We start from the raw sequence: 57,469 nt of genomic DNA, 5'->3' as shown, positions 1-57,469 counted from the left end.
CCGGGAAGGTGTTGGCCATGGCGAAGACGTTGGTGTAGCCACCGCTCGCCGCGGCGCGGGTGCCGGTGAGGACCGTCTCGGAGTCCTCGCGGCCGGGCTCGCGCAGGTGGGTGTGCAGGTCGACCAGGCCGGGCAGCAGCACCTTGCCGCCGGCCTCGACGACCTGGGCGCCCTCGGCGCTCAGCCCGGTACCCACCTCTGCGACGGTCCCGCCGTCGATCAGCACGTCCTGCGGCTCGCCGCCGAGCACCTTCGCACCACGGATCAGGGTCTTGCTCATCTGTCTTACTTCTCCTCGGTGGGGCGGGCGTGGGCGACGGCGGGTTCGTTGCCGCCGAGCAGCAGGTACAGGACCGCCATCCGGATGGAGACGCCGTTGGTGACCTGCTCGACGACGGTGCAGCGGTCGGAGTCGGCGACCTCGGCGGTGATCTCCATACCGCGGACCATCGGGCCGGGGTGCATCACGATGGCGTGGCCGGGCATCTTCGCCATGCGGTCGCCGTCGAGGCCGTAACGGCGGGAGTACTCGCGCTCGGTCGGGAAGAACGCGGCGTTCATGCGCTCGCGCTGGACGCGCAGCAGCATCACCGCGTCGGACTTGGACAGCGTCGAGTCGAGGTCGTAGGAGACCTCGCAGGGCCAGGTCTCGACGCCGACCGGCAGCAGGGTGGGCGGGGCGACGAGGGTGACCTCGGCGCCGAGGGTGTGCAGCAGGTCGACGTTGGAGCGGGCGACCCGGCTGTGCAGGATGTCGCCGACGAGTGTGATCCGGCGTCCGTCCAGGTCCTTGCCGAGCCCGGCGTCGCGGCCGACCAGGCGGCGCCGCATGGTGAAGGCGTCCAGCAGGGCCTGGGTGGGGTGCTGGTGGGTGCCGTCCCCGGCGTTGACCACGGCGGCGTCGATCCAGCCGGAGGTGGCCAGGCGGTACGGGGCGCCGGAGGCGCTGTGCCGGATGACGACGGCGTCGACGCCCATGGCCTCCAGCGTCTGGGCGGTGTCCTTGAGGGACTCGCCCTTGGAGACGCTCGACCCCTTGGCGGTGAAGTTGATGACGTCCGCGGACAGGCGCTTCTCGGCGGCCTCGAAGGAGATCCGGGTACGGGTGGAGTCCTCGAAGAAGAGGTTGACGACGGTACGGCCGCGCAGGGTCGGCAGTTTCTTGATCGGCCGGTCGGCGACCCGGGCCATCTCCTCGGCGGTGTCGAGGATCAGGACGGCGTCGTCGCGGGTGAGGTCGGCGGCCGAGATGAGATGACGCTGCATCTGTCAGGCTCCGTAAGGCGATTCATGCGGAAGAGCGGGATAATTCGGGCGGCCGGGCACGCGCGCGGGCGTACCGAGCGGGCATACGGCACGACTGGACGCGTACGCGAGGTGCTAAGGGTGGGCGCCCGGGGTGGCCGGCTTGGCGCCCAGCAGCACGGTGTCGCGACCGTCCTCCTCGGCGAGCTGGACCTTGACCGTCTCCCGCAGCGACGTCGGGAGGTTCTTGCCGACGTAGTCGGCACGGATGGGCAGTTCGCGGTGGCCGCGGTCGACGAGGACGGCGAGCTGCACCGCGCGCGGGCGGCCGATGTCGTTCAGCGCGTCGAGGGCGGCGCGGATGGTGCGGCCGGAGAAGAGCACGTCGTCGACGAGGACGACCAGGCGGCCGTCGATGCCGTCACCCGGGATCTCGGTGCGGGCCAGCGCACGCGGCGGGTGCATGCGCAGGTCGTCGCGGTACATGGTGATGTCGAGCGAGCCGACCGGCATCTTGCGCTCGGTGATCTGCTCGAGCTTGTCGGCGAGCCGCCGGGCGAGGAAGACGCCCCGGGTCGGGATACCGAGGAGCACCACGTCGTCGGCGCCCTTGGCGCGTTCGACGATCTCGTGGGCGATGCGCGTCAGGACCCGCGCGATGTCGGGCCCTTCGAGTACGGGCCGCGCTTCGTGCCGCGCGTCCTGCGGAGCGTCCGGTCGCGCGTCGTGCCGCGGGTCCGGCCGCTGATCCTGCCTGTCCTGCTTGTCCATAGGAAACGGACCTCCTTCTCCGCCTCACGGGACGGACCTTAAAGGACGTCGGATATGCGCCACCTACGGTATCAGGCTCACAGAGACGCCCCGCTGGCCCCCCGGACACTCCCCCGTCACCCTTTTGCCGCACCCACGCCACCCGTTCGGCGTAACGAAGGACGGATACCACGGAAGAGTCGGTGCGGACCATTCGGCTTGACGCAGGAGAGTAACGCTGCGTAACCTCACAGTGAGTTACCAGCCGCGCGGTACGCAACACAGCAGGCCGCGTCGACACCTTGTCCGGGGAGCCATATGTCCAGCGAATACGCCAAACAGCTCGGGGCCAAGCTCCGGGCCATCCGCACCCAGCAGGGCCTTTCCCTCCACGGTGTCGAGGAGAAGTCCCAGGGCCGCTGGAAGGCCGTCGTGGTCGGTTCGTACGAGCGCGGCGACCGCGCCGTGACCGTGCAGCGCCTCGCCGAGCTGGCGGACTTCTACGGCGTTCCCGTGCAGGAGCTGCTCCCGGGCACCACCCCGGGCGGTGCCGCCGAGCCGCCGCCGAAGCTGGTCCTGGACCTGGAGCGGCTGGCCACGGTGCCGGCCGAGAAGGCGGGCCCGCTCCAGCGCTACGCCGCCACGATCCAGTCGCAGCGCGGTGACTACAACGGCAAGGTGCTCTCGATCCGCCAGGACGACCTGCGCACACTCGCCGTCATCTACGACCAGTCGCCCTCGGTCCTGACCGAGCAGCTCATCAGTTGGGGTGTCCTGGACGCGGACGCGCGTCGCGCGGTGGCGTCCCACGAGGACCTCTGAGCCGCAGCCGCCTCAGCAGAAACGTGCCGCCGGGGTGGCCGGAACCAAGCGGTTCCGGCCACCCCGGCGGCTTCTTTCGTCCCTCGGCCACGTACTTCGGGCCGTGTGTCCCGGGCCGCGGGCGATACGGGGACATGCCGGAGGGCCCGCAGCGCGCCTGCTGCGGGCCCTCCGGCGTGGTGGGTCTCTCCCCGGGGCCTGCGGGCCCCGCTCAGCTCTCGTCGCGGCGCAGCGAGGGCTTGAGGTCCTTCAGCCGGCCGAGCAGGCCGTTGACGAACGCGGGCGACTCGTCCGTGGAGAACTCCTTCGCCAGTTGCACCATCTCGTCCAGGACGACGGCGTCCGGGGTCGCGTCGACCCAGATCAGCTCGTACGCGCCCAGACGCAGGATGTTGCGGTCGACGACCGGCATGCGGTCGAGCGTCCAGCCGACCGAGTACTGGGCGATGAGCTCGTCGATGCGCTTGGCGCGCTCGGCGTAGCCCTCGACCAGCTCCATCGTGTACTCGCTCACCGGCGGCTGCCGGGTGTCGGACCGGGCGTGCCGGACCCAGTCGGCGAGGACCGTCAGGACGTCGGCGCCGCGCTGATCGCCCTCGAAGAGGATCTGGAAGGCGCGCTTGCGGGCCGTGTTGCGGGCAGCCACGGTTAGCTGTTCACCCGGCCGAGGTAGTCGCTCGAGCGGGTGTCGACCTTGATCTTCTCACCGGTGGTGATGAAGAGCGGGACGTTGATCTGGTGACCGGTCTCCAGGATGGCGGGCTTGGTGCCGCCGGTGGAGCGGTCGCCCTGGACGCCCGGCTCGGTCTCCTGGATGGTCAGCTCGACGGCGGCGGGCAGCTCGACGAAGAGCACCTCGCCCTCGTGCTGCGCGACGGTGGCGGTGAAGCCCTCCACCAGGAAGTTGGCGGCGTCGCCGACGGCCTTGCGGTCGACGTGCAACTGGTCGTAGGTCTCCATGTCCATGAAGACGAAGTAGTCGCCGTCCATGTACGAGAACTGCATGTCACGCTTGTCGACAGTGGCCGTCTCGACCTTGACGCCGGCGTTGAAGGTCTTGTCGACGACCTTGCCGGAAAGCACGTTCTTGAGCTTGGTGCGCACGAAGGCGGGGCCCTTGCCGGGCTTGACGTGCTGGAACTCGACGACGGACCAGAGCTGGCCGCCTTCGAGCTTGAGCACCATGCCGTTCTTGAGGTCGTTCGTGGAAGCCACGGTTGCGGAATCTCCTGGACTGGACTGACGTGGACGACCCCGGTGCGGCAGGCGCACAGCGCGAAGGCTAGAGCGCGAGCAGCTCCTTGGTCGTGATGGTGAGTAGCTCGGGTCCGCCGTCCGCCTCGGGGCGCACGACGAGCGTGTCATCGATCCGGACCCCGCCCCGGCCCGGGAGGTGAACCCCCGGTTCGACGGTGACCGGCACACAAGCGTCCAGTTTACCCATGGCCGCGGGGGCCAACTGCGGGTCCTCGTCGATTTCGAGTCCGACACCGTGACCGGTGAGCGTCGGAAGGTTCTCGGCGTACCCCGCCGAGTCCAGTGCCTGGCGGGCGGCACGGTCCACGTCGCGGCAGGCGGCACCGGGTGCGAGTGCCTCCCGGCCGGCCCGCTGGGCGGAGAAGACGAGGTCGTACAACTCGATCTGCCAGTCCGCCGGCGAGGTGCCGATGACGAACGTACGGCCGATCTCGCAGCGGTAGCCGCGGTACGTCGCGCCCAGGCAGACGGAGAGGAAGTCGCCCTCCTCCACGCGCCGGTCGGTGGGCCGGTGGCCGCGGCGTCCCGAGTTCGGTCCCGTTCCGACGGAGGTGGCGAAGGCGGGCCCGTCGGCGCCGTGGTCGACCAGGCGCCGCTCCAGCTCCAGGGCGAGGTGCCGTTCGGTGCGGCCGACCAGGATGGACTCCAGGAGTTCGCCGAGGGCCTGGTCGGCGATCTCGGCACCGATGCGCAGGCAGGAGATCTCCTCCTCGTCCTTGACCACCCGGAGCTGCTCGACCGCCTGGCCGAGGTCGGTCAGCCGCAGCCGGGACGCGACCGAGCGCATGGCGCGGTGCCGGACCACGGTGAGGTGGTGGTCCTCGGTGGCGAGGGACTCGGTGCCCTGGGCCGCGGCGAGACCGGTGGCCGCGACGGCGGGGTCGCCTCCGGGGCCGGGCAGCGCGCGCACCGGCAGCGACTCGTCGGGCCGGCCCACCGTCGACCGGTCGTCCGGCGGGCCGGAGCAGACCAGGAGATCCTCGGTCTTGCCCAGCAGCAGTACGGCGCCGTGCGGGGCGGCGCCCGCGAGATAGCGCACGTTGGCGGGCCGGGAGACGAGCGCCGCCGCGCTGCCGCCCGCGTTGCAGCGTTCTCGTAGGCGCGTCCGGCGGGCCGCGTACACCTCTGACATGAGCCGAGCGTATGAGCTCCGCTCGGGGGGCGCCGCTCGGGAGAGGCCGAGTGGGCGGTGCGCGTTGGTACGCCGGGTGCGCCCAGTGGGCGGAGCGCCGCGTACGCCGGGTGCGCTCAGGGGCGGTACACCGCGTGACCGGGTGCGCCCAGTGGGCGGTGGGCCGCGTACACCGGGCGCCCAGTGGGCGGTGGGCCGGGTACCCCGGATACGCCCAGTGGACGGAGCGCCGCCTGCCCCGAGAGCGCCAGACCGGGGCGGGGCTTGTCGTTGTCCGGCGGCTGACCGCCGGTGCGGCTGACCGCCGGTGGGGCTTGTCGCGCAGCTCCCCGCGCTCCCTCGGGGCGCCCTCCCTGTCCGCTTCCTACCAGTTCGGGGGGCTGGCTATCGAGCGGGACAGGACCTCGTCCAGGAGGCGGGCCGTTTCGGGGATGTCGAGCTGGGAGTTGTCGATGATGGGGAGGCCGGAGCCGTACCAGCCGGCCATCCGGCCGTGGATGCGGGCGACCTCCTCGTCGGTGAGGCGCCGGTTGCCGCTGCGTTCGGCGTTGCGCTCCAGGACGATGTCCAGGCCCGGCAGGAGGACGACCGGGAGCAGACCGGGACCGACGTGCCGCTTCCAGCCGCCGAGGCCGACGACCGGGCGGTCCGGGAAGACCGCGTCGTCGAGGATGCAGGAGATGCCGTTGGCGAGGAAGTTGCGCGCGGAGAAGCCGCAGGTGCGGCGGGCGAGGCGGTACTGGGCTTCGGAGTGCTCGTTCCACCCGGTCTGGGGGTCGGCGAAGCCGGACCGGACCCATTCGCGGACGTCGTCGAGGCTGATGTGCGCGGTGGGAACCCGGCGGTGGTCCGCCCAGTACTTGGCGACGCTGGTCTTGCCGGCGCCCGCGGGGCCGATGAGCAGCACCGCGAGGGTGGTCGTGGTGGGGTCGGGCGCGGCGGCCGTGGCGGGCGGCACGCTGGGTACGGCCACGGGGCCGCCGGGTGGCAGCGGTACGTGGCCGGTGGTGTCCACGACGGGCGGGACGGGCGCCGCCTGGTGCGGACCCGGAGCCGGCTGCGGACCCGGAGCCGGCTGCGGACCCGGGGCCGGGACCTGCCGGGGGGCCGCGGGGTGCGGGGCCCCCATGGGATAGCCCGGCGCGGGCGGAGGAACGGGGGCGGAACCCTGGTGCGGGCCCGGGAGGTGTGCGGCCGGGGACCAGCCGACGGCCGGTCCGTGCCCCGGCTGGTGGGGCGGCGGCAGCGGAGGACCCACTGCGTGCTGCATCCGGTGCCACTCCGTCTCGTACAGGCGATGGGCGCTGACAGCGGGACGGGTGCCCGCCCGCTTTCCCCCACACCCTAAAGGGCGCGGGGGGACAGCCGTCCGAACGGTACCGCCCCCGGCCGTCGTTTGGTGAACGGCCGGGGGCGGTCCGAAGTGCCCGCCGCGCAAGGCGAATCGGGCGGAAGGTGCGCCGGGGTACTACTCGCCCACCTCGCCGTAGGCGGCGAGGAGGACGGCCGGGTCGGGGCCCTCGAGGACGGTGGGCTTGGCGAGGCCGTCCAGGACGATGAAGCGCAGCAGGTCGCCGCGGGACTTCTTGTCGACCTTCATGTTCTCGACGAGCTTGGGCCACTGGTCGTAGCGGTAGTGCAGCGGCAGGCCGACCGATTCGAGGATGCTGCGGTGCCGGTCGGCGGTGGCGTCGTCCAGGCGGCCCGCGAGACGGCCCAGTTCGGCGGCGAAGTGCATGCCGACGGAGACGGCGGCGCCGTGCCGCCACTTGTAGCGCTCGTTCTTCTCGATGGCGTGGCCGAGCGTGTGACCGTAGTTGAGGATCTCCCGCAGGCCCGCCTCCTTCAGGTCGGACGAGACGACCTCCGCCTTGACCTTGATCGAGCGCACGATCAGCTCGGCCGTGTGCGGCCCGGCCGGAGTGCGCGCGGCCTGGGGGTCGGATTCGATCAGGTCCAGGATCTCCGGGTCGGCGATGAAGCCGGCCTTGATGACCTCGGCCAGCCCCGAGACGTAGTCGTTGACCGGGAGGGAGTCCAGCGCGGCGAGGTCGCACAGGACGCCGGCGGGCGGGTGGAAGGCGCCGACGAGGTTCTTGCCCTCGGCGGTGTTGATGCCGGTCTTGCCGCCGACGGCCGCGTCCACCATGGCCAGCACCGTGGTCGGGACGGCGATCCAGCGGACCCCGCGCAGCCAGGTCGCGGCCACGAACCCGGCCAGATCGGTGCTGGCACCGCCGCCGACACCGACGATGACGTCGGTGCGGGTGAATCCGGACTGGCCGAGCGCCTTCCAGCAGTAGGCGGCGACCTCGGCGGTCTTCGCCTCCTCGGCGTTGGGCACCTGGATGGCGATCGCCTCGTAGCCCTGCCCGGCGAGGTCGGCGCGCAGCGCGTCGCCGGTCTCGGCGAGGGCCTCGGGGTGGATCACCGCGACATTCTTGGCCTTCGGGCCGATCAGGCCGCCGAGCTCGCCCAGGAGCTGACGGCCCACCAGTACCTCGTAGGGGTCGGACCCCGCGGTGCCGCCGACCTGGATCCGGGTGACTGCCTCGCTCATACTTCCTTCAACTCCAGTGCGTCCAGGGCGGCTTGAGTGACCTCTTCGGGCGTACGACCGTCCGTGGCCACCACGGCCGTGGCGACCTGCTCGTAGAGGTGGCGGCGGGCCTCCATCAGCTCGCGCCACTGCCTGCGCGGATTGACCGCCAGCAGCGGGCGCGCGGCGTTCAGGCCGGTGCGCTTGACCGCCTCCTCGACATCCATCGAGAGGTAGACGACGCGCCGCCCCGCGAGCAGGGCGCGGGTGTCCGCGTCCAGGATCGCGCCGCCGCCGAGGGCGAGGACGCCGTCGTGCTCGGCGAGCGCCCGGTGCACGGTCTGCTTCTCCAGGGCCCGGAAGGCCGCCTCGCCCTCGTCGACGAAAATGTCGGCGATGGTGCGTCCCTGACCGGTGACGATGTCCTCGTCCGTGTCCCGGTAGCCGACGCCGAGCCGCTCGGCCAGCAGCCGCCCGACGGTGGACTTGCCGACGCCCATCGGTCCGACGAGGACGATCAGCGGGGCCGCGGTCACCGGATGGCCAGGTTGTCGAGGTACGAGGTGACGTTGCGGCGGGTCTCGACCACGCTGTCGCCGCCGAACTTCTCCGCCACCGCGTCCGCCAGGACCAGGGCGACCATCGCCTCGGCGACGATGCCGGCCGCCGGCACCGCGCACACGTCGGAGCGCTGGTGGTGGGCCTGCGCGGCCTCACCGGTGGCGACGTCCACGGTCTGCAGGGCCCGCGGCACGGTCGCGATCGGCTTCATGGCCGCCTTCACGCGCAGCAGCTCGCCGGTGGTCAGGCCGCCCTCGGTGCCCCCGGACCGGCCGGAGGCGCGCTTGATGCCGTCGGGGCCGGTGAGGATCTCGTCGTGCGCCTGCGAGCCGGGCACCCGGGCCAGCCCGAAGCCGTCGCCGACCTCCACACCCTTGATCGCCTGGATGCCCATCAGCGCGGCGGCCAGCCGGGCGTCCAGCCGCCGGTCCCAGTGCACGTGCGAGCCCAGCCCGACCGGGACGCCGTACGCCAGCACCTCGACCACGCCACCGAGGGTGTCGCCGTCCTTGTGCGCCTGGTCGATCTCCGCGACCATCGCCTCCGACGCGTCCGCGTCCAGGCAGCGCACCGGGTCGGCGTCCAGCTTCTCCACGTCCGCCGGCGTCGGGTACACGCCGTAGGGAGCCTTGGCGGCGGCCAGCTCGACGACGTGGCTGACGACCTCGATGCCGGCCGTCTCCTTCAGGTACGACCGCGCCACCGCACCCAGGGCCACCCGGGCGGCCGTCTCCCGCGCCGAGGCGCGCTCCAGGATCGGCCGGGCCTCGTCGAAGCCGTACTTCTGCATGCCCGCGAGGTCGGCGTGACCGGGACGGGGCCGGGTCAGCGGTGCGTTGCGGGCAAGCCCCGCCAGCAGCTCCGGGTCCACCGGATCGGCCGCCATGACCTGCTCCCACTTCGGCCACTCGGTGTTGCCCACCATCACCGCGACCGGGGAACCGAGGGTCAGCCCGTGCCGGACACCACCGAGGAAGGTGACCTCGTCCCGCTCGAACTTCATCCGCGCACCGCGCCCATAGCCCAGCCGCCGCCTCGCCAGATGGTCCGCCACCAGGTCCGTGGTGATCGGCACGCCGGCGGGCAGACCCTCCAGCGTCGCGACGAGTGCGGGACCGTGGGACTCCCCCGCGGTCAGCCAGCGCAACCTGCTCAACGGTGCTCCTCAGTGCTCGCGCCCCGGTTATGCCCTGCGTACGCGTCTTCTCTGCGTACGGCGACGGCGTGTCCGGGTGCGCGGGCCCCGGTCCGCCACCTCCGATCCTCCCATGTCCGGGCCCGGAGCCCGGCGGCCGGTCCATCTGGCGGACGTGCCGGACCGGGCGGAACCGTCGCCGTGGCGCCGCCGGTCGTGGGCGGAGCGGGCACCGCGCACCGCACCTGGTCGGACGGGGGGGGCGGCACGATGTGGAAGGACGCGCTCCCGACGGACGCGGGAGTAGGAGTGCACCAGCGGCCCGCGCCGGTCCGGCTGACCGCGGTCCGGCTCGCCGAAGACGACCGGGCCCCGTCACCCGGCGGCGGGCTCGGTCGTTCACTCCCGGCGGGCAGCCCTCACGACCGGGTGACCAGGGCGTTCGAAGCGGCCTCGCGCATCGCGGCCAGCGGAACCGGGGATCGGCCCGTCATCTGCTCGACCTGGAGCACCGCCTGGTGCAGCAGCAGGTCCAGGCCGCTGACGACGGCCCCGCCGCGGGCGGACCAGCGGTCCGCGAGGACGGTCGGCCACGGGTCGTAGAGGACGTCGAAGAGGGTTCCCGGGTGTTCTGGTACGCCCTGGCCGAAGGTGTCGGTGACGCCCGCCGGGGTGGTGGAGACCACCAGCGGGGCGCACAGCGCCTCCTGGGCATCCGCCCAGTCGCCGATGCGCACCTCGGCCCCCAGCCGCTCGGCCCATTCCAGCATCTCGGCCGCACGCGCCTCGCTGCGGACGTAGACGGCGACCTCGCCCGTGCAGATCCGGGCCAACGCGGCGAGCGCGGAGGAGGCGGTGGCGCCGGCGCCGAGGATCGCGGCGGTCTCGACCTGCTGGACACCGTGCTCGCGCAGGGCCGCGACCATGCCGGGGATGTCGGTGTTGTCGCCGGTCCTGCGGCCGTCCGCGGTGAAGACGACGGTGTTCACGGCGTCCACCGAGGCGGCGGTCTCGCTGATCCCGTCGAGCAGCGGGATGACCGCCCGCTTGAGCGGCATGGTCAGCGACAGCCCCGCCCACTCCGGTCCGAGCTTGTCGAAGAAGCCCGGTAGCGCCGCCTCGTCCACGTCGAAGCGGTCGTACGTCCAGCCGTCCAGGCCCAGCCCGGTGTAGGCGGCGCGGTGCAGCACCGGGGACAGCGAGTGGGCGATCGGCGAGCCCAGAACGGCGGCTCGGCGGTGTGCGGACATCAGTTCTTCCTCGATGCGTTCCACTTGTCGACCAGCTTCTGATGTTCCGCGTTGGTCTTGGTGAACTCACTCGTCTTGCCGTCGAGCGAGATGAAGTAGTACCAGCCGCCATCGCTCGGATCGAGAGCGCCTTTCAGCGCTTCTTCGCCGGGGTTGCTGATCGGACCGGGCGGCAGACCCTTGTGGTAGTAGGTGTTGTACGGGTTGTCGTAACTGCGCAGCTTGCTGAGCGACAGGTCGAGCTTGCTCTGGTTCTTGACGTAGTTGTACGTCGAGTCGAACTCGAGCAACCCGTTGGTCTGCGTGTTCCCCGGCTTGAGGCGGTTGTAGACGACTTCGGCCATCTTGCGGAAGTCGTCGTGGCTCGTGCCCTCGGCCTGGACCAGGCTCGCCACGGTCAGCAGTTGCCACGGTCCTTCGAGGTCGAGTTCCTCTGCCTTCTCCTCCAGGCCCAGCTCGTCGTACTTCTCGGTGGCCCGCGCCACCATCTGCTTGAGTACGTCCTCGGGCTTCTGCCCCTTGGCGGCCGCGTAGCTGGACGGGTAGAGGAACCCTTCCAGCGGATCCTTCACGTTCTCGTGGTTCATCGCCCAGTCGGGCAGGCCGAGACTCTTCCACTCGGTCTTGGCGACCTCCGCCGTGGTGCCCTCGTCCACGCCGAGCTGCTTGTCGATCTTCTTGTAGACGTCGACGTTGCGTCTGCCCTCGGCGATGATCAGGTTGCTGCGGCTGTCCGGGTTGAGCAGGAGTTCGACCGCGCTCTCGGCCGACATCTCCTTCTGCAGCGTGTACACGCCGTCCTGGATGCTCTTGCCCCGGGGGTTGCTCTGCTGGGCGGTGATGAAGGCGTCGACGCTCTTCACCACGCCCTTGCTCTTGAGCTCCTGGCCGATGGCCGAGCCGCCCGCGCCCTTGGGGATGGTGACGGTCACCTGCTCGCCGTTGCCGTCCCCCGCGTAGTCCGGGGCGGCGCCGAAACGGTCCTGGTAGAACTGGTAACCGAAATACCCGACTCCCACCACGCCGCCGCCGAGCACCAGGCAGACCACGAGACACGCGACTCCGCTGCGGCCCTTCTTGGGTTTGCCGCCCCGGCTCCTGCGGTCGCCCCGACCCGCGTTGCCCTCACCGCCGCCTTCTTCCTCGCCGCCGTCCCCGCCCGCGAAGAAGGCGTGCTCGCCCTCGTCGGGGCCGGGGTCCCAGTCGGTGCCCTCGGGTTCAGGGTCGGGCTCGGTGCGGCGGCGGGCGGGCGGCTCCGGCGGCGGGTACGCATCCGGGGTGCCGTAGAAGTCGGGCTGCTCCGCGCCGTAGGGGGCGGGCTGCTGGCCGTAGGGGTCCGACGGGTCGGCGGGGTACTGCGCGTGGGGATGCGCGCCCGTGCCCCAGTCGCCGTTGTCGTAGCTCTGCTGCGGCTGCGCCTGGGAGGCGTACTGCTGGTCATACTGCTGCTGGTCGTACTGGTGCTGCTGCTGGTCGTACTGGTGCTGGTGCTGCTGGTGCTGCTGGCCGTACTGGTCGTACTGCGGCTCCGGGTGCTGCCGGCCGTACTGGTCGTACTGCGGCTGCTGACCGTATGCGGACTGGCCGCCGTCGCCCCAGTCGCCGTACTGCTGCTGCGACTGCTGCTGCTCCGGATACTGCTGTGGCTGGCCGCCGTAGGGGGACTGCTGACCCGCATGGGCCTGCTGTCCGCCCCATCCGCCGTCCCCGTACAACGGGTCCTCCGGATGCCACGGTTCGGAGCCTGGGCCCCGGCCATACTCAGTCATCGATCCCCTAGAGCCGCGAGGCGACGGGTGCGCGCGACCTGTCGTGGGGGTCGGCTTCCGTTCCGCCTCTTGCTGTGCGGTGGCTGTTCGAATGCCTCCGCATCGCGCGGAACGTTACCGTATCGCGATCAGATGACCACTTCGACGCCCTCGCCGGGTGCTCTGCCTGACACCCGTTCGGATTCCAGTGCCTGCTGGAGGATGATCACAGCGGCTGCCTGGTCGATGACGGACCGGCCCTTCTTGGACTTCACTCCCGAGGCGCGCAGTCCCTGGCTGGCCGTCACCGTCGTCATCCGCTCGTCGACGAGCCTGACCGGGACCGGCGCGATGCCGCGGGCCAGCTCCTGCGCGAAGCGCCTGACCTTGGCCGCGGCCGGGCCCTCGCCCCCCTTGAGGGAGCGAGGGAGGCCCACGACGACCTCGATCGGCTCGTACTCCTCGACCAGCAGCCGCAGGCGGCGGTGTGCCGCCTGGACGTCCCGGCCGGGGACGGTCTCCACCGGCGTGGCGAGGATCCCGTCCGGGTCGCACGAGGCGACCCCGATGCGGGCGTCCCCGACGTCGACCGCCAGGCGGCGACCGCGGCGCATGACCGGGCCGTCGGCCCGCTCGTCCATCTGGCCGTCGCCCCGCCGGCCGTTCGCCGAGTCGCTCACTTGGCGGTGTCCGCCACGAGCCGCTCGACGGCGTCGACGGCGTCACCGATGGCGGCCGGGTTCTGGCCGCCGCCCTGGGCGACGTCCGGCTTGCCGCCACCGCCGCCGCCGAGGGTCTTGGCGGCGGTGCGCACCAGGTCACCGGCCTTGAGACCGCGCTCGCGGGCGGCCTCGTTGGTGGCGATGACCGTCAGGGGCTTGCCGTTGACCGTGGTGAACAGGGCCACGACAGCGGCCCGGCCGCCCTGGATGCGGCCGCGCACGTCCAGGACCAGCTTGCGCAGGTCGTCCGCGCCGGTGCCGTCCGGGACCTGGCCGGTGACCAGGGCGACACCGCGCACGTCCTTGGCGGAGTCGGCGAGACCGCCGGCGGCCTGGAGGACCTTCTCGGCGCGGAACTTCTCGATCTCCTTCTCGGCGTCCTTGAGCTTGCCGAGCATGGCGGAGACCTTCTCCGGGAGCTCCTCCGGGCGGCCCTTGATCAGCTCCTGGAGCTGGGCGACGACCGTGTGCTCGCGGGCGAGGAAGCTGTAGGCGTCCACGCCGACCAGGGCCTCGATGCGGCGCACGCCGGAACCGATGGACGACTCGCCGAGCAGCTTCACCAGACCGAGCTGGGCCGTGTTGTGCACGTGGGTGCCGCCGCACAGCTCCTTGGAGAAGTCGCCGATGGTCACCACGCGCACGCGCTCGCCGTACTTCTCGCCGAACTCGGCGATGGCGCCCTGCTTCTTGGCCTCGTCGATGCCCATGACGTCGGCGCGGACGTCGAGGTCACGGGCGAGCACCTCGTTGATCTTCTGCTCGACGTCGGTCATCACGGCCGTCGGAACGGCGGACGGCGAGCCGAAGTCGAAGCGGAAGCGGCCGGGCTGGTTCTCGGAGCCGGCCTGGGCGGCCGTCGGGCCGAGGGCGTCGCGCAGGGCCTGGTGGGTGAGGTGGGTGGCCGAGTGGGCGCGGGCGATGGCCTTGCGCCGCCGGTCGTCGATGGAGGCCTGGGCCTTGGCACCGACGGTGACCTCGCCGACCTGGACGACGCCCTTGTGGACGTAGACACCCGGAACCGGCTTCTGGCAGTCGCGGACCTCGATGACGGCACCGGTGTCGACCTTGATCCGGCCGGTGTCGCCGATCTGGCCGCCGCCCTCGGCGTAGAACGGGGTGCGGTCGAGGACGATCTCGACCTCGTCGCCCTCGGTGGCGGCCGGGGAGGAGGCGCCGTCGACGAGGATGCCGACGATCGTGGACTCGCTCTCGGTGTCGCTGTAGCCGACGAAGTCGGTGGCACCGGCCTGGTCGGCGATCTCGCGGTAGGCGCCGACTCCGGCGTGGCCGGTCTTCTTGGCCTGGGCGTCGGCCTTGGCGCGCTCCCGCTGCTCCTTCATCAGGCGCCGGAAGCCGTCCTCGTCCACGGAGAGCCCCTGCTCGGCGGCCATCTCCAGGGTGAGGTCGATCGGGAAGCCCCAGGTGTCGTGGAGCAGGAACGCCTTGTCGCCGGCGAGGACGGTGCCGCCCGAGGCCTTGGTGTCGCTGACGGCGGTGTCGAGGATGTTGGTGCCGGCCTTCAGCGTCTTGAGGAAGGCGTTCTCCTCGGCGAGGGCGACCTTCTCGATCCGCTCACGGTCGGTGATCAGCTCGGGGTACTGCTGCCCCATCATCTCGATCACGACGTCGATCAGGTCCTTGACGACCGGACCGGTGGCGCCGAGCAGGCGCATGTTGCGGATGGCGCGGCGCATGATGCGGCGCAGCACGTAGCCGCGGCCCTCGTTGCCGGGGGTGACGCCGTCGCCGATGAGCATCACGGAGGTGCGCATGTGGTCGGTGACCACGCGCAGGGAGACGTCCGAGGCGTGCGCGTCGCCGTAGGCGACACCGGTCAGCTCGGTGGCCTTCTTGATGACGGCCATGGAGGTGTCGATCTCGTACATGTTCTGCACGCCCTGCAGAATCATGGCGAGCCGCTCCAGGCCGAGGCCCGTGTCGATGTTCTTGCTCGGCAGGTCCCCGAGGATCTCGAAGTCCTCCTTGCCGATGCCCTCGCCCCGCTCGTACTGCATGAAGACGAGGTTCCAGATCTCCACGTACCGCTCGTCGTTGACGGCGGGGCCGCCCTCGGCGCCGAACTCGGGACCGCGGTCGTAGTTGATCTCGGAGCAGGGGCCGCAGGGGCCGGGGACGCCCATGGACCAGTAGTTGTCCTTCTTGCCCAGGCGCTGGATGCGCTCGGACGGGACACCGACGACGTCGTGCCAGATGCGCTCGGCCTCGTCGTCGTCCTTGTAGACGGTGATCCACAGGCGCTCGGGGTCGAGGCCGTAACCGCCCTTGTCCTGGGGGCCGGTGAGCAGCTCCCAGGCGAGCTTGATGGCGCCTTCCTTGAAGTAGTCGCCGAAGGAGAAGTTGCCGCACATCTGGAAGAACGTGCCGTGCCGCGTGGTCTTGCCGACCTCTTCGATGTCCGGCGTGCGCACGCACTTCTGCACGCTCGTGGCGCGGTCGAAGGGCGGCTTGACCTCACCCAGGAAGTAGGGCTTGAAGGGCACCATGCCGGCCGGGACCAGCAGCAGAGTCGGGTCGTCCGCGATGAGCGACGCCGAAGGGACGACGGTGTGACCGCGCTCCTCGAAGAAGCTCAACCAGCGGCGACGAATCTCGGCCGACTCCATCAGTGGTCCTCATTCCGGTTGTACGGGTCCGTCGTCCTGCCGTTGACGACGGACTTCGGGTTGTTGCGGTTCTCGATGGCGTCGAAACGCCGGGGTGCGGGCAGTTCGCGGTCGACGGGGGCGTTCAGCCCCAGCGCGTCGTCCAGTTCGGCCTCCCGCTGGGCCATGTTGTCGCGGACGTCGAGCGCGAAGCCCACCGCGCGGTCCTTGAGCCGGGTGCCCGCGTCCAGCGCCTTGTTCGCCGCGGTCGCGGCGAGGCTGTCGGGGGTGAGCTGCTTGAGCTTCCGGTTGACCTTGGTGGTGGCCCACACGCCGGCGGCGACGCCGGTGCCGAACCAGAACGTACGGCGGAACATCGCTGGATCAGTCCTTCTTCCGCTTCGTCCGCCGCGACGCCGGGATCGTACGGCCGACGATCACGGTGCGCCGCGGCTCCTTGGCCGGGCCCGCGGGCACGTCCTCCTTGCGACCGCCGAGTGCCCGGCGCACGCCGTACCCGAACGCGGCGACCTTGACCAGGGGGCCGCCGAAGGTGGAGGCCACGGTGGTGGACAGCGCGGAGGCGTTCGACGTGACCTCCTGGACGTCGGAGGCGATCGCGTCGACCCGGTCGATCTGGGTCTGCGCGGAGCGCACCGCCGACGAGGCGTCGGAGAGCAGCGGGACGGCCTGGTCGGTCACGTCCGCCACGAGCTTGGTGGTCGCCCTGAGCGTCTGGGCCAGCCTCGCCAGTGCGACGGCGAGGAAGGAGACCAGGATCGCCCAGAAGACGGCCACCAGGATCCCGGCCACCTCGCCACCGGACACTGTGTGCACCCGCTCCCTGAAAGACGTGCCTGAACATCGGGAAAGTCGTTCACCGAGCCTATCGCGCCGGGGGCCGGGCTCCGTACCGGATTGCCGTCCGCGTCCGGTGCCGTGCTCGCGGGGTGTGGAGGAGGCCGGTGGAGCGCGGCGGAGTTGCCTGAAGCGTTTGTACGGAGTGGATTCGGTTCAGTACGCTCCGTGTTTCATGCGAGACCATCGGCGCGACGGCATCCCGCCCGGCAATCTTCCGCTGGAACTCGACACCTTCGTGGGGAGAGCCACGGAACTCGCGGAGCTGGCCCGGACCCTGGACTGCGGGCGGCTGGTGACCGTGACCGGGGCCGGCGGGGTCGGCAAGTCGCGTCTGGCGGCACGGGCGGCCTCGCGGTGTGCGCCCCGGGACGGGGTCTGGCGGGTGGAACTCGCGCCGGTGCGCGACGAGGAGTTCGTCGACTACGCGGTCGTGGAGGCACTGAACCTGACCGACCACACCGCCCGGCTGCCGCGGGAGACGCTGCTCGCGCACCTCGCCGAGCGGGAACTGCTGCTGGTCCTCGACGGGGTCGAACACCTGGTGGACGCATGCGCCGCGCTGGTCACCGACCTGCTGGGCCGCGCCCCGGGGCTGCGGGTGCTGGCGGTGGGGCGCAGGCCGATGGGCGTGGCCGGGGAACGGCAGTTCCCGCTGGCGCCGCTGAGCCCGGAGGAGGCGGTGGAGCTGCTGACGGTCCGGGCGGGGCAGCGGCGCCTGTCGTACGGGTACGACGCCGACCCGGACGAGGACCACGGGGAGGTGCGCGAGCTGTGCCTGCGCCTGGACGGGATCCCCTTGGCGATCGAGCTGGCGGCGGGGCGGCTGGGCGCGCTGTCGCCGGGGCAGGTGCTGCAGCGGCTGGACGACCGCTTCCGCCTGCTGACCGGCGGGGACCGCTGCGCGCTGCCCCGTCACCGGACGCTGCGCACGGCGATCGGCTGGAGCCACGAACTGTGCACGCCCGAGGAGCGGTTGCTGTGGGCGCGGCTGTCGGTGTTCGCCGGGCCGTTCGACCTGGAGGCCGTCGAGTACGTGTGCAGCGGCGGCGGGCTGGCCGCCGACGACGTGCTCGACGTGCTCTCCGCTCTGCTGGCGCAGTCCGTGCTGACCCGCGAGGAGACCCCGGCCGGGGTGCGTTACCGGATGCTCGACACGGTGCGGGCGTACGGCGCCGCGTGGCTGGAGTCGACGGGCGACGCGGCGCGGCTGCGGCGGCGGCACCGGGACTGGTACGTGGGCCTGGCGACCTGGTGCGAGCTGGAGTGGTTCTCGCCGCGCCAGCACGAGGTCGCCGCGCGGGTGGAAGCGGAGCTGCCGAACCTGCGCATCGCCCTGGAGCACTGCCTGACCGAGCCCGACGAGGCGCACCTGGGCCAGTATCTGGCGGGTGCCCTGTGGTTCCACTGGGTCGGCTGCGGACGGCTGTCGGAGGGGCGGCGCTGGCTGGAGCGGGCGGTGCGACTGGACGTGGAGGGCACGGCGGGCGGGCAGTCCCGGCTGAAGGCGTTGTGGGTGCTCGCCTACGTGGCGATCCTGCAGGGCGACACGGTGCCCGCGCTGGCGGCGCTCCAGGAGTGCCGGCAGGGGGCCGAGCGGTCGGCGAATCCCACGGCGGCGGCGTACGCGGAGCACCGCACCGGCTGTCTGGCGCTGATCATGGACGACATGCCGCGCGCCGAGAGGCTGCTGCGCTCCGCGCTGCGGCGCTACCGGGAGATCGGCGAGCTCAACAGCAACGTCCTGATGGGCCAGGTGGAGCTGGCGATGACACGGGCGTTCCAGGGCGACATGCCGGACGCGGTGCGTTTGTGCGAGGACGTCCGGCAGGTGTGCGAGGACCACGGCGAGCGCTGGACCCGGGGCTACGCCCTGTATGTGCTTGCCTACGCGGCCTGGAGCGACGGTGAGCCGGGGCGCGCCCGCGAGCTGCTGGCCGAGTGCCTGGCCAGTGCCCACCGCTTTCGGGACCAGCTCGGCTCGGTGCTGGCGGTGGAACTGCTCGCCCTGGTCGCGGTGGCTGACGGCGACGCGGCGGAGGCCGCCGTGCTGCAGGGAGCGGCGGGGCGGATGTGGCCGTCGGTGGGGCTGCGCCTGTTCGGCTCGGCGCACTACAACGTGCCGCACGAGTTGTGCGAGGCGGCGGCCCGGGAGCAGCTCGGCGACGAGCGGTACGAGGAGTGCGTACGGCACGGGGCGCGGCTCGGCCGCCGGGAGGCGGTGTCGCGGGCGCTGCGGCGGCCCGGGGTGCCGGCCTCGCTGCCGGCGCCGCGCGGGGGCGGACGGCGGGCCACGGCGGGCGCGCGGACGGCGAAGCCCGCCGCCTCGCCCACCCGGAAGGGCGGGGAGACGGCGGGCTGAGGTACCGCTGGTGGTACTGCGCCTGCCTGTCTCAGCGTGTCCGCTGGATCAGCGGGCGTAGTACTCGACGACGAGCTGCTCGTCGCAGATCACCGGGATCTCCTTGCGGTTCGGCTCGCGGTCCAGGCGGAACGCCAGGGCCTTGAGGTTCACCTGGAGGTAGCGCGGGGTCTCGCCGTCGGGGGCGAAGCCACCCTCACGGGCGATCGTGAAGAGCGTCTTCTCCTTGGAGCGCTCGCGCACCTGCACGACGTCGTCCGGGCGGACACGGAAGGACGGCTTGTCGACCTTCTGGCCGTTGACCTGGATGTGGCCGTGGACGACCATCTGGCGGGCCTGGTAGATCGTGCGGGCGATGCCCGAACGCAGGACCAGCGCGTCGAGGCGGCGCTCGAGCTCGATGACCAGGGCCTCGCCGGTCTTCATGTTGGTCTTGGAGGCACGCTCGTAGGCGCGGACGAGCTGGCGCTCGCTGAGGTCGTACTGCGCGCGCAGACGCTGCTTCTCGAGCAGACGGACCTTGTAGTCCGAGTTCTGCTTGCGGCCGCGGCCGTGCTCACCCGGCGGGTAGGGGCGGGCCTCGAAGTACTTGACGGCCTTCGGCGTCAGCGCGATGCCGAGGGCACGCGACTTCTTGACCTTGGGGCGGGACTGGTTCGCCACTGTGTCTCTTTCCTAGTTTTCCGGCTTGTCAGGGTTGAGGGAGGTCGCAATCCGCAGCCGGGGAAACCCGCCGGGTCCGCGTGGGACCTGCCGGGCAGCCGCTCCCCTGGTCTGGGCACATACGTGCAGCACGCGAGTGGCCCACCGACCGCTCCCGGAGCTCCGGGTGGTGGTGGGCTGCCCGCGACACCTATCGACGGTGCGCGACGCTCCTGGAACCCGCTGGGGGTTCCGGCCGGTTGTCCCGTTCTGACTGCACGGGGCTCGGCACTTCGGGCGATTCTACAGGCTGCTCAGGACCGCTTGCGACCGAGGTGCCCGCGGGTCCACTCCACCGCGTCCGCGTACCGGGCCTCGGCGCCGTGCCGGGTCGGGGCGTAGTACGTCCGGTCCTTCAGCTCGTCCGGGGCGTACTGCTGGGCGGCGATGCCCTCCGGCAGGTCGTGCGGGTACACGTATCCCTGCCCGTGTCCGAGCTTGCCCGCGCCTTTGTAGTGGCTGTCGCGCAGGTGCGAGGGGACCGGTCCGGCATGCCCCTTGCGTACGTCGTCCAGGGCGGCGCCGATGGCCGTGGTGGCCGCGTTGGACTTGGGGGCGAGGGCCAGGGCGATGGTGGCGTGGCTGAGGGTGAGGGCGGCTTCCGGGAAGCCGATCATGGCCACGGCCTGGGCGGCGGCGACGGCGATCGGCAGGGCGTTCGGGTCGGCGAGGCCGATGTCCTCGCTGGCGGAGATCATCAGACGCCGCGCGATGAAGCGGGGGTCCTCGCCGGCCTCGATCATCCGGGCCAGGTAGTGCAGGGCGGCGTCCACGTCGGAGCCGCGGATGGACTTGATCAGGGCGCTGGCGACGTCGTAGTGCTGGTCGCCGTCGCGGTCGTACTTCACGGCCGCCCGGTCGACCGTCTCCTCCAGCGTCGCCAGGGTGACCTCGGCCTCGCCCTTGTCGAGCGCGGCCCCGGCGGCGGCCTCCAGGGCGGTCAGCGCGCGGCGGGCGTCACCGCCGGCGATGCGCAGCAGGTGGTCCTCGGTGTCCTCGGGGAGCGTGACGGCCTCCTTCAGGCCGCGCTCGTCGGTCAGGGCCCGGCGCAGCAGGCCGCGGACGTCGTCGTCGGTGAGGGGTTCGAGGGTGAGGAGGAGGGAGCGGGAGAGCAAGGGGGAGATCACCGAGAAGTACGGGTTCTCCGTGGTGGCGGCGATCAATGTGACCCAGCGGTTCTCGACGGCCGGGAGCAGGGAGTCCTGCTGGGCCTTGCTGAAGCGGTGGATCTCGTCGAGGAAGAGGACGGTCTCCTTGCCGTACCCGCCGACCGCGCGGCGGGCGCCGTCGATGACCGCGCGGACCTCCTTGACGCCGGCGGTGATCGCGGACAGCTCCACGAAGCGCTTGTTGGTGGCCTTGGAGACGACGTACGCCAGGGTGGTCTTGCCGGTGCCCGGCGGGCCCCAGAGGATGACCGAGGAGGGCCCGGCGGGGCCGGAGGCGCCCTCGCCGACCAGTCGGCGCAGGGGCGACCCGGGCTTGAGAAGGTGCTGTTGACCGACGACCTCGTCGAGGGTGCGCGGGCGCATCCGGACGGCGAGGGGGCTGCCGGTCGGGTCCTTCTCCTGGCGTTCTTCTGCTGCGGCGGTGAACAGGTCGGGCTCCACCCTCAGAACCCTAAATCACCGCACCGACAACGCGGCGGGCGCGGTGGGCGGGGCCGGCCGCCGAACCGTCGGGCGGTGCGCCGGCCACCCGTCAGGCGGTCCAGAAGTCCCACCAGCGGGTCAGGATCATCATGCCGATGATGCCGATGTGCAGCACCGGCAGGACCCAGGTGAACTCGCCGAAGAAGCCCTTGAGCCAGTTCGGCGCGGGCAGGAAGCCCTTGCGGACGTTGAAGGACGTCACGTACCAGAACATCAGGATCGTCGCGACCCAGGCCAGGCAGCACCACAGGCACAGCGCGTTGATCCGGTACAGGGACTGGAACTGCAGCCACGTCACGAATCCGACGCCGAACAGGCAGCCGGCGTTGAAGGTGAGCCAGTACCAGCGCGGGAAGCGGGCCCCGGCGAGCAGGCTCATGCCGACGCAGACGACGATGCCGTAGGTGACCAGGCCGAGCATCGGGTTGGGGAAGCCGAAGACGGCCGCCTGGTCGCTCTCCATGACGCTGCCGCAGGAGACGACGGGGTTCAGGCTGCACCCGGGGGTGAACGTCGTGCCCGCGACCTTGGCCTCGAGGAGCTTGAACTTGTCGAGCGTGATGACCCACGCGGCGAGCACCCCGGCCGCGCCCGTGATCACCAGCAGCAGGGCGAGGGCACGGCTGCCGCCCTCGGCGCGCGATGCTCCGGCGGTGGGTTCCGGCGCGGGCTCTGCCACGGTGGAGACGTCCTTCACTGTCGTCTTGCTCATCACGCCGATTCCGTCACTTGAGTCGGACCTGCTTCGGGCAGGGCCATTGTGCCGCACGGACCTGTATGGCCACCGTTCGATGAACATAAGAACGCACCGGTGATCGCCCTCGAGCGGTGTGTTCCGGCCGATGTCCGTTCCCCCGGGGCACACGCGAGCGAACACGCGCGCCCCGGGGGACGACGAGACGTACAGACCTGCTAGCCGAGCCTCGACTCCAGCTCGGCGACGATCTCGTTGACGCCGATGGCCGCCTGCTCGCCGGACTCCATGTCCTTGAGCTGGACGACGCCTTCGGCGAGGTCGCGTTCCCCCAGGACCAGGGCGTAGCGGGCGCCCGAGCGGTTGGCCGCCTTCATCGCGGCCTTGAGGCCCTTGCCGCCGTAGGAGAAGTCGGCGGCGACGCCGTTCTTGCGCAGCTCGGTGACCTTGGCGAAGAGGATCCGGCGGGCCTCCTCGCCGAGCGGCACGGCGAAGACGGAGGTGGCGGACGGGATGTCCAGTTCGATGCCCTCCGCCTCCAGGGCGAGGACGGTGCGGTCGACGCCGAGGGCCCAGCCGACCGACGGCAGTGCGGGGCCGCCGATCATCTCGGACAGGCCGTCGTACCGGCCGCCGCCGCCCACCGCGGACTGGGAGCCGAGGCCGTCGTGGACGAACTCGAAGGTCGTGCGCGTGTAGTAGTCCAGGCCGCGCACCAGCTTCGGGTCGTCCTCGAAGACCACGCCCGCGGCCGTGATCAGCTCGCGCACCTCCTCGTGGTACGCCTTGCAGGCGTCGCAGAGGTAGTCGCGCAGCAGCGGGGCGTCGGTGAGCTGCTTCTGGACGTCCGGGCGCTTGTCGTCCAGGACGCGCAGCGGGTTGATCTCGGCGCGGCGCAGCGTGTCCTCGTCCAGGTCAAGGCCGCGCAGGAAGTCCTGGAGGGCGGCGCGGTAGACGGGACGGCACTCCTGGTCGCCGAGGCTGTTGAGCAGGATGCGGAAGTCGCTCAGGCCCAGCGCGCGGTACGACTGGTCGGCGAGGATGATCAGTTCGGCGTCCAGCGCCGGGTCCTCCGCGCCGATCGCCTCGGCACCGACCTGGGAGAAGTGGCGGTAACGGCCCTTCTGAGGGCGCTCGTAGCGGTACTGCGAGCCCGAGTACCAGACCTTCACCGGCAGGTTGCCCGCCTTGTGCAGGTTGGCCTCCAGGACCGCGCGGAGCACGGGAGCCGTCGTCTCCGGGCGCAGGGCGAGCCGGTCACCGCCCTTGGTCTCGAAGACGTACATCTCCTTCGTCACGATGTCGGTCGACTCGCCGACACCGCGCGCGAACAGCTCGACGTTCTCGAAGCCGGGCGTCTCGATGTAGCCGTAGCCGGAGTTGCGCAGCGGGGCGGCGATCGCCTCGCGGACGGCCAGGTACTTGGCGGAGTCGGGCGGCAGCAGGTCGTACGTGCCCTTGGGGGCCTTGAAGGTGCTCACGGAAGGTCTCTCGTCACATTCCTCGTCGGGGAGCCCCGGGGACTCCCTGGCCGGCTGCCACCTGCCGCAGATACGGGTTGGTGGCGCGTTCCTGGCCGATGGTCGTCTGGGGGCCGTGTCCGGACAGCACCACGGTCGAGTCGTCAAGCGGCAGGCACACGCGTGCCAGGGACTCGAGCATGTCGTCCATGGAGCCACCGGGGAAGTCGGTGCGTCCGATGGAGCCGGCGAAGAGCAGGTCGCCCGAGAACATGACCGGCGGGATGTCCGCCGCCTCGGGCAGGCCGAAGGTCACCGACCCCTTGGTATGGCCCGGCGCGTGCGCCACCGTCAGCTCCATGCCCGCCAGCCCCAGCTTCGCGCCGTCGGTCAGTTCCCTGACGTCGTCCGGCTCCCCGACGGTCAGCTCGCCCATGAGCGGCATGCCGATGGTGCGGCCGATCCCCTTCTCGGGGTCGCTCATCATGAAGCGGTCGTCCGGGTGGATCCAGGCCGGCACGTCGTGCGCGCCGCACACCGGGACGACCGAGGCCACATGGTCGATGTGGCCGTGGGTGAGGACGACGGCGACGGGCTTGAGCCGATGCTTCCTGATCGCTTCCTCGACTCCGGGGGCCGCCTGATGGCCCGGGTCGATGATCACGCACTCCTCACCGGCGGCGGGGGCGACGAGATAGCAGTTCGTCCCCCAGGCCCCGGCGGGGAACCCGGCAATGAGCACGATCGTCCTTCGTTTGTGTCGGTACGGGTGGGCTTGCGAACGGTCCGCGCCCATGGTCAGAGCCTACCGGCGGTGCCGATTCCTCAGCGAACCCATATACGGTACGGGGCTACACGCCCACGGTCGGCTCATCGCACCCACGCGTACCGGTCGGCACACGAAGACGCATGAGGAGAGAACCCGGTGGTCACCCAGGAGCAGCGGCGGCGTCAGCTCGCCCGGGAGAAGTTCTTGCGGCAACAGCAGCGACGCACCTCCGCGCGGCGCAAGGCACGCATGCGCAACGCCGCGATCGCGTCGGTGCTCGGCGTGATCCTGATCGGCAGTGTCGCGCTGTACACGACCGGCGTGGTCCTCGGGGACGACGACAGCAAGACGAACGCGAGCGCGGAGGTCACCCCGAGCGCCTCGCCGAGCAGCAAGGCGCCCGACCCGTGCGACAAGCCGGCCGAGGGCAAGGTCAAGACGCAGACCTGGAAGAAGGAACCTGCGATGACCATCGACAAGTCGGCGAAGTACACGATGAAGCTGGCCACGACCTGCGGCGACATAGACATCGCGCTGAAGACGTCGGCCGCACCGCACACCGTCAACTCGTTCAACTTCCTGGCCGGCAAGGGCTACTTCGACCACACTCCGTGCCACCGGCTGACCACCAACGGGATCTACGTGCTCCAGTGCGGCGACCCGACGGGCCAGGGCAACGGCGGACCGGGCTACAACATCCCGGACGAGAACCTGAAGGACAAGAGCCTCAAGGAGAACATGTACCCGGCGGGCACGGTGGCGATGGCCAACACCGGTCAGCCGGGCTCCGGCGGCAGCCAGTTCTTCCTCGTGTACCAGAACAGCCCGTTGCCGCCCAGCTACACGCCGTTCGGCACCATCTCGGACGAGGGGATGACGGTGCTGAAGAAGATCGCCGCCGCGGGCGAGAGCACCGGAGCGGGCGACGGAGCACCCAACGCGACGGTCGTGATCGACAAGGCCACCGTCACGAAATCCTGACCCTCATCAGCGGAAGTTCGGTCGCGCGGGATGCGGACAGGCCACCCGCCGGTCGCCTATGTTGGCCGTGACGAAACTGTGGACGATGCCCGGGGGTAGCGAAGCCCCCCGCAGGCATCATGTGGAGGAGGCGCTGTGAGCAGCGACCCGTGGGGCCGCGTCGATGAGACGGGGACCGTGTACGTGCGTACGGCCGACGGCGAGCAGGTCGTCGGTTCCTGGCAGGCGGGCTCCCCCGAGGAGGCCCTGGCCTACTTTGAACGCAAGTACGAAGGCCTGGTTGTCGAGATCGGCCTCCTCGAAAAGCGGGTGAAGACCACCGACCTGTCGGCGAAGGACGCCCAGACCGCCGTCGACCATCTGCGGGAGCAGGTCGACGCGCACCACGCGGTGGGTGATCTGGACGCGTTGCGGGCCCGGCTGGACAAGCTCGTCGCGCTGGTGGAGACGCGCCGCGAGGAGCGCAAGGCGCAGCGGGCGAAGCAGTCCGACGAGGCACGCGGCGCGAAGGAGGCGCTGGTCGCCGAGGCCGAGGAGCTGGCTCGGTCCGACCAGTGGCGGGCGGCGGGTGAGCGGCTGCGGTCCCTGGTGGACACCTGGAAGGGCCTGCCGCGCCTGGACCGCAAGTCCGACGACGAGCTGTGGCACCGCTTCTCGCACGCGCGCTCGGCGTTCTCCAAGCGCCGCAAACAGCACTTCGCACAGTTGGACGCGCAGCGCGAGGAGGCCCGCCGGACCAAGGAACGGCTGGTCGCCGAGGCCGAGGCGCTGTCGAACTCGACGGACTGGGGCCCTACGGCCGCGCGCTACCGCGACCTGATGTCCGAGTGGAAGGCCGCCGGCCGCGCCCAGCGCGAGCACGAGGACGACCTGTGGAACCGCTTCCGCGGCGCCCAGGACGTGTTCTTCGCCGCGCGCAGCTCGGTCTTCGCCGAGCGGGACGCCGTGCAGGCGGAGAACCTCAAGCTCAAGGAGGAGCTGGCCGAAGAGGCCGAGAAGCTCCTGCCGGTCACGGACCTGAAGGCGGCCCGGGCCGCCTTCCGCACGGTGAACGAGCGCTGGGAGGCCATCGGTCACGTGCCGCGCGACGCCCGGCCGAAGGTCGAGGGCCGGATGCACGCGGTCGAGCGGGCGCTCCAGGAGGCCGAGGAGACCGAGTGGCGCCGGACCAACCCGGAGGCACGCGCGCGTGCCGAGGGTCTGACCGGTCAGCTCCAGGCCGCCGTGGACAAGCTGCGCTCGCAGATCGAGCAGGCGCGGGCCCAGGGCAACAACGCCAAGGCCGACAAGCTCGAGCGTGAGCTGGAGGGCCGGCAGGCGCTGCTGGACCAGGCCCTGAAGGGTCTGCACGAGTTCGGCGGCTGAACCGCACACGCGCACGCGCTCAGGGGCTCCCGTACACCCGTACGGGAGCCCCTGAGCCTGTGTGGCCGGCCGTTACGACGGTCTGCGCGCCGACGTCACGCGGTACACGTCGTAGACGCCCTCGACGCCCCGTACGGCCTTCAGGACGTGCCCGAGGTGTTTCGGGTCGCCCATCTCGAAGGTGAAGCGGGAGGTGGCGACGCGGTCGCGGGAGGTCTGGACGGCCGCGGAGAGGATGTTGACGTGCTGGTCGGACAGCACCCGCGTGACGTCCGACAGCAGCCGGGAGCGGTCCAGTGCCTCGACCTGGATGGCGACCAGGAAGACGGAGGACTGGCTGGGAGCCCACTCGACCTCGAGGATGCGCTCGGGCTCCCGGGAGAGCGAGTCCACGTTCACACAGTCACTGCGGTGAACGGACACGCCGCTGCCGCGGGTGACGAAACCGATGATGGGGTCCCCGGGGACCGGCGTACAGCAGCGGGCCAGCTTGATCCACACGTCCTCGACGCCCTTGACCACGACGCCGGGGTCGGCGTTGGTCCGGCGTTTGCGGCCGCGACCGTGGGACGGCGGGACCGACTCGTCGATCTCCTCGGTGGCGGCCTCCTCGCCGCCGAGCGCCTGCACCAGCTTCTGCACGATGTTCTGCGCGGAGACATGGCCCTCGCCGATCGCCGCGTACAGCGCGGAGATGTCCGAGTAGCGCATCTCGTGGGCGAGCGTGACCAGGGAGTCGCCGGTCAGGATGCGCTGGATCGGCAGGTTCTGCTTGCGCATGGCGCGGACGATGGCGTCCTTGCCCTGCTCGATCGCCTCGTCGCGGCGTTCCTTGGAGAACCAGGCGCGGATCTTGTTGCGGGCGCGCGGCGACTTCACGAAGCCGAGCCAGTCGCGGGAGGGGCCCGCGCCGGCCGCCTTGGAGGTGAAGACCTCCACCAGGTCGCCGTTGTCCAGGGTGGACTCCAGCGGGACGAGGCGGCCGTTGACCCGTGCCCCTATGGTGCGGTGGCCGACCTCGGTGTGCACCGCGTACGCGAAGTCGACGGGGGTGGCACTCGCGGGCAGCGCTATGACGTCGCCCTTGGGAGTGAAGACGAAGACCTCGTTGCGGGAGAGGTCGAAGCGCAGGGACTCCAGGAACTCGCCCGGGTCCTCGGTCTCCTTCTGCCAGTCCAGCAGTTGCCGCAGCCACGCCATGTCGTTGAGGTGGTCGTCCTTGCCCTTGCCGGACGACCTGGGCGCGTCGGTGCGCACCTTGGAGGCGCCGGCGACGGCCTCCTGCTTGTACTTCCAGTGCGCGGCGATGCCGTACTCCGCGCGGCGGTGCATGTCGAAGGTGCGGATCTGCAGTTCGACCGGCTTGCCGTTGGGTCCGATGACCGTCGTGTGCAGCGACTGGTACATGTTGAACTTGGGCATCGCGATGTAGTCCTTGAACCGGCCGGGGACCGGGTTCCAGCGCGCGTGCACGGTGCCGAGCGCCGCGTAGCAGTCGCGGACGGTGTCCACGAGGACGCGGATGCCCACCAGGTCGTAGATCTCCGCGAAGTCGCGGCCGCGGACGATCATCTTCTGGTAGACGCTGTAGTAGTGCTTCGGGCGGCCGGTGACGGTCGCCTTGATGCGGGCGGCGCGCAGGTCCTGTTGGACCTCGTCGGTCACGATCGCGAGGTACTCGTCGCGCTTGGGTGCGCGCTCGGCGACCAGGCGGACGATCTCGTCGTACATCTTGGGGTAGAGGATCGCGAAGGCGAGGTCCTCCAGCTCCCACTTGATGGTGTTCATGCCCAGCCGGTGGGCGAGCGGCGCGTAGATCTCCAGGGTCTCGCGCGCCTTCTTCTCCTGCTTCTCGCGCTTGAGGTAGCGCATGGTGCGCATGTTGTGCAGGCGGTCGGCGAGCTTGATGACCAGGACTCGGGGGTCCTTGGCCATGGCGACGACCATCTTGCGCACGGTCTCGGCCTGGGCGGCCTCGCCGAACTTGACCTTGTCGAGCTTGGTGACGCCGTCGACGAGGAGGGTGACCACGTCGCCGAAGTCGCGGCGCAGGTCCTCCAGGCCGTACTCGGTGTCCTCGACGGTGTCGTGCAGCAGGCCGGCCATCAGCGTGGCCGGGTCCATGCCCAGCTCGGCGAGGATGGTGGTGACGGCGAGCGGATGCGTGATGTACGGGTCGCCGCTCTTGCGCTTCTGCCCGCGGTGCCAGCGTTCGGCGACCTGGTAGGCGCGTTCGATCTGGCGCAGGGTGGCCGTCTCGATCTTGGGGTCGTTGCTGCGGACTATCCGCAGCAGCGGCTCCAGGACCGGGTTGTACGGGTTCGCGCGCTGCACGCCGAGGCGGGCGAGGCGGGCGCGGACGCGGTTGGAGGAGCCGGAGCGCGCGGGCTGTCCGGACGGCGTGCGGACCACGGGCGCGTTCCGGTCGCGCTCGGGCGGGATGGGCTTGGGAAGCGGCTGCTGGTCGGCCGGCTTGTCGACGGGCGCGGACGGGGCGTGCTGAATCGGCCCGCGGGTGTCGTTCTTCGCCTGCGGCGAACTGGGCGCGGGCTTCGCCGCGGGCGCCGAGGCGGACTCGGGCTTTGCGGCGGTCAGTGGCTGGGCCTCGTCTGGCAAGAGGACTCCTCGTGCGCGATCCGGGTCCCCCGGTCAGGCTCCGGAAACCCCATGGTAGCGATCCTGCACCCGGGGATTGCCTTCCGGCCACTGTGAGGGCCGTCAACCCGGGATACGCCTGAGGCGGGCGCCGGATTCCTCCGGGCCCGCCTCCGCTGTGCGACGAGAGCCGTCAGACCGTGAGCAGCGCCCGCAGCGGTGCCCCGGCCAGGGCCGGCTCCAGACGGGCCCGCCCGCCGAGGAAGCCCAGCTCCATCAGGACGGCGAGGCCGGCCACCTGCGCGCCGGCCCGCCTGATGAGCTCCAGCGAGGCCTCGGCGGTGCCGCCCGTGGCCAGGACGTCGTCGACGACCAGCACGCGGTCCCCGGCGGTGAGGTCCTCGGCGTGCACCTCGATCTCGGCCGAGCCGTACTCCAGGTCGTACGCCTGGCTGAGGGTGGCTCCGGGGAGCTTGCCCGCCTTGCGCACGGGGATGAAGCCGAGGCCGGCGCTCAGGGCCACCGGGGCGCCGAGGATGAAGCCGCGGGCCTCCAGACCGACGACCTTGGTGGCGCCGGTGTGCTCGGCGACCTCGGCGAGCGCGCCGGTCAGGGCGGTGAACGCGGCCGGGTCGGCCAGGAGCGGGGTGATGTCCTTGAACACCACGCCCGGCTCCGGGTAGTCGGCCACATCCCGGATGCGGCTGAGCAGCAGCTCCGTGATGTCGGTCGTCTCGGTCATCGGCGCTTCCCCGAGGGTCGGCCGCGGCCCCTGTTGCGGGACGCGGGCCGGCTGCGGGGGCCGACCACCGCGGGCGCCGCGTCCTCGGCCTCGTCGTCCTCGTCGTCGGCGTACCGCTCCTCGTCGACGGCGTTCTCCGCCGGCTCGCCCTTGGCCGCGGCCTGGGCGCGCTTGGCGAGGACGCGCTTCTTCAGCGCCTTCATCTCCGGCTCGGCCTCCTTGAGGTCGGCGACGAGCGGCGTGGCGATGAAGATCGACGAGTACGCGCCCGCGGCGAGACCGACGAACAGCGACAGCGAGATGTCGTTGAGCATGCCGGCGCCGAGGACACCGCCGCCGATGAAGAGCAGACCGGCCACCGGCAGCAGGGCGACCACCGTGGTGTTGATGGAGCGGACCAGGGTGCTGTTGATCGAACGGTTGGCGATCTCGCCGTAGGTCCAGCGGGTCTGCTTGGTGATGTCTCTCGTCTGTTCCTTGAGGCTGTCGAAGACGACGACCGTGTCGTACAGCGAGTAACCGAGGATCGTGAGCAGACCGATCACCGTGCCGGGAGTGACCTCGAAACCGACGAGGGCGTAGATGCCGACCGTGATGGTGATGTCGTGGATCAGCGCGACGAAGGCGGCGAGTGCCATGCGCCACTCGAACGCGATCGCCAGATAGATCACCACCAGCACCATGAAGATCCCGAGGCCCTGCCAGGCCTTGTTCGCGATCTGGTCACCCCAACTGGGGCCGACCAGGTCGGCGTTGATCTTCTCGGCGTCCACGTTCAGATCGTCGGCGAGATCTTCCTTGATCCGGTCCGACTGCGCGGTGTCGGTGCCGCCGATCTGGATGCGCAGGCTGCCGTCGCCCAGCTTCTGGACGATCGCTTCGTGGCCGGAGGCCTCTTCCGCGTAGTCCTCCGCCTGAGCCACCGAGGCGCTCATGTTCTTGGGGGTGGTGAAGACCGCGCCGCCCTGGAACTCGATGCCCATGTGCAGACCGCGCACCGCCAGGCCGACGATGGCCGTGATGGTGATCAGGATGGAGATGCCGTACCAGAGCTTGCGGTTCTTGACGAAGTCGTAACCGATCTCACCATGGTGCAGTCGGGCGCCGAGGTTGCCGAGCTTTCCCATCTCACGCCTCCTTCGGGTCGACATGGCCGGCGGGACGGGCGGGACGGCGCGTGCGGCGCAGCGGCGGCTTGGCGCCCAGGCTCTTCGGGTCGAGGCCGGACCACTTGTGCCCGTTCGCGAAGAACTTCCGGCGGGCCATCAGCGTCAGCAGCGGCTTGGTGAAGAGGAACACCACCACCACGTCGAGCAGCGTGGTCAGTCCCAGGGTGAACGCGAAGCCCTGGACCTTGCCGACGGTGACGACGAAGAGCACCGCGGCGGCGAGGAACGACACGAAGTCGGAGACCAGGATGGTGCGCCGGGCGCGCGGCCAGCCGCGTTCGACCGCGGGGCGCAGCGAGCGGCCTTCGCGGATCTCGTCGCGGACGCGTTCGAAGTACACGATGAACGAGTCCGCCGTGATACCGATGGCGACGATGGCGCCGCAGACGGCCGGCAGGTTCAGGGCGAAGCCGATGGCCGGGCCCAGCAGCGACATGATCACGTACGTGAGGGCGGCGGAGACCAGCAGCGAGGCCACGGCGATGAACGACAGCCCGCGGTAGTAGAACAGCAGGTAGAGGACGACCAGGGCGAGGCCGATCGCACCGGCGATCAGACCGGCCCGGAGCTGGTCACCACCGAGCGCGGCGGTGACGGTGGTGACGCTGTCCTCCTTGAAGGTCAGCGGCAGAGCGCCGTAGGACAGCATGTTGGCGAGGCCCTGGGCCTCCTCCTGCGTGAAGCTGCCGGAGATCTCCGCGCTGCCGCCGGTCAGTGCCTGGCTGACGTAGGGGTCGGAGACGACCTCGTTGTCCAGGACGATGGCGAACTGGTTCTGCGGGGACTGGTTCTGCGCCAGCTTGCCGGTGATGTCGGCGAACTTCTTGGCGCCGTCGTCCGTGAACTTCATCGTGACGGTCCAGCCGGCCGCGGTCTGGGTGTTGAAGACCGCCTCGGCCTTGTCGACGTCCGTGCCGTCGACCGCGGCCGGGCCGAGGATGTACTTCTGCCACTGACCCTGCGAGTTCTGGCCGCAGGCCACCATGGAGTCGCCCGGCTTGGCGCCGTCGCCGGCCTTGGCGCGGTCGGCCTCGACGGTGCAGTCGAGCGCGGCGTACTGGGCCTGGAGCTTGGCGGCGGCGTCGTCGCCGCCAGCACTGGCGCTCGGGGACGGGGAGGCGCCGTCGGAGGCGGTGGCGGACGGGCTGGGGTCGGCCTTCAGGGCGTCGGTGGCGGCACGGCCCTGGGTGGTGGCGCTCGCCGACGGGGAGCCGGACGGCGAGCTGCTCGCCTCGTCCCCGTCGGTGGCCTTGTCCGTCGCCTTGTCGGTCGCCTTGTCCGAGGCGCCGCCGGTGGCGCTCGGCGAGGGGCTGCCCGTCGCGGCGGCACCGGAGAGCTCGGTGGCGAGGACCGGGCGGAAGTAGAGCTTCGCGGTGGTGCCGACCTGCTCCCGGGCTTCCTTGGAGTCCGTCCCCTTGGGGATGTTGACGATGATGTTCCGGTCGCCCTGGGTCTGGACCTCGGCCTCCTGCACACCGAGGCCGTTGACACGGCGCTCCATGATCTCGACGGCCGTGTCCATGTTGGTCTTGTTGATCGCCGACTCCTGGCCGGCCTCCGGAACCGCCCGGAGCGTGATGCTCGTGCCGCCGGCCAGGTCGATCCCGAGACGCGGAGTCGTGTGTCCGGAGGCGAACATGCCTCCGGTGAGCGCCACGATGGCGATCAGAATCAGGGCCAGCGAGCGCCCGGGCTTACTCTGAGCGCTCGCATTCTTTCCCTTTTTAGGTGCTACCACCTTTGCGTACTCCCTCTCGGGCCGCTTCGCGCCGGGTAGGCGTCACCGGCGGCCATCACATGGTGTCCGGATCCGTGCGAGCCGCGCATCACACGGGGCGCGCGGGAACGACCCGCGCACCCCGGAGCACGGCTACTTCGCCTCGGAACCGCCGTCGGACTTCTTGGGCTGCTCGTCCGTCTTCGCCTCGGCGGACGCGGCCCCGGCGGTCGGCTCGTCGGCCGGCTCGTCGGTCGCGTCCTTCTTGCCGAGGTCGACGGACTTGCCGTCGGAGGCGGCGGCAGCGTCGTCGGCGGAGGCGTCGGTCTCGGTGAGGGAGGAGGCGTCGTCCGGGACGACGTCGGCGTCGGACTTCAGGTCGTGCTCGATGCCGTGGACGATGCGGTTGTACTCGTCGTCGGTCAGGACGGCACCGATGGAGCTCTTGGCGAAGAGCAGCTCGACGCCCGGACCGGCGTCGAGGAGGACCGTGTCCTCGCTGACCTCCTTGACCGTGGCGTACATGCCCCCGATGGTGCGGACTCCGGAACCGGGCTGCATCTGGTTCCGCATGTCGGCGGCCTGCTGCTGCTTCTTCTTCGCCGACCGGGTCATCAGGAACATGGCCCCGATGAGCACGATGAACGGGAGGAGGGTCACGAGACTCACGGGTCGGTACTTCCTTCACACGACCGCGATGGTGAGCGGCCTGATGGTTGGGGGTGTGTGCGCCGCCGACAAGGGCGGCATCGGCGGAGTCTAAGCGAGTCCGCGCGCATGGAACAACGCTCAGCATGGCACCGGGGTTCCTGCTCCGGCGAATGTCCTCTTCGTGACGGTGCCGTCACGCCCCGAACAAGTCCTGTTGTCCGTTTCCGGAACCTTGCGAACGCGGCGGGGTGAGGCCGAGATGCGCCCATGCGGCCGGGGTCGCCACGCGTCCGCGCGGGGTGCGGGCGAGCAGCCCCTCCCTTACCAGGAAGGGTTCGGCGACCTCTTCCACTGTCTCACGCTCCTCCCCCACGGCGACGGCGAGCGTGGACAGGCCGACGGGACCGCCGCCGAACAGCTTGAGCAGGGCCTCCAGCACGCCACGGTCCAGCCGGTCCAGGCCGCGGGCGTCGACCTCGTAGACCGCGAGGGCGGCCGCGGCGATCTCCTGGGTGACCAGGCCGTCGGCCTTGACCTGCGCGTAGTCCCGGACCCGGCGCAGCAGCCGGTTGGCGATGCGGGGGGTGCCGCGGGAGCGGCCGGCGATCTCGGCGGCGCCGGCGGTGTCGATCTCGACGTCGAGCAGGCCCGCCGAGCGGTGGATGACGCGTTCCAGTTCGGCCGGTCCGTAGAACTCCATGTGCGCGGTGAAGCCGAAGCGGTCGCGCAGCGGGGGCGGCAGCAGTCCCGCGCGCGTGGTGGCGCCGACCAGGGTGAAGGGCGGCAGTTCCAGGGGGATGGCGGTGGCGCCCGGGCCCTTGCCGACGATGACGTCGACGCGGAAGTCCTCCATCGCCATGTAGAGCATCTCCTCGGCGGGCCGCGACATGCGGTGGATCTCGTCGAGGAAGAGGACCTCGCCCTCCTGGAGGGAGGAGAGGATCGCCGCGAGGTCGCCGGCGTGCTGGATGGCGGGGCCGGAGGTGATGCGGATGGGGGCTTCCATCTCGGCCGCGATGATCATCGAGAGGGTGGTCTTGCCGAGGCCGGGAGCGCCGGAGAGCAGTACGTGGTCGGCGGTCGCCCCCCGCGCGCGTGCGGCGCGCAGCACGAGGTCGAGCTGCTCGCGGACCTTTTCCTGGCCGATGAACTCGCCCAGGTCCTTGGGGCGCAGGGCGGCCTCCACGGCCTGGTCCTCGCCGTCGGCGGACGCACCGACGAGCCGCTCGGCGGGGGCGTCGGCGTCGGTCGTGTCGTCCCAGTTCATGTCGGTGTGTGCCTCAGGGGTCGGGGATGGCGGTTCAACGGGCGCGGTTCAGGGTCTGCAGGGCCGCCTTCAGCAGTTGCCCCACCTGGGGCGTGCCCTGGGCGGCTTCCGCCTGGGGCGCCACGGCGGAGACGGCCTCGTCGGCCTCGCGGGTCGCGTACCCGAGGCCGATCAGGGCCGCGTGGAGCTGGTCGCGCCAGCCGGTGCTGACCGGCGCGCCGACGGCGGGGGCCCCGATCGGCTCGCCGAGGCGGTCCTTCAGTTCCAGGAGCAGCTTCTGCGCGCCCTTCTTGCCGATGCCGGGGACGGCGGTGAGCGCCTTCTCGTCGCCGGTGGATACGGCTCTGCGCAGGGCGTCGGGGCTGTGCACGGCGAGCATCGCCTGGGCCAGGCGCGGGCCGACGCCGCTGGCCGTCTGGAGCAGCTCGAAGACCTGGCGCTCGTCGGCGTCGGCGAAGCCGTACAGGGTGAGGGAGTCCTCACGGACGACGAGGGAGGTGGCGAGCTTGGCGGGCTTGCCGAGGCGGAGCGTCGACAGCGTGTTCGGCGTGCACTGGACGGCCATGCCGACGCCGCCGACCTCGACCACCGCGGTGTCGGGGGCGAGGGCGGCGACCGTGCCGCTGACGAAGGCGATCATGCCGTACGGCCTTTCGTTGCGGGCGGGGATGCCGGGGTCTTCGGGGTCTTCGGCGCTTTCGAGGCGTGCAGGGCCACGGCCTGCTGGAGCCGGTTCTGCGCGGGGGCGCGCCAGATGTGGCAGATGGCGAGCGCGAGGGCGTCGGCGGCATCGGCGGGCTTGGGGGGCGCGGCGAGCCGCAGCAGGCGGGTGACCATGGCACCGACCTGCGCCTTGTCGGCGCGTCCGCTGCCGGTGACGGCGGCCTTGACCTCGCTGGGGGTGTGCAGGGCCACGGGGATGCCGCGGCGGGAGGCGCACAGGATGGCGACGGCGCTGGCCTGGGCGGTGCCCATGACCGTACGGACGTTGTGCTGGCTGAAGACCCGCTCCACGGCGACGTACTCCGGCCGGTGCTCGTCCAGCCACCGCTCGATGCCCTGCTCGACGGCGACCAGGCGGTGGCCGAGATCGGCGTCCGCGGACGTGCGGACGACACCGACGCCGATCATGGTGAGCGGCCGGCCGGCGACGCCTTCGACGACCCCGATCCCGCAACGGGTCAGTCCCGGGTCCACCCCCAGTACGCGCAACGCACGGCCCCCTCACATCGATCACCTGTTTGTGCAGGCTATCGGGTGCCACCGACAACGACGGCGGACCGGGGGACGTGTCCCTCCGGCCCGCCGGGATCGTCGCGCGCGGCGGCGCTACGCGTCGACCTTCTCCATGACCTCGTCGCTCACGTCGAAGTTGGCGAAGACGTTCTGCACGTCGTCGCTGTCCTCGAGGGCGTCGATCAGCTTGAAGATCTTCCGGGCGCCCTCCTCGTCCAGCTCGACCTGCATGGTCGGGACGAAGTTCGCGTCGGCGGACTCGTAGTCGATGCCGGCGTCCTGGAGGGCGGTGCGGACCGCGACCAGGTCGGTGGCCTCGCTGAGGACCTCGAAGTTCTCGCCGAGGTCGTTGACCTCCTCGGCGCCCGCGTCCAGGACGGCGGCCAGGACGTCGTCCTCGCCCAGCTCGCCCTTGGGCACGATCACGACGCCCTTGCGGTTGAACAGGTACGACACCGAGCCCGGGTCGGCCATGGAGCCGCCGTTGCGGGTCATGGCGACACGGACGTCGGAGGCGGCGCGGTTGCGGTTGTCGGTGAGGCACTCGATGAGGACCGCGACACCGTTCGGGCCGTAACCCTCGTACATGATCGTCTCGTAGTCGGCGCCGCCGGCCTCGAGGCCACCGCCCCGCTTGACCGCGGAGTCGATGTTCTTGTTCGGGACCGACTGCTTCTTCGCCTTCTGGATGGCGTCGTACAGCGTCGGGTTGCCCTCGATGTCGACGCCGCCCATGCGGGCCGCGACCTCGATGTTCTTGATCAGCTTCGCGAAGAGCTTGCCGCGCTTGGCGTCGATGACGGCCTTCTTGTGCTTCGTCGTGGCCCATTTAGAGTGGCCGGACATCTGCCTGTCTCCTTCGCGTAACCCGTCTTTGAACGAACGCAGGAATCCTACAAGGACTCCGCCGCCCCCTTCGCGCGCACCATGTCGGCGAAGAGGCGGTGCACGCGGTGGTCGCCCGTCAGCTCCGGGTGGAACGACGTGGCCAGCGCGTTGCCCTGGCGGACCGCGACGATGTGGCCTTCGTGCTCGGCGAGCACCTCGGCGGCGGCGCCCACGGACTCCACCCAGGGGGCGCGGATGAAAACGCCCTCCACAGGATCGCCCTCGACGCCCTTGAGGTCGACGGCCGCCTCGAAGGACTCGTTCTGCCGTCCGAAGGCGTTGCGGCGCACGATCATGTCGATGCCGCCGACCGTCTCCTGCCCGGAGCGCGGGTCGAGGATCTTGTCGGCCAGCATGATCATGCCGGCGCAGGTGCCGTAGACGGGCAGGCCGTCCCGCACGCGGGCGCGCAGGGGGTCCATCACCCCGAAGAGGACGGCCAGTTTGGAGATGGTGGTGGACTCGCCGCCGGGCAGGACCAGGCCGTCCACCTCGGCGAGTTCTTCGGGGCGCCTGACCGGCCTGGCCACGGCGTCGGCCGCGGCCAGGGCGACGAGGTGCTCCCGTACGTCGCCCTGGAGGGCCAGGACGCCGATGACGGGGGTGTCACTCATGGTTCCGGTGCCTTACCAGCCGCGGTTCGCGTAGCGCTCGGTCTCGGGGAGGGTGTCGCAGTTGATGCCGACCATGGCCTCGCCGAGGTTGCGGGACGCGTCCGCGATGATCTTCGGGTCGTCGTAGAAGGTGGTCGCCTTCACGATGGCGGCGGCGCGCTTGGCCGGGTCGCCGGACTTGAAGATGCCGGAGCCGACGAAGACGCCCTCGGCGCCGAGCTGGCGCATCAGCGCGGCGTCGGCCGGGGTGGCGACGCCGCCGGCGGAGAAGAGGACCACCGGGAGCTTGCCCAGCTCGGCGGCCTCCCGGACCAGCTCGTAGGGGGCGCGCAGCTCCTTTGCGGCGGCGTACAGCTCGTTGTTGTCGTAGCCGCGCAGCCGGGCGATCTCGTTCTTGATCTGGCGCAGGTGGCGGACGGCCTCGACGACGTTGCCGGTGCCGGCCTCGCCCTTGGAGCGGATCATCGCGGCGCCCTCGGCGATGCGGCGCAGGGCCTCGCCCAGGTTGGTGGCGCCGCAGACGAAGGGGGTGGTGAAGGCGAACTTGTCGCTGTGGTTGACCTCGTCGGCCGGGGTGAGGACCTCGGACTCGTCGATGTAGTCGACGCCGAGGGACTGCAGGACCTGGGCCTCGACGAAGTGGCCGATGCGGGACTTGGCCATCACGGGGATGGACACCGCGCCGATGATGCCCTCGATCATGTCCGGGTCGGACATCCGGGCCACGCCGCCGTCCTTGCGGATGTCGGCCGGGACCCGCTCCAGGGCCATGACGGCGACGGCGCCCGCGTCCTCGGCGATCTTCGCCTGCTCCGGCGTGACGACGTCCATGATCACGCCGCCCTTGAGCTGCTCGGCCATGCCGCGCTTGACGCGGGCGGTGCCGGTCTCGGGGGTCTGGTTCTCGGAGAGCGTGCTGGACACGGGTACCTCGCTGAAGGGAAGGGGGTTTGTGCAGCTCCGAGGAAACGCGAACGGAGCAGGCCACAGCAAGGGCCAATGGGGAGCCAGTGGATCCTTTTCGCTCGCGGGGTCCGACTGGGGCCGCTACGCCGCCCTGTCCACCAGGGCGGCGGGCGACTCGTCGTCCATCTCGAAGGCCAGCGGGAAGGGCGCGTGTCCGGCGAGGCGGAACCAGCGGACCTTGCGGTGCTCGCGCAGCCTGCGCACGGCTCCCACCGCGTCGTTGTGGAAGCGCCGGGCCATCGGGACGCGCCGCACGGCCTCGGCCAGCTCGTGCGCCGCTTCCTCTCCCCCGGGCGCCTCGCGCAGGACGTCCACCTGCTGCGGCTCGGCGAACACGGCCCGCAGCGCCTGGCTCAGCTCGCTCTCGGCGACCTCCCGCTGTTCCTCCTCGGCCTGCCGGGCGGCGTGCGCGGCCTCGTACAGGACGATGGAGGCGGCCGGGTCGAGCACGCCCGAGGTGGCCAGTTCCTGGGCCACGGACGCCCTGCGCAGCAACTGCGCGTCGAGTGCGGCACGGGCGGCGTCGATCCGGGCGTGCAGCCGGTCCAGCCGCCCCGCCGTCCAGCTCAGGTACAGGCCGATCGCCACGAGGACGACCAGGATCCAGATGAGGGTTGCGGTCACGGGGCGAAACCCTACGGGAGCGCACCACCGGGTCGGCGGGTCCCCTGGTGGCGGGCGTCGCCGGGCTGCCGTCCCCAGGCCTTCGCCGCGGCCCGGACGGCCTCGTCGCCGGACCCCGGACGGGCTGAGACGGCCGGGGCGACCGGGGCGCTGAGACGGCCGGGGCCGCCGGGGCCGCCGGGGCCGCCGGGGCGGCTGGGGTGGCTGGGAAGCCGCCCCGCTTCTCAGTCCCTCGCCAGTCCGAGTCGTGCCCGCAGCCCGGTCGCCCGGTCGTCCGTCGCCACCGCCGCCGCGCCCGCCGTGACCGTCTCGTAGACCGACAGGATGTCCGCGCCGACCGTGGACCAGTCGAAGCGCCGTACGTGGGCGCTGCCCCGCCTCCGCAGCGCGGTGCGGCGCTCCGGATCCGCGAGCAGCCGTACCGCCGCGTCGGCCAGCGCGTCGGCGTCCTCGTTGGGGAACAGTTCGCCGGCCGCGCCCTGGTCGAGGACCTGGGCGAAGGCGTCCAGGTCGGAGGCGAGCACGGGGGCGCCGGCCGACATGGCCTCGACCAGGACGATCCCGAAGCTCTCGCCGCCGGTGTTGGGCGCCACGTACAGGTCGACGCTGCGCAGGAAGCGCGCCTTGTCCTCGTCGCTGACCATGCCGAGGAACTCCACCCGGGAGCGCAGCTCGGCGGGCAGCGAGGCCACCGCCTCCTTCTCGTCGCCGCGCCCGGCCACCAGCAGCCGGGTACCCGGACGCGCGGCGAGGATCTTCGGCAGCGCGCCCATCAGCACCGGCAGGCCCTTGCGGGGCTCGTCGATGCGCCCTATGAAGCCGATCGTGTCCCCCTGCCACTGAGGCTTCGGCTCGGCGTCCGCGAAGAAGTCGACGTCGACGCCGTTGGGGATGACGACCGCGTCCCCGCCGAGGTGCTCGACGAGGGTGCGGCGGGCGTACTCGCTCACCGCGATCCGGGCGCTGATCTTCTCCAGGGCGGCCTGGAGGATCGAGTACGCGGCGATCATCGCGCGGGAGCGCGGGTTGGACGTGTGGAAGGTGGCCACGATCGGTCCCTGCGCGGCCCAGCAGGTCAGCAGGCCGAGTGAGGGTGAGGTCGGCTCGTGGATGTGGACGACGTCGAAGGCGCCGTCGTGCAGCCAGCGCCGTACCCGGGCGGCCGACAGGAAACCGAAGTTGAGCCGCGCCACCGAGCCGTTGTACGGCACCGGCACCGCGCGGCCGGCCGAGACGACGTACGGCGGCAGCGGGGTGTCGTCGTCGGCGGGGGCGAGGACGGAGACCTCGTGGCCGAGACTGATGAAGTACTCGGCCAGGTCCCGGATGTGGAACTGGACGCCGCCCGGCACGTCCCAGGAGTACGGGCAGACGATGCCGATCCTCACGGGGCGCCCTGCCCGTCGGCCGCCGCGGGGGCCTTGGCGGGGTCGAGGTCCTTCAGCCACAAGCGCTGGAGCATGTGCCAGTCCTCCGGGTGGTCGGCGATCCCCGTGGCGAAGGCATCGGCCAGCGCCTGTGTCATGACAGACGTCTTCTCGGCCCGTGTACCTGACCCGGGAACCTCGACCGGTGGATGTACCCGGCCTTTCATGACGGGCGACTCGTCGTACCAGAGCGTCGCCGGCAGGAGCCGCGCGCCGGTCTGCAGCGCCAGCAGGGCCGGTCCGGCGGGCATTCGCGCGGTCTCGCCGAAGAAGTCGACCTCCACGCCGGAGGCGGACAGGTCGCGGTCGGCGACCAGGCAGACCAGACCTCCGTCGCGCAGCCGCCGGGCCAGCGTGCCGAAGGCCGTGCCGCCGCTGTGCGGCAGGACCTCCATGCCGAGGCCCTCGCGGTAGGCGACGAAGCGGTCGTACAGGGTCTCCGGCTTGAGGCGTTCGGCGACCGTGGTGAAGGGGATACCCAGTTCGGTGGTGACCCAGGCGCCCGCGAGGTCCCAGTTGGCCAGGTGCGGGAGGGCGAGGACCACGCCCTTGCCCGCGTCCATGCCGTCGGTGAGGTGCCGCAGGCCCTCGGGGACGAAGCCGGACCTGATCCGCTCGGTGCTCCACGCCGGAAGCCGGAAGGACTCCATCCAGTAGCGCAGGTACGAGCGCATGCCCGCGCGTGAGAGCGCGGCGAGCCGCTCGGGGCCCGCGTCGGGCAGCACGCGCGCGTAGTTGCCCTCCAGGCGCCGTACACCGGTGCCGCGCCGCTTCCAGGCCAGGTCCGCGACAGTGCGGCCGAGGCGCACCGCGGCCGGCTCGGGGAGCTTCTTCACGGTGCTCCAGCCGGCCCCGTACAGGCCGTCGGCCAGCCGCTCCCGAGCGCTCACTTCGCCGCCTCGGTGCCCTGGCTCTCCTGCGCGGCGGCGTCCGCCTCGGCGGCCTCCCGGCGGACCGTGACGACACGCTGGATCAGCGTGACGAGGCTGCCGACGGCGACGATCCACAGGGCGATCGGCAGCAGGTACTGGATGCCCGGCACGCCGAAGGCGTGCAGCCCCGCGAGTCCGGCCGCGACCAGCGAGACGACGAGGCGCTCGGCGCGTTCGACGAGCCCGTTGACGGCGACCGGCAGGCCGATCGACTCGCCGCGCGCCTTGGTGTAGGACACCACCTGGCCGCTGGCCAGGCAGAAGATCGACACGGCGCACAGCACGATGTCGTCACCGCCGCCCGCGTACCAGAGCGCGAAGCCCCCGAAGATCGCGCCGTCGGCGACCCGGTCCAGCGTGGAGTCCAGGAAGGCGCCCCAGCGGCTGGAGCGGCCGAGCTGGCGGGCCATGTTGCCGTCGACGAGGTCGGAGAAGACGAAGAGTGTGATCACGACCGTGCCCCAGAAGAACTCACCCACGGGGTAGAAGACCAGCGCACCCGCGACCACACCGGCGGTGCCGATCAGCGTGACCATGTCCGGGCTGACGCCCCGGCGGATGAGAAACGCGGCGAACGGTGTGAGGACACGCGTAAAAAATGCACGCGCGTACTTGTTCAGCATGGCCTTCCCGACGGTCGGTGTGGCCGCGGCCCTTGCTGGCCACCGGCTGGCCCATCGTAGCCACGCGCGCGTGTGGGCGACGGACGGGCACCCTGACCGCCCGGTGGGCGGGCGTCGGGATCGGGCCCGTCGTATGGACGCGGCGTGACGGGAGTGGAAAGCTCGAAGGACCGCGGGCGTCGCCGGAGCCGCCAGTGCACGCGGTCCCGCGTGTCCGCGCCCACAGTGACCTCACCGTGCACGGGAGGCAAGGACATGGGCGACAAGGCACACACCCACCCCGGAGCCGCCGGAAGGGCAACGGCGGCCGACCACCCCACGTCCGTACGGAATGTGGTGCTGGTCGGCCACTCCGGCTCGGGCAAGACGACTCTGGTGGAAGCTCTCGCACTGACCGCGGGAGCACTGAACCGGGCGGGCCGCGTGGAGGACGGCGGCTGCGTCTCGGACTACGACGAGATGGAGCACCGGCAGCAGCGCTCCGTACAGCTCTCCCTGGTGCCGGTCGAATGGGACGGCATCAAGATCAACCTCTTGGACACTCCCGGATACGCCGACTTCGTCGGGGAGCTCAGGGCCGGTCTGCGGGCGGCGGACGCGGCCCTCTTCGTCGTCTCGGCCTCCGACGGCGTGGACGGCTCGACCCGGATGGTGTGGGAGGAGTGCGCCGCCGTCGGCATGCCCCGCGCCATCGTGATCACACACCTGGAGGCCGCCCGCGCGGACTTCGAGGAGATGACGCGGATCTGCGCGGAGGCCTTCGGCGGGGACGATCCCGACGCGGTGCTGCCGCTGTACCTGCCGCTGCGCGGACCGCGGGCGCCCGACGGGCACGCGCCCGTGACGGGGCTCGTCGGGCTGCTCTCGCGGAAGCTGTTCGACTACGCGTCCGGCGAGCGCGTGGAGTCCGAGCCGGGCGAGGCACAACTGCCGGTGCTCGACGAGGCGCGCAGCATGCTCATCGAGGGGATCATCTCGGAGAGCGAGGACGAGACCCTCATGGAGCGCTATCTCGGCGGCGAGCAGGTCGACGTCAAGACGCTCATCGAGGATCTCGAGCGGGCCGTGGCGCGCGGGGTGTTCTTCCCCGTCCTGGCCGCCGCCCCGGCGGCCGAGGGGGCCCGGCAGGGGTTGGGCACGGTCGAGCTGCTGGAGCTGATCACGCGCGGCTTCCCGACCCCCTCGGAGCGCGCGGCGCCCCAGGTCACCAAACTCGACGGCACCCCGCGCGAGCTGCGGACGTGCGACCCCGGGGAGTCGCTGGTCGCGGAGGTCGTCAAGACGTCCTCCGACCCGTACGTCGGCCGGATCTCGCTGGTCCGCGTGTTCTCCGGCACCCTGCGCGCCGACCAGACGGTGCACGTCTGCGGGCACGGGCTGGCCGACCGCGGCCACGAGAGCCGCGCCCTCCACGAGGCGGACGAGCGGATCGGCGCCCTGTCGACGCCGTTCGGCAAGCAGCAGCGGCCGGTCCCGCACGTGATCGCGGGCGACCTGGCGTGCGTGGCCAAGCTGAGCCGCGCGGAGACCGGGGACACGCTGTCGGCCACGGACGACCCGCTGCTGATGGCCCCGTGGGAGATGCCCGACCCGCTGCTGCCGCTCGCCATCGAGGCGCACAGCAAACCCGACGAGGACAAGCTCTCCCAGGGGCTCGCGCGGCTGGTCGCCGAGGACCCGACGATGCGCCTGGAGCAGAACCAGGACACCCACCAGGTGGTCCTGTGGTGTTTGGGCGAGGCGCACGCCGACGTGGCGCTCGAACGGCTGCGCAGCCGCTACGGCGTCCAGGTCGACGTCGTGCCCCACCGGGTGTCCCTGCGCGAGACGTTCGGGGACCGGGCGGCCGGGCGCGGGCGGCACGTGAAGCAGTCCGGCGGGCACGGGCAGTACGCCATCTGCGAGATCGAGGTGGAGCCGCTGCCCGGCGGTTCGGGCATCGAGTTCGTGGACGAGGTGGTCGGCGGCGCGGTGCCCCGGCAGTTCATCCCGTCCGTCGAGAAGGGGGTCCGCGCGCAGGCCGCCAAGGGCGTCGCCGCGGGTCATCCGCTGATCGACGTGCGGGTGACCTTGCGGGACGGCAAGGCGCACTCGGTGGACTCCTCCGACGCCGCCTTCCAGACGGCCGGCGCGCTGGCGCTGCGGGAGGCCGCGGCACAGGCGAGGATCCATCTGCTGGAGCCGGTGGCGGAGGTGAGCGTGCTGATCGGCGACGAGTACGTGGGCGCGGTGATGAGCGATCTGTCCGGGCGGCGCGGCAGGGTCCTCGGCACCGAGCAGACGAGCGGCGGGCGGACCCTGGTCAGGGCCGAGGTGCCGGAGATCGAGATCGGCCGGTACGCGGTGGATCTGCGCTCCCTGACGCACGGCACCGCGCGCTTCGGCCGCCGTTACGCGCGGCACGAACCGATGCCGCCGCAGATCGCGGAACGTCTCCGTCAGGATCTGCGGGCGGCGTCCTGAGGGCCCGCGGCAGGTGGCCGGCGCGGGCTTCCTCCGCGCCGACCGCGCACCAACTTCCCTGCAACATAAGCCTGTTGCCGGGCCAGGGTCCCCGGCGCACGACGGCGCGGCACCGGGGGCAGCCCGCGCACGCGGGGGCGCCTTTGGCCGTCCGGTGCCGCATGTCGCCGGTGGCGGATACGCTGATGACCTGATCAACAGGTGTGCGGGGCAGGGAAGTCGGGAAGGCCGCAGGAGCGACAGTGGTGGCGATCGGGGGCGGGAATGACCGTTGACGGCGGTTACGCGGACTTCTTCGGACCGCAGGTGCCGCGTACGGACGACGGGGGCCAGACGGCCACCTTCGCGCTGGCCTCGGCCGCCTACCGGGACAGCGAGTTGGAGGAGATCAAGAAGGCCGACAACGAGTGGCACCAGACCACCCTCAACGCGGGCCGGTCCTGGGCCACGATCTTCCGTCCCAACCTCGGCGAGGCCTTCTCCCGCGCGGTGGCCGACCGGATGCTGGGCAGCGGCCGCAAGCCCCTCATCCAGTCCTTCGGCGCCGAACCCCAGGTGGTCGTCGAGCACTGCTTGGCGGCCAACGGCATCCGCAAGGCGCGCGACGCCCGGCTGTCCACGGTGATCGTGCTGTGCGGCCTGCTGTTCCTGCCCGGCATGCTGATCTGGCTGCTCGGCTTCCAGATCCGCACCACCGTCGCCAAGGCGGAGAACAAGCAGGCCGGAGCGCTGGGCACCGCGGTGCTCGTGGCGATCGCCGCGCTGGCCGTGCTGTTCCTGGTCAAGATGCCCTTCTCGGGCTTCTGGGCCTGGTACGCGCGCGCCGCTGTCGTGATGCCCGTCATCGGCTGGTTCTGGGCCAAGCGGATCTGCGAGGGCACCGCGAAGGACCTGCGGGAGCGCTGGGACGGCCTTCTGTCGGGCAGCGGGGTCGGCGCCAAGGTCCCCGAGGCGGTGCCCAGCAACCCGGGCGAGACCGCGGCCGAACGGCTCCGCCAGTCACTGGCCAAGCTCGGCGCCGAGCAGCGGTCCAACTCGGTCTTCTACGCCGGCCCCAAGGGCATACTCGGCATGGGCACCCGCTGGGGCAGTTGGCAGCTCGCCGAGAACCTGGTGCCGGCCGACCCGACCCGGGAGATCCACCCCTTCCGTAGCTGGGACGTCGTCCGGGCCATCCACGACCAACTGCGCATGCTGGAGCGGGGCCCGCTGAACACCGGCGGCTTCACCAAGCCGTCCATACGGCACTGGGTCGTGACGCCCATCGGGGAGAACGCCAAGGCGGTGTCCCGCCCGGAGGGCACGGACGTCGAGGCGTACCAGGTCAAGCCGCACGCGATACAGGACATCTGCAACAAGCAGCAGTTCGGCGCCGGTGACCGGCACTACCTGGGCGTCCAGTGGACCCTGTGGGACGGCCAGCTCGTCATCACCATGCTGATCACGGTGACCGTGCTGCACGAGACCCTGCGCATCGAGGTCACCGGTCACGCCCTCGGCCCGGTGAACTCACTGTTCACCACCAAGCCGGAGGCTCCCTCCAAGGAGGTCGCCAAGTCGTTCAAGCCGTGGGAGACGCGCAAGGTGATGCTCCCGCTGGTCACCGCGAACGAGGTGGTCCGGCTGGCCGTCCGCGCTCCGCTCACCTGGTATCCGCCGCTGCTGAACTGGCTCGGCGGCACGATCGGTCTGCCGGAGCCGTTCGGGCTGCGGCACGCGTGGGCGGACCAGCCGTGGCGCCACCGCTTCATGGCCGACGACGCGTTGCGGGCGGCGGCGCCGGTGCTGCGGGTGGTGCACTCGTCGGCGATCAAGGTGCTGGAGGAGAACGGCGTGGACACGGAGAAGTTCGGGACGCGGTCGGCGTTCCTCAGTACGGCTGTGCAGGATCCGACGCCGGGCAAGGCGGACCTGTACAACGCGTAGGCCTCACGTCCGGGGCGCCCTGCCGGCGCGGGGCGCGCCCCGCTACGCCGGCCACGCCTCCGCCAGCATCTTGCGGGTGTCGCCCAGGAGCTGGGGCAGGACCTTGGTGTGGCCAATCACGGGAAGGAAATTGGTGTCGCCGCCCCAGCGGGGCACCACATGCTGGTGCAGGTGAGCGGCGATGCCCGCGCCCGCCACCGTGCCCTGGTTCATGCCGATGTTGAAACCGTGGGCGCCGGACGCGGTGCGCAGGGCCGTCATCGCCTGCTTGGTGAGCTCGGCCAGCTCCGCGGTCTCCACGGCGTTCAGCTCGGTGTAGTCGGCGACGTGGCGGTACGGCACGACCATCAGGTGGCCGCCGTTGTAGGGGTACAAGTTGAGCACCGCGTAAACGTGCTCGCCGCGCCGGACGATCAGACCGTCCTCGTCGGACTTGGCCGGGATCGAGCAGAAGGGGCAGCCGTCGTCGGCACCGGGGCCGCTCGGCTTGTTCTCGCCCTGAATGTAGGCCATCCGGTGGGGCGTCCACAGGCGCTGGAACGCGTCCGGCGTGCCCACTCCCAGCTGCTGCTCCGGCTCGCTCGTCATGTGTGCAGCATATGGCGTCGGCGCTTGGAACCTGAAAGGGCCCCCGGGAGCTCCTCCCGGGGGCCGATCCCCGCGTTTGCGGGGAGCAACAGCACCTTCGTGTGTCCGACAAGCGGCGTGAACGGACCGTCCCCGTACGGGCGGGGAGCGTGTCACACCTGAATACGGCGCTCCACCACATCAACGAGCTTCGCCAGCGCCTGGTCACGCGGAATGCCGTTCTCCTGCGAACCGTCGCGGTAGCGGAACGACACCGTGCCCCCGTGCATGTCCTCGTCACCGACGATGATCATGAACGGGACCTTCTGCTTCTGCTGGGTGCGGATCTTCTTCTGCATCCGGTCCGAGGAGGAGTCCACGTCGACGCGCAGCCCCTTCCGCCGCGCCTCCGCCGCGAACTCCTCCAGGTACTGCACGTGAGCGTCACCCACCGGGATTCCCACCGCCTGCACCGGCGCCAGCCACGCCGGGAAGGCGCCCGCGTAGTGCTCGAGGAGCACCGCGAAGAAGCGCTCGATGGAGCCGAACAGCGCGCGGTGGATCATGACCGGGCGCTGCTTGGCACCGTCCGCGCCGGTGTACTCCAGGTCGAAGCGCTCCGGCAGGTTGAAATCGAGCTGGATGGTCGACATCTGCCAGGTCCGGCCGATGGCGTCCTTGGTCTGGACGGAGATCTTCGGGCCGTAGAAGGCGGCGCCGCCCGGGTCCGGGACCAGGGGCAGACCCTGCTTCTCGGCGACCTGGCGCAGCGTCTCGGTGGCCTCTTCCCAGGCCTCGTCGGAGCCGACGAACTTCTCCGGGTCCTTGGTGGACAGCTCCAGGTAGAAGTCGGTCAGGCCGTAGTCGCGCAGCAGGTTCAGGACGAAGGTGAGCGTCTTGTCGAGCTCCTCCGACATCTGCTCGCGGGTGCAGTAGATGTGCGCGTCGTCCTGGGTGAAGCCGCGGGCCCGGGTCAGGCCGTGCACGACGCCCGACTTCTCGTACCGGTACACGGTCCCGAACTCGAACAGGCGCAGCGGCAGTTCGCGGTACGAGCGGCCGCGCGCGTCGAAGATCAGGTTGTGCATCGGGCAGTTCATGGGCTTGAGGTAGTAGTCCACGCCCTCGTCGAGCTGCATGGGCGGGTACATGCCGTCCGCGTACCAGTCCAGGTGGCCCGAGGTCTCGAAGAGCTTCGCCTTGGTCGCGTGCGGGCTATAGACGAACTCGTACCCCTCCTCCTCGTGGCGGCGCCGCGAGTAGTCCTCCATGACCCGGCGGATCACGCCGCCCTTGGGGTGGAAGACCGCGAGGCCGGAGCCGATCTGCTCCGGGATGGAGAACAGGTCCAGCTCGCTGCCGAGCTTGCGGTGGTCGCGCTTCTCGGCCTCGGCGAGGAACTCCAGGTGCGCCTTCAGCTCGTCCTTGGACGGCCAGGCGGTGCCGTAGATGCGCTGGAGCATCGGGTTCTTCTCGCTGCCGCGCCAGTAGGCGGCGGCGTTGCGCATCAGCTTGAACGCCGGGATGTTCCGGGTGGTGGGCAGGTGGGGACCGCGGCAGAGGTCCTTCCAGCACAGCTCACCGGTCTTGGCGTCCAGGTTGTCGTAGATCGTCAGCTCGCCGGCGCCGACCTCGACGTCCGCGCCGTCGTCGTGCGAGGCGGAGCCCTTGAGGCCGATCAGCTCCAGCTTGTACGGCTCGTCGGCGAGCTCCTCGCGGGCGGCGTCGTCGGTGACGACGCGGCGCGAGAAGCGCTGGCCGCGCTTCTGGATCTCCTGCATCTTCTTCTCGATGGCCTTGAGGTCATCGGGGTGGAAGGGCTTCTCCACGTCGAAGTCGTAGTAGAAGCCGTCCTTGACCGGCGGGCCGATGCCCAGCTTCGCCTCGGGGAAGAGCTCCTGCACGGCCTGGGCCATGACGTGCGCGGTGGAGTGGCGCAGGATGTTCAGGCCGTCCTCGGAGGAGATCTCGACGCCCTCGACGGTCTCGCCGTCCCCGACCTCGTAGGCGAGGTCCTTGAGCTCACCGGCCACGCGCGCCGCGATGATCGAGCGCTGGCCGGCGAAGAGCTCGGCGGCCGTGGTGCCCGTCGTCACCACGCGTTCTTCCCGCTCGGAATCGCGTTGGATGATCACACGGACGTCTGACACCGGTCTCTCCTGACTGAAGGTGGGGCCGCGGCGCCATACCGGAGCGCACGCGTGAGGGCGATCGTACCGACCCCGGCCCGCCCACCGCGAAATCAGTCCCCGCAGTCGCCGTCGTCCCCGCCCTCCCCTCCGCAGGTCTCCTCGAAGAAGGCCGCCACCTCGACATGTTCCTGGACCGCCTTCAGCAGCCGGTCCCGCTCCGCGTCGTCGACCTGCACGGGAGCGATCTCGCAGGCGCCGGTGAGCCGGCGGAACCCGCCCCGGCTCTCCAGCCGGCCGAGCACCCGCACCGGCAGCCCGACGAGATGGGCGTGCCCGGCGATCCGGTAGGCCTCCTCGTCCAGGGTGACCCGTACGTGCGGCACCTCCGCGCCGGCCAGTACGCGCAGCCGTACGGTCCCCGCGCCGCGTGGCCCGGGGCGGCGCATGCGGACGACGGTGCCGGTGATCCGCACCGGCACGGAAGGCTCGGCGTGCAGGTAGCGGGCGGCGGCCTCGCGCAGCGCGGGCAGGTCGCCGGGCGAGAACTCGACGGGTTCGGCGAGGGCGGCGCAGCCCTCGGGGACGCCGGCGGCCGGCGCCCAGTCGACGGCGATCCGCGCACCCTCCGTGCCGCGGACCAGGGCGACGAGCGCCTCGGTGAGCTCATGGCTCACGCCCGCGGCGACGGCCGTGTCGAAGGCCTCCATGCCGCCGGTGGCCCGCCGGTAGTCGACGGCCTCGCGGGCGGCGTAGAGCGCGTGGTGGAGGCGTACGGCGAGGGGGCGGCCGGTGGCGACGGGCACGAATGCCGTGAGTCGACGGCCGCCGGGGGCGGGTCCGACCAGGACGTTCTCCAGGGCCTCGGCGGCGGCGCGCCGGTGCCGGGCTCCGTAGTAGCCCGCTCGCGCGCGCGTGGCGAGTGCTCCGGCGAGCAGCATCCGGCGGGCGGCGGAGCGCAGTTGCTCCTCCACGGTCCAGGACGCGGTGCCGCCGGGTCCGGCCGGCACGTCGCGCCCCCAGCGGATCTCGTCGCTGGGCACGGCGAGGGAGACGAGGATCTCGCGGGCGGTCGGCGTGCCGCTGCGGGACAGGGCGAGCAGCGCCTCGCCGAGCAGGTCGTCGCTGTCCGGGAAGGCGCGGCTGACGGGCACCAGGAGGCTGGTGGCGCCGGCGGCCGGGCCGGGCGGGGTCCAGCGGCCGTAGCGGCCGGGGGCGCCGCCGCGCCGCCGCCAGCCGTGCCGGTGGAGCAGAGCGGTCAGCACGGCCGGGTCGACGGCGCCGGACTCGGGCGTGCGGCCGTCGTCCCAGGCGCTGTCGCCGGCGGTGTGGGCGGGGTGCGGCCGCACGGCGCGCAGGGGCTCACCGGTCGGGCGGTGCGTCATGGTTTCCCTCCCGTCCCGACCCGCGTCATGATCTCGCACAGCGCCCGGTCGTCGAAGACCCGCGCGGTCGGTATCCGCACGGTGGTGCGCCGCCGGCCGGTGACCGGGTGCCCGGCGAGGTTGGTCCAGTAGCAGCAGTGCCTGAGGTCGAGCCGGTCGTGGCCCGCGCGCAGCCACTGGTCCCGGGAGCGGGGGACGATCATCACGACGAGGATCTTGTGCACCGAGACCGGGGTGCGGGCGAGCTTCGCCAGGTGGTCGTTGTCGAGCGTGAAGGAGAAGAAGCGGCCGGGCGGGCCCGGCGGGATCTGGTACGTCGCCTTGAGCTGCACCTTGATGGTGACCTCGTCGTCGACCGTGTGCCCGGGGGCGCTGTGGCTGACGTGCCAGTCGATGCCGTTGTCCGGGAACGGCTGGGAGAGCGAGCAGCCCGCCGCCGCGGCGACCGCGTGGAGGTAGCCGACCTGCAAGGTCTCCATGCAGGCGGTGGTGGCGAGAGAGCCGCGAGAGGGCGCCGTGCGCTCGGGCAGCAGCCCGCCCCGTTCGGGCTGCGCTATGGCCATGGCCAACAGCCTTCCAGAACCGGTGAATCCTCACTTCGGGTCGCTGAACTGCAAAGACCCGTACTCCTGTTGTGTCCTTCCGGCGTACGCCGCAAACAGCCCGGGTATCACCGAACCGGGACAGAAGACGGCGCCTCAGCCGCCTTATACCCACGAGGAGTTGAGTGCGCTATGACGAGCTGGTTCGAAGGGCCGCTGGCCGCCTTCGACACGGAGACGACGGGTGTGGACGTCGAGACCGACCGGATCGTGTCGGCGGCCCTCGTCGTCCAGGACGCGCCGGGACTGGGGCCGCGCGTGACCAGGTGGCTGGTGAACCCGGGCGTGCCGGTGCCGGAGGCGGCCACCGCCGTGCACGGGCTGACGCAGGAGCATGTGCGGCACCACGGCCGCTGGCCGGCGCCGGTGATGTACGAGATAGCGGAAGCGCTGGCCGAGCAGACCCGCGCGGGGCGTCCGCTCGTGGTGATGAACGCGCCGTTCGACCTCACGCTGCTGGACCGGGAGTTGCGCCGGCACCGCGCTTCCTCCCTCAGCCGCTGGGTGGAGCGGACGTCACTGCACGTCCTCGACCCGCGCGTGCTCGACAAGCACCTGGACCGGTACCGCAAGGGCCGGCGCACCCTCACCGACCTGTGCGCGCACTACGGCGTCGAACTGGAGGGCGCGCACGACGCGGCGGCCGACGCGCAGGCCGCGCTGGAGGTCGTACGGGCGGTGGGGCGCCGCTTCCCGGCACGGCTGGAACGCCTTTCCCCGGCCGAGCTGCACACACTCCAGGCGGTGTGGCACGCCGGGCAGGCGCGGGGACTGCAGGCGTGGTTCGCACTCAACGGCACCGAGGAAGCGGTGGACCCGGCCTGGCCGCTGCGACCGGACCTGCCGGCTGCGGCGTGAGCACACCACTGCGGCCAGGGCAACGCCGGGCAAGGGGGTGCGGGTGGCGAAGCCCCCGCTTCGCGCGGCGAAGCCGCGCAGAAACGCAGAGAGCGACGCGGTCCGCGTTGTCTGCGGACACACGTCGCTCTCGCGAACGTGGGCGATACTGGGTTCGAACCAGTGACCTCTTCGGTGTGAACGAAGCGCTCTCCCACTGAGCTAATCGCCCGGGAACGCACTGAACAATACAGGGACCGGCACGTTTCGTTCAAACCGCTTGCCGACCGTCTTCCAGGCGGGCCGCCAGTCCGCGTCGCCCCATCCGCATCATCAGCCGGTGGTTGGCCCGGAACAGCGGCCGCCCCGGGACGGCGAGCAGGCGCAGCAGCGGCTTGCGTACGTCGACCTCCTGGTCGTAGCGGGCGAGGGCGCCCGTGCCGCAGGGGGTGACCGTCCAGCGCGCCCAGCCCTCCATGTCGCCGGTCATGGCGACCTCCAGCACCCCGGCCGCCGGATCGCGCCGTCCCTCGCGCAGGGTCGCGGTCAGGTCGTAGGGGAGGAGCGAGCGGAACCGGAGGACTCCGCTGGTGTCGTCGAGCCGGGTGACCTCGCGCACCTGGGGCCACCAGCGGGGGTAGTCCTCGATCCGTTCCAGTTCCCGGTAGACCGCCGGGGCGGGCGCGGGCAGGGCCCACAGGCTGCGGAATCGGTAATGGTTCCAGTCCACCTGTGGAGTGTGCCCGCACCCGCGTCCGTCACGTGCCGGCTACGGCATCCTGTCCCCCAGAAGTGCCAGGTTCTCGATGGCGGCGAGGCCGTAGAGGGCGGTGTCGTTGGTGGAGACCCAGGTCGCCTCGCTGCCCGGGACCAGCGTGGCCGGACCGCTCAGCTTCTCCGTCCTCCAGGGTGCGGACTCCTGGTAGCCGTCGGAGTCGTAGAACTTCCGCCACGCGCGCGCGGCGAGCTTCTCGTCGCCGGTCTGTACGGCCGCGTAGGCGTCGAGGCGCGAGTGGCCCTGGAAGAGGATGAGGCTGCCGAAGTTGCTGCCGTACCGGGCCGCCTGTTCCGTCTTGGAGGCGTTGAAGTAGCGGCAGTAGTCGTAGTACGCCTCGTTGAACTCCGGCATGTCGACCAGGTCGATCAGCTCCGCGCACAGTTCGTTCAGGCCGAAGACGGCCGAGAGGTGCGAGACCTCGACCTTCGGGGTGTCGGCGACGGCGAACCTCCCGGTGTCCAGGTCGTACAGGCCGCTGCCCTGGACGAAGCCGTTGGGCTGGGCGGCGATGGTCTCCATGGTGGACAGGACGCGGGCCTTGGCCTTCTCCCACTTGGGGCCCTTGCGTTCCCACTCGGTCAGCCACGCCGAGACCAGGCCGCTCCAGTCGGTGCCGAAGCCGACCGACAGTGCGTTGCGGTCGGGGGTGTAGGGCTCGGTACGAATCTTGCGGAGCGGGTCCAGGGCGAGGAAGGTCTCGTCGGAGTCGACGTTGGCGTGCATGAGGTCGCCGACGCGTTCGTCGGCGGTGAGGAAGTAGTAGAAGCGCCGGTAGGTGGTGTTGGCGATGCGCTGCTGCTTGGCGCTGTCCGCGTAGTGCTGGACGCCGTGCCGGGTGCCGAGGCCGGCCCATTCGCCGAGGTGGTAGACGTCGACCTCGCCGGTGTGCCGGGTCATGGCCTCGGCGAAGCGGAAGATGTCGGCGCGGCCGGAGCGCAGGTAGGCGTACCAGAGCCAGAGGTCGGGCGACAGCTCGGAGTTGTCCCAGGCGTAGCCGCCGACGTCGTAGCGCCACTGGTGGCGGGCGGTGTCGTAGGAGTGCATGACGTCGCCGTAGTCCCAGAAGCCGTACCAGCGGCGCTGCTCCACCTGGTCCTTGTAGTAGGTGAAGAGGAAGTCGAGGTGGTCCTCGATCCTCGCCTTGGCGGGCGTGGAGCGGTCGGGCTCGGAGTAGAGGCCGGGGCCGAAGACCTTGGACTTGATGAGCTGCGCCGGAGGTGCGGCGAGCTGCGGCAGTACGCGTACGGCCTGGACCTGTTCGGCGAGCCTCTCGGCGCTCGGGGTGGCGGCGTTGGCCCAGAACAGCAGTTCCGAGGTGCGGGCGATGCCGTAGGGGGTGCCGAAGCCGGGCTCGTAGTCCTCGTAGGTGATGTTGAGGCCCTCGAGCTGCTCGGTGTAGGTGTCCTGGCCCATGCCGTCGTGGTAGAAGCGCAGGTCCATGGGCTGGGCCTCGGGCGACCAGAGCCAGAGGGTGACCTCGGCCTCGTCGGTCTGGGCGTCGCGGATGTCGAGCTGGGCGGGGTACTTCTCCCAGAAGTCGCGCAGTCCGAAGGAGAGTCCGCCGCCCGCCCCGCCGACGTAGCCGAAGCCGGAGGCGCGCCGGCCGCCGCCGGCGCCGATCCAGCCGTGGCCCTTCTTGGTGCGCTTGCGCAGGGAGAAGCCGTCGGCGGAGAGCTGGGAGAGGGTGTAGTCGCCCCATTCCGGGATGTACCGCAGGCGGGTGGTGACCCGCTGGTCCCAGGTGGACGGGTCGGGCAGCTTCTCCCCCGCGAACTGCGCCGCCTGCACGGCAGCGCCCGGGTCGCGGCGCAGCCCGGTGATGCCCTTGACGGCCTCGCGCAGCATGCCGGTGCCCTCACCGCCGATGCGGATGTGCCGGTCGTAGGACTCGTCGCGCATCGGCACGGTGAAGCGGACGCCGAGGCCGCGGATGAAGTCGCCGCTCGCCTTGCCGGGCTCCTGCTTCCCGTCGAACGTGACGGTGTGGACCATCCGGAAGGAGTCGGCCCCCGCGTGGAAGTAGAGGCGGATGGAGAAGGGCAGCCAGCCGCGGTGGCCCTTGCGGTGCTTGCCGTCGATGCGCACGACGGCGCGGACCGGGCCGTCCTGCTCGACCTTCACCTCGTCGATCGCGCCGTCGAAGCGTTCGTACTTCACCGTGCCCTGGTCGCCGTCCTCGATCTCGGGCTGGCGCAGCAGGACGAGGCGGCCGTTCTTCGCGATCTCGGTGGAGCCCCGGGTGACCGACTTGATCAGCGTCGAGCCGGACTTGCCGATTCTCGCGGTGATGACGCCGGTCGATATGTCGATGGTGCCGCCGCGCTGATCGACGGTCACCTTCTTCGCGGGTGCGGCGGGGGTGCCGGCGGCCAGGGTGAGTTTGCCGTTGCCCGAGCCGACGGCGTGCGCGGTCCACTTCAGGGAGCCGTCCGGCCAGTAGGCGAGGGGCCAGGACTGCACGGGTACGGCCTTGCCGTCCGCGTCCGTGATGGCGAACGACTGGTCCTCCCGGTACGTGCCCTTGGGCCAGGGGACGCCGACGGTGGAGCCGGGGGCGGCGCCCAGGCCGCCGTCCTCCAGCCAGGTCAGGGTGACGGGATCGGCGTCGGCGTCCTTGGCGGCGGGCGCGGCCTGGGCGTTCTTGGCGCCCAGTGCCCAGCTCATCTGGGCGGCGGCTCCGGCGACGGCGGCCGCCTTGAGGAGGGACCTGCGGGGGATGGGGGACATGGCCTTTCCTTTCCGTTCCGTGCGGATGCGGGGGGTGTCAAGGGCATGGCTCTGATACGCGCCTCGGATGTCACGGGCATGACAGGGCGCAGGCGGACACGGGTCCGGCGCCGGGGCGCCGGCCCTGGTGCGCGGGTGGGGCCGTCAGCGGCGCCGGTAGCGCTCCTCCACGGCTACCGCCGCCGCCGCGACGGCGCCCAGGACGGCGACCGCCAGCGGCGTGCTGAACCAGGCGGAGCAGACCACCACGGCCAGTCCGCCGACGATCAGGAAGGAGCCCGCGGGGTCGAGCACGGTGCGGCGGCCGGCCTGCGCGAGCAGCGTCCGCCAGGAGGCGCCCGGCCGCCAGAGCGCGGTCGCCCGCAGCCCGGCCACGGCGGCGCCGATCAGGGCGAACACCCCGACGGCGCCCACGAGCGGGCCCCCCGGCAGACCGTCGCGTACGGCCTGTACGTCCACCCAGACCGCGGCCACCGCGGCCCACCCGGCGAGACCGACGAGCCAACCGCGGCGCACCGCCGCCCGGAAGTCGGCGACGAACTCCCGCCAGCCGCCGTGCTCGTGGCCGAGCCGGCGCCCGAGGTGGCGCGCACCGGCCGCGAACGCGGCGGGGTAGGTGACCAGCGGCAGCGAGGCCACCGCGATCCACACCCCGGTGAGCAGGCACTCGGCGAACAGGGCGAACCCCGCGGCGAACCGTGACTCGCCCCGCTCCCCCGCCCGCTCCGTACGGGCCTTCGCACGCGCCTCGGTCATGTTCGGTTCACCTCAGCCCTTCAGGCCGGACGTCGCCATGCCGTCGATCAGATAGCGCTGGAAGGCCAGGAAGAAGGCGAGGACGGGCAGCAGGGCGACGAGCGACATGGCGATCATGCCGCCGTAGTTCGCCAGCCCTTCCTGGTCCACGAACATCTTCAGGCCGAGGGAAACGGTGTACTTGCCGGGCTCGTTGAGGTAGATCAGCGGGCCCATGAAGTCGTTCCAGGAGTTGATGAAGGTGAAGATAGCGCTGGTGATCAGGGCGGGCCGGCACAGCGGGAGCACGATCGACCAGTAGATGCGGAAGTGCCCGCAGCCGTCCAGACGCGCCGCCTCGTCGAGTTCCCTGGGCAGGTTGCGCATGAACTGCACCATCAGGAAGACGAAGAACGCCTCCGTGGCCAGGTACTTCCCCAGCAGCAGCGGGGTGTACGTGTTGATCATGTCCATGTTGCGGAACAGCACGTACTGCGGGATCAGCAGCACGTGGTAGGGCAGCAGCAGGGTGCCGATCATCAGCGTGAACAGCAGGTCGCGGCCCGCGAACCTGATCTTCGCGAAGGCGTAGGCGGTCAGTGAGCAGGACACCACGATCCCGATCACCGAACCGACGGCGAGGAAGAGCGAGTTGAAGAAGAACGTGGAGATCGAGATGTCCGCGATGCCGTCGGCGAGGCTCGTGTAGTTGGAGACGATCGGGTCGCCCGGGAAGAGGTCCAGGCTGCCGACGATGTCGCCGCTCTCCTTGAAGGAGCCGCCGATCACCCAGAGCACCGGGTAGAGGATCACCGCGAGGATCGCCAGCGACCCGAGGTGCCAGGCGAGCGACCCGGGCAGCTTGCGCCGGAGCGCGGCCGTCCTGGTGGACGGGGCCGGCGTGACGTCGGTGGCCTGCGCGCTCATCGGCCGCCCTCCTCGTAGTGCACCCAGCGCTTCTGGGACCAGAACAGCACCGCGGTGACCAGGGCGACCGCGACCAGCAGCATCCAGGCCATGGCGGAGGCCAGGCCCATGCGGCTGTTCTCGAAACCCTGGACGTACAGATAACAGGTGTAGACCATCGTGCCGTCCGCGGGACCGCAGGCATTGCCTCCGGCGCCGCCGCCGACGATGTAGGCCGAGCTGAAGATCTGGAAGGAGTGGATGGTCTCCAGCAGGACGTTGAAGAAGAGGACCGGCGAGATCATCGGCAGCGTGATGTTCCAGAACTGCCGCAGCTTGCCCGCCCCGTCGAC

At 71.1% G+C, this 57,469-nt stretch carries 51 protein-coding genes, 1 tRNA gene and 1 pseudogene (2 of these 53 cut by a window edge); 7 read left to right on the top strand and 46 right to left on the bottom strand.

The window, feature by feature from the left end; translation table 11 throughout:
- From B1H29_RS30160 to pyrR, 3 genes are all read right to left on the bottom strand, one after another.
- On the bottom strand, positions 1-280 hold the 5' end (the start) of the coding sequence (locus B1H29_RS30160) for a dihydroorotase (RefSeq protein WP_055415921.1). 1,007 nt of this gene lie to the left of the window's left edge; the window shows 280 of its 1,287 coding nt (coding positions 1-280); the start codon lies at positions 278-280; its stop codon lies off the left edge, out of view.
- A 5-nt stretch (positions 281-285) separates the two neighbouring features.
- Positions 286-1,266, bottom strand: coding sequence for an aspartate carbamoyltransferase catalytic subunit (locus tag B1H29_RS30155; protein ID WP_055415922.1), 981 nt, complete (start codon positions 1,264-1,266; stop codon positions 286-288).
- Positions 1,267-1,380: 114 nt separating this feature from the next.
- Complete coding sequence (pyrR, locus tag B1H29_RS30150) at positions 1,381-2,016, bottom strand: bifunctional pyr operon transcriptional regulator/uracil phosphoribosyltransferase PyrR (RefSeq protein WP_055415923.1); 636 nt, start codon at positions 2,014-2,016, stop codon at positions 1,381-1,383.
- Positions 2,017-2,313: 297 nt separating this feature from the next.
- On the opposite strand from pyrR, the gene bldD reads away from it, so the two are divergent.
- Positions 2,314-2,817, top strand: a complete 504-nt coding sequence (gene bldD, locus B1H29_RS30145) for a transcriptional regulator BldD (protein ID WP_055415924.1) — start codon at positions 2,314-2,316, stop codon at positions 2,815-2,817.
- 211 nt (positions 2,818-3,028) lie between these two features.
- Here the strand turns inward: bldD and nusB are convergent, their stop codons facing one another.
- The 13 genes from nusB to B1H29_RS30075 form a co-directional block, all read right to left on the bottom strand.
- Positions 3,029-3,463, bottom strand: coding sequence for a transcription antitermination factor NusB (gene nusB / locus B1H29_RS30140; protein WP_055415925.1), 435 nt, complete (start codon positions 3,461-3,463; stop codon positions 3,029-3,031).
- Between the two features lie 2 nt (positions 3,464-3,465).
- Positions 3,466-4,032, bottom strand: coding sequence for an elongation factor P (gene efp, locus B1H29_RS30135; RefSeq protein WP_055415926.1), 567 nt, complete (start codon positions 4,030-4,032; stop codon positions 3,466-3,468).
- Between the two features lie 67 nt (positions 4,033-4,099).
- Complete coding sequence (locus tag B1H29_RS30130; protein WP_055415927.1) at positions 4,100-5,206, bottom strand: aminopeptidase P family protein; 1,107 nt, start codon at positions 5,204-5,206, stop codon at positions 4,100-4,102.
- 364 nt (positions 5,207-5,570) lie between these two features.
- A complete protein-coding gene (locus B1H29_RS30125; protein WP_055415928.1) occupies positions 5,571-6,476 on the bottom strand; it encodes a Pro-rich N-terminal domain-containing protein in 906 nt (301 codons plus the stop codon).
- Positions 6,477-6,674: 198 nt separating this feature from the next.
- On the bottom strand, positions 6,675-7,766 hold the full coding sequence (gene aroB, locus B1H29_RS30120; protein WP_055415929.1) for a 3-dehydroquinate synthase: 1,092 nt from the start codon (positions 7,764-7,766) through the stop codon (positions 6,675-6,677).
- Positions 7,763-8,245 carry a shikimate kinase gene (locus B1H29_RS30115; protein ID WP_079160895.1) on the bottom strand — a complete coding sequence of 161 codons (483 nt, stop codon included), beginning with the start codon at positions 8,243-8,245 and terminating at the stop codon, positions 7,763-7,765. The genes aroB and B1H29_RS30115 overlap by 4 nt, the downstream gene beginning before the upstream one ends.
- Positions 8,246-8,277: 32 nt before the next feature.
- Entirely contained in the window at positions 8,278-9,462 is a 1,185-nt protein-coding gene (aroC, locus tag B1H29_RS30110) for a chorismate synthase (RefSeq protein ID WP_055415931.1), read from the bottom strand.
- 398 nt (positions 9,463-9,860) lie between these two features.
- Entirely contained in the window at positions 9,861-10,691 is an 831-nt protein-coding gene (locus B1H29_RS30105) for a shikimate dehydrogenase (protein WP_055415932.1), read from the bottom strand.
- The gene (gene mltG, locus B1H29_RS30100; protein WP_055415933.1) at positions 10,691-12,460 is read right to left on the bottom strand and encodes an endolytic transglycosylase MltG; all 1,770 of its coding nucleotides are present in this window, start codon (positions 12,458-12,460) and stop codon (positions 10,691-10,693) included. The genes B1H29_RS30105 and mltG overlap by 1 nt, the downstream gene beginning before the upstream one ends.
- Before the next feature lie 128 nt (positions 12,461-12,588).
- The gene (ruvX, locus tag B1H29_RS30090; protein ID WP_055417651.1) at positions 12,589-13,080 is read right to left on the bottom strand and encodes a Holliday junction resolvase RuvX; all 492 of its coding nucleotides are present in this window, start codon (positions 13,078-13,080) and stop codon (positions 12,589-12,591) included.
- Positions 13,081-13,115: 35 nt separating this feature from the next.
- The gene (alaS, locus tag B1H29_RS30085; protein ID WP_055415934.1) at positions 13,116-15,788 is read right to left on the bottom strand and encodes an alanine--tRNA ligase; all 2,673 of its coding nucleotides are present in this window, start codon (positions 15,786-15,788) and stop codon (positions 13,116-13,118) included.
- Positions 15,788-16,144, bottom strand: coding sequence for a hypothetical protein (locus B1H29_RS30080; protein ID WP_055415935.1), 357 nt, complete (start codon positions 16,142-16,144; stop codon positions 15,788-15,790). Before B1H29_RS30080 ends, alaS begins: the two co-directional genes overlap by 1 nt.
- A 7-nt stretch (positions 16,145-16,151) precedes the next feature.
- A complete protein-coding gene (locus B1H29_RS30075; protein WP_079160539.1) occupies positions 16,152-16,604 on the bottom strand; it encodes a DUF948 domain-containing protein in 453 nt (150 codons plus the stop codon).
- Between the two features lie 196 nt (positions 16,605-16,800).
- On the opposite strand from B1H29_RS30075, the gene B1H29_RS30070 reads away from it, so the two are divergent.
- Entirely contained in the window at positions 16,801-18,987 is a 2,187-nt protein-coding gene (locus B1H29_RS30070) for an ATP-binding protein (RefSeq protein WP_055415937.1), read from the top strand.
- Positions 18,988-19,035: 48 nt separating this feature from the next.
- On the opposite strand, the gene rpsD is transcribed toward B1H29_RS30070, so the two are convergent.
- The 5 genes from rpsD to B1H29_RS30045 all read right to left on the bottom strand — a co-directional run bounded on the left by rpsD (position 19,036) and on the right by B1H29_RS30045 (position 24,237).
- Entirely contained in the window at positions 19,036-19,650 is a 615-nt protein-coding gene (rpsD, locus tag B1H29_RS30065; protein WP_030185023.1) for a 30S ribosomal protein S4, read from the bottom strand.
- A gap of 293 nt (positions 19,651-19,943) precedes the next feature.
- The gene (locus B1H29_RS30060) at positions 19,944-21,299 is read right to left on the bottom strand and encodes a replication-associated recombination protein A (RefSeq protein WP_055415938.1); all 1,356 of its coding nucleotides are present in this window, start codon (positions 21,297-21,299) and stop codon (positions 19,944-19,946) included.
- A 91-nt stretch (positions 21,300-21,390) separates the two neighbouring features.
- Complete coding sequence (locus B1H29_RS30055) at positions 21,391-22,053, bottom strand: vitamin K epoxide reductase family protein (protein ID WP_199832261.1); 663 nt, start codon at positions 22,051-22,053, stop codon at positions 21,391-21,393.
- A 200-nt stretch (positions 22,054-22,253) separates the two neighbouring features.
- Positions 22,254-23,516 (bottom strand): histidine--tRNA ligase, encoded by a 1,263-nt coding sequence (hisS, locus tag B1H29_RS30050; RefSeq protein ID WP_055415940.1) that lies wholly within the window; start codon positions 23,514-23,516, stop codon positions 22,254-22,256.
- Between the two features lie 13 nt (positions 23,517-23,529).
- Complete coding sequence (locus tag B1H29_RS30045; RefSeq protein ID WP_055415941.1) at positions 23,530-24,237, bottom strand: MBL fold metallo-hydrolase; 708 nt, start codon at positions 24,235-24,237, stop codon at positions 23,530-23,532.
- Between the two features lie 183 nt (positions 24,238-24,420).
- Here B1H29_RS30045 and B1H29_RS30040 point away from each other — a divergent pair, with 183 nt between their 5' ends.
- Positions 24,421-25,245 (top strand): peptidylprolyl isomerase, encoded by an 825-nt coding sequence (locus B1H29_RS30040; RefSeq protein ID WP_055415942.1) that lies wholly within the window; start codon positions 24,421-24,423, stop codon positions 25,243-25,245.
- Positions 25,246-25,380: 135 nt separating this feature from the next.
- Positions 25,381-26,610 (top strand): DUF349 domain-containing protein, encoded by a 1,230-nt coding sequence (locus tag B1H29_RS30035; RefSeq protein WP_055415943.1) that lies wholly within the window; start codon positions 25,381-25,383, stop codon positions 26,608-26,610.
- 72 nt (positions 26,611-26,682) lie between these two features.
- Here the strand turns inward: B1H29_RS30035 and relA are convergent, their stop codons facing one another.
- The 15 genes and pseudogenes from relA to pgsA all read right to left on the bottom strand — a co-directional run bounded on the left by relA (position 26,683) and on the right by pgsA (position 42,116).
- Complete coding sequence (gene relA, locus B1H29_RS30030) at positions 26,683-29,226, bottom strand: GTP pyrophosphokinase (protein ID WP_055415944.1); 2,544 nt, start codon at positions 29,224-29,226, stop codon at positions 26,683-26,685.
- 172 nt (positions 29,227-29,398) lie between these two features.
- Complete coding sequence (locus tag B1H29_RS30020) at positions 29,399-29,947, bottom strand: adenine phosphoribosyltransferase (RefSeq protein WP_055415945.1); 549 nt, start codon at positions 29,945-29,947, stop codon at positions 29,399-29,401.
- Positions 29,944-31,074 (bottom strand): protein translocase subunit SecF, encoded by a 1,131-nt coding sequence (secF, locus tag B1H29_RS30015; protein WP_055415946.1) that lies wholly within the window; start codon positions 31,072-31,074, stop codon positions 29,944-29,946. The genes B1H29_RS30020 and secF overlap by 4 nt, the downstream gene beginning before the upstream one ends.
- A gap of 1 nt (position 31,075) precedes the next feature.
- The gene (gene secD, locus B1H29_RS30010; protein WP_167392565.1) at positions 31,076-32,854 is read right to left on the bottom strand and encodes a protein translocase subunit SecD; all 1,779 of its coding nucleotides are present in this window, start codon (positions 32,852-32,854) and stop codon (positions 31,076-31,078) included.
- A 132-nt stretch (positions 32,855-32,986) separates the two neighbouring features.
- A complete protein-coding gene (gene yajC, locus B1H29_RS30005; protein WP_055415948.1) occupies positions 32,987-33,502 on the bottom strand; it encodes a preprotein translocase subunit YajC in 516 nt (171 codons plus the stop codon).
- A gap of 175 nt (positions 33,503-33,677) precedes the next feature.
- Positions 33,678-34,751, bottom strand: coding sequence for a Holliday junction branch migration DNA helicase RuvB (ruvB, locus tag B1H29_RS30000; protein WP_055415949.1), 1,074 nt, complete (start codon positions 34,749-34,751; stop codon positions 33,678-33,680).
- 34 nt (positions 34,752-34,785) lie between these two features.
- Positions 34,786-35,391, bottom strand: a complete 606-nt coding sequence (gene ruvA / locus B1H29_RS29995; protein ID WP_055415950.1) for a Holliday junction branch migration protein RuvA — start codon at positions 35,389-35,391, stop codon at positions 34,786-34,788.
- Positions 35,388-35,963 carry a crossover junction endodeoxyribonuclease RuvC gene (gene ruvC, locus B1H29_RS29990; RefSeq protein ID WP_055415951.1) on the bottom strand — a complete coding sequence of 192 codons (576 nt, stop codon included), beginning with the start codon at positions 35,961-35,963 and terminating at the stop codon, positions 35,388-35,390. Before ruvC ends, ruvA begins: the two co-directional genes overlap by 4 nt.
- Before the next feature lie 117 nt (positions 35,964-36,080).
- The gene (locus B1H29_RS29985) at positions 36,081-36,833 is read right to left on the bottom strand and encodes a YebC/PmpR family DNA-binding transcriptional regulator (protein WP_055415952.1); all 753 of its coding nucleotides are present in this window, start codon (positions 36,831-36,833) and stop codon (positions 36,081-36,083) included.
- A 47-nt stretch (positions 36,834-36,880) separates the two neighbouring features.
- A complete protein-coding gene (gene pdxT, locus B1H29_RS29980; protein WP_055415953.1) occupies positions 36,881-37,489 on the bottom strand; it encodes a pyridoxal 5'-phosphate synthase glutaminase subunit PdxT in 609 nt (202 codons plus the stop codon).
- Positions 37,490-37,501: 12 nt separating this feature from the next.
- Entirely contained in the window at positions 37,502-38,413 is a 912-nt protein-coding gene (pdxS, locus tag B1H29_RS29975; RefSeq protein WP_055415954.1) for a pyridoxal 5'-phosphate synthase lyase subunit PdxS, read from the bottom strand.
- Positions 38,414-38,536: 123 nt separating this feature from the next.
- On the bottom strand, positions 38,537-39,079 hold the full coding sequence (locus B1H29_RS29970; protein WP_055415955.1) for a hypothetical protein: 543 nt from the start codon (positions 39,077-39,079) through the stop codon (positions 38,537-38,539).
- Between the two features lie 224 nt (positions 39,080-39,303).
- Complete coding sequence (locus B1H29_RS29965; RefSeq protein ID WP_055415956.1) at positions 39,304-40,467, bottom strand: glycosyltransferase family 4 protein; 1,164 nt, start codon at positions 40,465-40,467, stop codon at positions 39,304-39,306.
- The gene (locus B1H29_RS29960) at positions 40,464-41,396 is read right to left on the bottom strand and encodes a phosphatidylinositol mannoside acyltransferase (RefSeq protein WP_055415957.1); all 933 of its coding nucleotides are present in this window, start codon (positions 41,394-41,396) and stop codon (positions 40,464-40,466) included. The genes B1H29_RS29965 and B1H29_RS29960 overlap by 4 nt, the downstream gene beginning before the upstream one ends.
- Positions 41,393-42,116: pseudogene (gene pgsA, locus B1H29_RS29955) on the bottom strand (phosphatidylinositol phosphate synthase). The gene B1H29_RS29960 and the pseudogene pgsA overlap by 4 nt, the downstream one beginning before the upstream one ends.
- A 200-nt stretch (positions 42,117-42,316) precedes the next feature.
- Here pgsA and B1H29_RS29950 point away from each other — a divergent pair.
- Together B1H29_RS29950 and B1H29_RS29945 are read left to right on the top strand one after the other, a co-directional pair.
- The gene (locus B1H29_RS29950) at positions 42,317-44,524 is read left to right on the top strand and encodes an elongation factor G-like protein EF-G2 (RefSeq protein WP_055415959.1); all 2,208 of its coding nucleotides are present in this window, start codon (positions 42,317-42,319) and stop codon (positions 44,522-44,524) included.
- A 264-nt stretch (positions 44,525-44,788) separates the two neighbouring features.
- The gene (locus B1H29_RS29945; RefSeq protein ID WP_055415960.1) at positions 44,789-46,450 is read left to right on the top strand and encodes a hypothetical protein; all 1,662 of its coding nucleotides are present in this window, start codon (positions 44,789-44,791) and stop codon (positions 46,448-46,450) included.
- A 42-nt stretch (positions 46,451-46,492) separates the two neighbouring features.
- Here B1H29_RS29945 and B1H29_RS29940 read toward each other — a convergent pair whose 3' ends face one another.
- The 4 genes from B1H29_RS29940 to B1H29_RS29925 form a co-directional block, all read right to left on the bottom strand.
- Positions 46,493-47,038: an HIT family protein gene (locus B1H29_RS29940; RefSeq protein WP_055415961.1), complete on the bottom strand. Its 546-nt coding sequence runs from the start codon at positions 47,036-47,038 to the stop codon at positions 46,493-46,495.
- A gap of 152 nt (positions 47,039-47,190) precedes the next feature.
- On the bottom strand, positions 47,191-49,167 hold the full coding sequence (gene thrS / locus B1H29_RS29935) for a threonine--tRNA ligase (protein ID WP_055415962.1): 1,977 nt from the start codon (positions 49,165-49,167) through the stop codon (positions 47,191-47,193).
- 92 nt (positions 49,168-49,259) lie between these two features.
- Positions 49,260-50,531, bottom strand: a complete 1,272-nt coding sequence (locus B1H29_RS29930) for a hypothetical protein (protein ID WP_055415963.1) — start codon at positions 50,529-50,531, stop codon at positions 49,260-49,262.
- Positions 50,528-51,094, bottom strand: coding sequence for a DUF4365 domain-containing protein (locus B1H29_RS29925; protein WP_055415964.1), 567 nt, complete (start codon positions 51,092-51,094; stop codon positions 50,528-50,530). Before B1H29_RS29925 ends, B1H29_RS29930 begins: the two co-directional genes overlap by 4 nt.
- 171 nt (positions 51,095-51,265) lie before the next feature.
- On the opposite strand from B1H29_RS29925, the gene B1H29_RS29920 reads away from it, so the two are divergent.
- On the top strand, positions 51,266-51,991 hold the full coding sequence (locus B1H29_RS29920) for a 3'-5' exonuclease (protein ID WP_055415965.1): 726 nt from the start codon (positions 51,266-51,268) through the stop codon (positions 51,989-51,991).
- 139 nt (positions 51,992-52,130) lie between these two features.
- Here B1H29_RS29920 and B1H29_RS29915 read toward each other — a convergent pair.
- The 6 genes from B1H29_RS29915 to B1H29_RS29890 form a co-directional block, all read right to left on the bottom strand.
- Positions 52,131-52,202 (bottom strand) — tRNA-Val (locus B1H29_RS29915).
- Between the two features lie 39 nt (positions 52,203-52,241).
- Positions 52,242-52,700 carry an SRPBCC family protein gene (locus tag B1H29_RS29910; RefSeq protein ID WP_055415966.1) on the bottom strand — a complete coding sequence of 153 codons (459 nt, stop codon included), beginning with the start codon at positions 52,698-52,700 and terminating at the stop codon, positions 52,242-52,244.
- Between the two features lie 39 nt (positions 52,701-52,739).
- Positions 52,740-55,475, bottom strand: coding sequence for a hypothetical protein (locus B1H29_RS29905; protein ID WP_055415967.1), 2,736 nt, complete (start codon positions 55,473-55,475; stop codon positions 52,740-52,742).
- A 144-nt stretch (positions 55,476-55,619) separates the two neighbouring features.
- Positions 55,620-56,231: a hypothetical protein gene (locus tag B1H29_RS29900; RefSeq protein WP_055415968.1), complete on the bottom strand. Its 612-nt coding sequence runs from the start codon at positions 56,229-56,231 to the stop codon at positions 55,620-55,622.
- 12 nt (positions 56,232-56,243) lie between these two features.
- Positions 56,244-57,137 (bottom strand): carbohydrate ABC transporter permease, encoded by an 894-nt coding sequence (locus B1H29_RS29895; protein ID WP_055415969.1) that lies wholly within the window; start codon positions 57,135-57,137, stop codon positions 56,244-56,246.
- Positions 57,134-57,469, bottom strand: the final stretch of a protein-coding gene (locus B1H29_RS29890; RefSeq protein ID WP_055415970.1) for a carbohydrate ABC transporter permease. It continues 666 nt past the right edge of the window; only the last 336 of its 1,002 coding nucleotides appear in the window; its start codon lies off the right edge, out of view; the stop codon is at positions 57,134-57,136. The genes B1H29_RS29895 and B1H29_RS29890 overlap by 4 nt, the downstream gene beginning before the upstream one ends.

The sequence above is a fragment of the Streptomyces pactum genome (assembly GCF_002005225.1).
Classification (GTDB): Bacteria; Actinomycetota; Actinomycetes; order Streptomycetales; family Streptomycetaceae; genus Streptomyces; species Streptomyces pactum_A.
Note: the sequence above shows the minus strand (reverse complement) of the source record. Positions and strands in the feature narration are given on the sequence as shown.

Excerpts from the sequence above, each read along its gene's own strand:
- B1H29_RS29905 (WP_055415967.1), bottom strand. The coding sequence starts at position 55,475 with ATGTCCCCCATCCCCCGCAGGTCCCTCCTCAAGGCGGCCGCCGTCGCC.
- B1H29_RS29920 (WP_055415965.1), top strand. The coding sequence starts at position 51,266 with ATGACGAGCTGGTTCGAAGGGCCGCTGGCCGCCTTCGACACGGAGACG.
- mltG (WP_055415933.1), bottom strand. The coding sequence starts at position 12,460 with ATGACTGAGTATGGCCGGGGCCCAGGCTCCGAACCGTGGCATCCGGAG.
- B1H29_RS30080 (WP_055415935.1), bottom strand. The coding sequence starts at position 16,144 with ATGTTCCGCCGTACGTTCTGGTTCGGCACCGGCGTCGCCGCCGGCGTG.
- B1H29_RS29945 (WP_055415960.1), top strand. The coding sequence starts at position 44,789 with ATGACCGTTGACGGCGGTTACGCGGACTTCTTCGGACCGCAGGTGCCG.
- B1H29_RS29900 (WP_055415968.1), bottom strand. The coding sequence starts at position 56,231 with ATGACCGAGGCGCGTGCGAAGGCCCGTACGGAGCGGGCGGGGGAGCGG.
- B1H29_RS30020 (WP_055415945.1), bottom strand. The coding sequence starts at position 29,947 with ATGACCGAGACGACCGACATCACGGAGCTGCTGCTCAGCCGCATCCGG.
- B1H29_RS29930 (WP_055415963.1), bottom strand. The coding sequence starts at position 50,531 with ATGACGCACCGCCCGACCGGTGAGCCCCTGCGCGCCGTGCGGCCGCAC.
- ruvX (WP_055417651.1), bottom strand. The coding sequence starts at position 13,080 with ATGGACGAGCGGGCCGACGGCCCGGTCATGCGCCGCGGTCGCCGCCTG.
- B1H29_RS30155 (WP_055415922.1), bottom strand. The coding sequence starts at position 1,266 with ATGCAGCGTCATCTCATCTCGGCCGCCGACCTCACCCGCGACGACGCC.
- aroB (WP_055415929.1), bottom strand. The coding sequence starts at position 7,766 with ATGAGCGAGGCAGTCACCCGGATCCAGGTCGGCGGCACCGCGGGGTCC.
- B1H29_RS29940 (WP_055415961.1), bottom strand. The coding sequence starts at position 47,038 with ATGACGAGCGAGCCGGAGCAGCAGCTGGGAGTGGGCACGCCGGACGCG.
- B1H29_RS29895 (WP_055415969.1), bottom strand. The coding sequence starts at position 57,137 with ATGAGCGCGCAGGCCACCGACGTCACGCCGGCCCCGTCCACCAGGACG.
- B1H29_RS30105 (WP_055415932.1), bottom strand. The coding sequence starts at position 10,691 with ATGTCCGCACACCGCCGAGCCGCCGTTCTGGGCTCGCCGATCGCCCAC.
- pdxT (WP_055415953.1), bottom strand. The coding sequence starts at position 37,489 with ATGAGTGACACCCCCGTCATCGGCGTCCTGGCCCTCCAGGGCGACGTA.
- B1H29_RS29925 (WP_055415964.1), bottom strand. The coding sequence starts at position 51,094 with ATGGCCATAGCGCAGCCCGAACGGGGCGGGCTGCTGCCCGAGCGCACG.
- B1H29_RS30055 (WP_199832261.1), bottom strand. The coding sequence starts at position 22,053 with ATGAGCAAGACGACAGTGAAGGACGTCTCCACCGTGGCAGAGCCCGCG.
- bldD (WP_055415924.1), top strand. The coding sequence starts at position 2,314 with ATGTCCAGCGAATACGCCAAACAGCTCGGGGCCAAGCTCCGGGCCATC.
- B1H29_RS30125 (WP_055415928.1), bottom strand. The coding sequence starts at position 6,476 with ATGCAGCACGCAGTGGGTCCTCCGCTGCCGCCGCCCCACCAGCCGGGG.
- B1H29_RS29950 (WP_055415959.1), top strand. The coding sequence starts at position 42,317 with ATGGGCGACAAGGCACACACCCACCCCGGAGCCGCCGGAAGGGCAACG.
- secF (WP_055415946.1), bottom strand. The coding sequence starts at position 31,074 with ATGGGAAAGCTCGGCAACCTCGGCGCCCGACTGCACCATGGTGAGATC.
- pyrR (WP_055415923.1), bottom strand. The coding sequence starts at position 2,016 with ATGGACAAGCAGGACAGGCAGGATCAGCGGCCGGACCCGCGGCACGAC.
- B1H29_RS29985 (WP_055415952.1), bottom strand. The coding sequence starts at position 36,833 with ATGTCCGGCCACTCTAAATGGGCCACGACGAAGCACAAGAAGGCCGTC.
- B1H29_RS30130 (WP_055415927.1), bottom strand. The coding sequence starts at position 5,206 with ATGTCAGAGGTGTACGCGGCCCGCCGGACGCGCCTACGAGAACGCTGC.
- B1H29_RS30070 (WP_055415937.1), top strand. The coding sequence starts at position 16,801 with ATGCGAGACCATCGGCGCGACGGCATCCCGCCCGGCAATCTTCCGCTG.
- ruvB (WP_055415949.1), bottom strand. The coding sequence starts at position 34,751 with ATGAACTGGGACGACACGACCGACGCCGACGCCCCCGCCGAGCGGCTC.
- B1H29_RS30115 (WP_079160895.1), bottom strand. The coding sequence starts at position 8,245 with ATGGGCGTCGGCAAGTCCACCGTCGGGCGGCTGCTGGCCGAGCGGCTC.
- alaS (WP_055415934.1), bottom strand. The coding sequence starts at position 15,788 with ATGGAGTCGGCCGAGATTCGTCGCCGCTGGTTGAGCTTCTTCGAGGAG.
- ruvA (WP_055415950.1), bottom strand. The coding sequence starts at position 35,391 with ATGATCGCCTTCGTCAGCGGCACGGTCGCCGCCCTCGCCCCCGACACC.